This is a genomic window from Eubacterium sp. An11, assembly GCF_002161065.1.
Taxonomy (GTDB): Bacteria; Bacillota; Clostridia; order Lachnospirales; family Lachnospiraceae; genus Anaerobutyricum; species Anaerobutyricum faecale.
Window position 1 is genome coordinate 57,672 of the sequence record NZ_NFLV01000008.1, and the last position, 57,671, is coordinate 115,342.

A 57,671-nucleotide genomic window follows, 5' to 3' on the forward strand; every position below is an offset into this window, starting at 1 on the left:
GATATCAGCCTTTCAGCTTAGCCGCAAAATCAGCCATGGCTTCGGATATTTTGATCTGCTGCGGACAGACTTTCTCGCAGCTTCTGCATCCGATGCAGGCGGACGGCTGTTTGTCTTCCGGAACTGCCGCAAGTGCCATCGGCGCAATGAAGCCGCCTCCGGTAAACTTATGCTCATTGTAAAGTTCCAAAAGGCGCGGGATATCCAGTCCTTTCGGACAATGGCTGACGCAATAATGGCAGGCAGTACACAGCAGTGTACCGTTTAACATGCCGTCGGCCAGGGCCAGAAGGCTCTTCATCTCTTCATCGTTTAAAGGTTTATCGGTCTCAAAGGTTGCGATATTGGCCTTCATCTGCTCTGCGTTGGACATACCGGACAATACCATAGTTACCTCCGGAATCGACTGAAGGAAACGGAACGCCCATGCCGGCACTTCCTCGTCCGGACGCATGGATTTCAGTATGCTGGTCTCTTTCTCCGGCAGAGAAGCCAGTTTACCGCCGCGCAGCGGTTCCATTACCCAGACCGGGATGTTATGTTCTTTTAACAGCTCTACTTTTGCCTTGGCGTTCTGGAAAGACCAGTCCACGTAGTTCAACTGAATCTGGCAGAACTCCATGTGATCGCCGTAGGCGTCCAGGAAACGTTTCATCACGTCATAACTTCCGTGAGCAGAGAATCCCAGATGTTTGATCCGCCCGTTTTTCTTCTGCTCCATGAGATAATCAAAGATACCGTATTTCTCATCCAGGTACGCGTCGATATTCATCTCGCATACATTGTGGAACAGATAGAAATCAAAATATTCCACCTGACATTTTTCCAGCTGTTTTTCAAAAATTTCTTTTACCTTCGGCATGTTGGAGAGATCGTATCCCGGAAATTTAGTGGCGAGATAAAATTTGTCTCTCGGATATTTGCTGAGGGCCCTGCCCATCACCAGCTCAGAATTGCCGTTGTGATAGCCCCACGCTGTATCGTAATAATTGATGCCGTGCTCCATGGCATAAGCGACCATCTCCCCGGCGGCAGCCTCGTCGATTTTCGCATCGTCGCCGTCAATGACCGGAAGACGCATGGCGCCCATACCCAGTGCCGATAACTTCAGGTCCTGAAAATCCTTATATACCATTTTTCATCCTCCTGACTTTTTTGAAACTTTTATCTCTTCATAGGCAATTACATTTATCTTCTTTATTATAAAACGCATCAAAATAAGTTGCAAATGCCTGAAATGTATGCTCTGCTATGCCTGAAAGGTTTGGAATGAAAAAATCTTCACGTCATATCCTTTTAAGAGAACTTCTCCTTCCGGATACGTCTCTCCGGAAATCAGATCCACACCGGAAAACGGAAGCTTTATTTTTGTATCGGCAGCATTGTGATTGAGCACGAAAAACAGCGTTTCTTTTTCATTCTGACGGCTCGTGACCTCCACGCCTTCCGGCGTTTCCAGTACCGGACGGATGTGACATTTCGCACAGATATCTCCAAGGAAATCCCGGTAAAACTCCTCATTGGAGGAAGCCGCCACAAAGCAGGCGTATCCTTTTCCCATCCGGTTTCGGGTGATAACCGGCATTCCCGCATAAAAATCAGACAGATAACCTGTCTCATCCATCTGTTCCGCCCCTTCCGGATGAAGCAGATCACAGAGGATCCTGGCCGGATAGGTTTTTCCACGATAACGAAATGCATTTTCCTGATCAGGCGGCAGCGCATCCTCCTCTTCCACCCAGATGCCAAGAATATCCCGGAGTTTGCCCGGGTAACCTCCCGGCACGATCAAATCATTTTCCTGCACCATTCCGCTGAAAAATGTGGTGACAAAGGTTCCTCCCCGCTGGACGAAGCTTCGGATATTCTCATCGTCCTCTCCCTTTACCATATACCAGACCGGGGCAATGACCAGAGAATAGGCGTCAAGGCTCTGTTCCGGGCTGACGATATCGATGTTATAGTTCCTGTTTCGGAGAGCCATGTAATACTTTCCAAACTCTTCCAGATATTTAAGCTCTCTGGTCGGACCGGCCGAGTATTCCATTCCCCACCAGTTATCCCAGTCAAAGATCATGGCAATCTCCGAACGGGTGCGCATGCCAAGGGTGCGGCTGCCCAGACGACAAAGTTCCTGTCCCAGAGCGGAAACTTCCCGGAACACACGGGTATCTGCCGTCCCGGCGTGTTCAATGACCGCCCCATGGAACTTCTCACAGGCGCCGGCGCTTTTCCTCATCTGGAAAAACATAACCGTGTCTGCTCCGTGGGCCACCGCCTGATAGCTCAGCAGACGCATCACGCCCGGCCGCTTCAGCGAATTATACGGAAGCCAGTTGGAGACCGTTGGCGTCTGTTCCATCAGTGCAAAGGACTGTCCGCCCTTAAGGCCGCGCATCAGGTCATGAGCCATGGAAGTTCTTGCATAAGGCTCGCCGTTATCCGGGTAGCAGTCCCAGGAAATAAAATCCATTTCCGGCGCCCATTTAAAGTAATCCAGCGGTTTATAAAAATCCATCAGATTGGTGGTGATCTCCGCATCGGGGATCACTTTCTTTATGGCCTGATACTCCAGACGGTAACATTCCAGCATAGAATCCGACATAAACCTCCGGTAGTCCAGAGAAATCGGCTGAAAATATGTCCGTTCCGGCTCAAAATACTCGGATCGCATATCCGGCGCCACGATCTCTTCCCAATCATAGAAAGTATGTCCCCAGAAAGCCGTATTCCAGCTCCGGTTCAGGCACTCCAGTGTATGGTATTTCTTTTGCAGCCACAGCCGGAAATTCTTCTCACAGTTTTCACAGTAACATTCCCCGCTGTATTCATTGAAATGTGCCACGCCACGATATTATCATAATCTTTATAGCGCTCCGCCAGCTTTCCGGCCAGGATCCGGGAATATTTCCGGTATGTCGGACTGTTGGGACAGGAATTCGCCCTTCCCCCGAACTTTCTTTTCCGGCCCTCAAAATCAACCCGGAGAATATCCGGATATTTTCTTGCCATCCAGGCCGGATGCACCGCGGTGGAAGTGGCCATGCAGACTTTCAGTCCGTTCTCCCGAACCATCTCCATGATCCGGTCCAGCTGTTCAAAATGATATTCTTCTTCTGATCTCTGCAGCAGCGCCCAGGAAAATACATTCAGTGTCACAATATCAATATACGCTTTCTGAAACAAAGCCATATCCTCTTTCCATACTTCTTCCGGCCACTGCTCCGGGTTATAATCTCCCCCGTATAGGATCTTATCCGCCTTTCCCTCAAACATACGATTTCTCCTTCTGAATCCGGTCTGCCTCCGTAATCTCCCGGATGACCCGGCATGGGTTTCCCATGGCAAGGACGTTGGCAGGAATATCTTTGGTCACTACGCTCTTGGCTCCGATGACGCTGCCTTCCCCGATGGTCACGCCAGGAAGAATAGTGACATTGGCTCCGATCCAGACATTGTCTCCCACGGTGATCGGCTTTGCGATCTCCAGTCCCTGATTCCGCTCTTCGGCCACCAGCGGATGAATGGCAGTGTACATACCGCAGTACGGCCCGATAAAACAATACTTTCCGATGGTGATCGGCGCACAGTCCATGAAATACGCATAATGATTGACAAAAGTATTGTCGCCGATACGGCAGTTGTAACCGTAATCTACGTTGAAAGGTGCCAGGACAGCGCTGTCTCTGCCATGCTGTGCCAACAGTTCCTCTAAGATTTTATTTTGTTTTTCGGCATCCCGGGGCGCCGTATGGTTAAAAGCAAAACAGAGATCCTCTGCCTGCATGCGTTCTTCCAGAAGTTCCGGATCATAATTGGCGTCGTACCAGAGTCCCAGATCCCTTTTTTCCCGTTCGGTCATTTTCTCTTTCCTCGTCTTTCCGTTTTTGCTTTTTATGGTAATATACCCCGGAGAAAATGTAAAGAAAATTATATGGCTGTTTTCTGCCGTGCCCATATGCTTTTTCTCCTGCCTGTCCGGAGCAGCAGCACAAACCAGACAAGACCCGTAAACGACAGCACTTTTCCCGCCGTCACTCCCGGTGCATGATAAATAATAGTTATCTCGTGCCTTCCCTCTCCCACCGAACAGCCAAGAAAAGCCGTATTGACATCTTTTGCCGCTGTCTGTTTTCCATCCACATAGATGGTAAAGTTCTTTTCATAAGGAATGGTCGTGACCAAATCCCCGGCTTTTGTCACAGTCATCTGACCGGAAATCACATTCCCCCTGGTTTTGTCCGTATTTAACCGGATCTGTGACTGATATAGTCCGTCCGGGTCTCCGACACGCTGTTCCGGCAGCTTGGCGAGAAAGGCACGGATTCCTGACAGCTGGTATGTTCCTTTTCCAAAGGTCAGCTTCGCCGAACGCTGTCCCTCTTCCAACGGAACTGCAAAAGTAAACGTTGTGTTTTCATTATAATAATAATGACTCTTTGCCGTCAGGGTATTCTTCATCTCTCCCACCCAGATGGAAAGATCCTGATCCGGATGCAGGTTTTTCACCTGAAACTGCAGAAATAGTACTTTCTGTTGTGGATTTTCACTGACTGATCTTTCTGTGGGGAGAGCAACGGAAATCTCCTCTTCCGCCTCTGCGCAGACAGCAAATCCCCCGGCAGTTCCGGAAATCCATCCGGTCCCGCTGATTCCCGCGGCAAAGTCACCGGAAATATCCTGCACGCCGCTGTCCCGGCAGATTTCTTCTTTCACATTTTCTGCGGACGATGTTTTATCATCATCCACCGCATAGTAAAGCAGCGCCAGCTGATTATACGGAAATTCCAGTTTTGCGTATTCGGAAGCTGATATCATCCGGTCTGTGCTGTAGATGACCGGAGACGCCGATGGATTTTCATAAATCTTCCATCCGCCTTTTTCTGCTGTTTTTGCGGCGCCCGGCACCGTTTCTTTGGAACAGATATACTTTACGCCCATAAATTTCTCAAAAACCGGATTGCGTGAGGACGACTGCATCAGGCAGTTCCGGAAAGGCTGTTCCAGTTGAAACGTCTTTTTGCGGAAGGTATCGTAACCCTGATGATACCCCGAGGAATACAGGGAGGAAATGTACTGATCGTTTGTCCATATACGATTAATATCCGCTTCATTTTCTTTATCGGTTCCGGACTGCTCCGCCCGGTAAAATCCCGTTTCTTTTGCCAGCGTCTCCGACAGCAGCCTGCCGATCTCCCTGTCGTTGACCGCCTTATAAAAGTCTTTATCCAGCATCCGGTCCATACTCTGATGACAGACGACTCCGAAAAATGCCAGAAAAAGGATGGAAGGTGCCAGAAGAAAAAGCGCATTTCTTTTTCTCCAGAATATACAAAAGAAGACGGCCATCAAAACGGCGTCCGCCAAAAGAAGCCAAAAACACCAGCTGGCGCCGATTTTATTTTTTTCTGTGATAATGAGAGCGCTCGTCAGCACATAGGGTAGAATAGAAGAAATAAATCTTCTGCCTGTCTCTGATGTGGTCATCCTTCCTGTCTTCGGTCCATTTTCCAGGGAATGAAGATACAGGGCGATGAGATAGCAAAGCAGAGGGAGAAACGGGATTAGCGCCTTATCCCGCATATAGAGCCCGCCGTTTAACAGCCAGGAAAAAAGCGGGATACATAAAATAAACAAACAGCTTCCCGCCAGTATCTTATCCTGCCATTTTTTGAAAAATAAAACAGATACGAGGATCGTAAAAGCCAGTGTCGTAAGGCCCAGACTGTAAGGATTATAGCAAAACTCTTTGATGCGAAACTGCGGAATCAGAAGTTCCTGCCAGGAAATGCCTGTGACGCTGTTTTCTCTCCCTGTGAGAGCAAAAATCGTCGGCACCAGAAGAATGCTGCTCATCATCACGGCAATCAGAAGACGCAGTAGAAAAGCCGCCCCCTCTTTTAAGAGGCCCGCCGCCGTCACCTGCCGCCGCATCCTGCCGCACTCCATAAGATAACGATGGATGGCGTACACTCCCAGAACAAGCATACCTCCGATGCTGAAATAAAAGCTGGTCATGATCATCAGAAAAACGCTGACGATCAAAAGCCCGCTGCTTCTTGCCCGGAAAAATGTACGAACGTTTCCTTTCTTTTTTGCCATTCGGACAGCGGAATCGCTGTTCTCATTCCGGTTCTTTCTCCCTGTTCTTCTCTCTTTAGTGAGACATACATATTTCTTCCTGAACATCTGTTGTCCGGTGCCGGAAAAATTCCAGGAAACGGCTCTCCGTGAAAAATACCGGTCCACACCAAAAAAGCCCATACACAAAAAGGGCATATAGTTGACAAACATAATCTGATTATAGGAATGAAAAATCATTGGCGCCGCCAGAAGAAACAGCACCGCAGTGCCAAAACAGATCCTCTCTCCGAACTTCTGGTTTCTGAGCCAGAGATAAACAAGGATCACGGAAACTGCCAGACAGACAAACTGTGCCCCCATAATATAATCGGACATCTTCACAAAAGGAAGCAGATAAGAAAGGAGAATGACCGGACTGTACAGCCCGTAGTAGGAAAAATGATATATATTCTGTCCTCCCCCGATATTTGCCGCAAATTCCGGAAACAGATTTCCTGTGGCATAAAACTGCCGGCGAAAATAATCCGGAAGTACGCTGTGCTGACTGATCCAGTCTACTTTTGAACCAAACGCTCCCTGCCGCAGACAAAACAGCCAGCAGAAAAAAGCGGAAAGTAACAGAAGAACCAGGGCCCGGTACCAGAATGTCCTCTTCCCGGTGCGGCTGGCAATAATATCCATCTTCGTTTTTCCTTTCTTCCATGTCTTGTCCGTCATTTTCCCATTATTCCCCTTTCACCAAAACAGTAAGCTTCTTTTCAAACCGATTTTTGTTTCATTGCAGCAGAAGCCTGCCGTTCATCTACTTTTTGATTTTTCCATTTAAAACCGTACTTTAAACGACTCTCCTTAAAATATCCCCAAAGAAAATCTTAATTTTTCTTAAGAAGAGCCCTTTTTTTCTTAAACTTCGGTATAATAGACACATCTTTTCCATGGAAGGGAGAACGTACAAACATGGAACACTCACGAATTTTAATAGTCGACGACAATCCGGAAATACGGGAAATCATTCATGTTCTTCTGGAAGGAGAAGGTTTTTTGATCGAGGAGGCGTCCGATGGAGAAACGGCGCTGAAACTGACGATGGAAATGGATTTTGATCTGATCATTCTTGATATCATGATGCCAGGGAAAAACGGCTATCAAACCTGCGTCTCCATCCGGAAAAACTGTAACGCGCCGGTGCTTTTCTTAAGCGCCCGCACGAAAGACAGCGATAAGACTCTGGGATTTTCCAGCGGCGGCGATGATTACTTGGCCAAACCTTTTTCCTACAATGAATTGATCAGCCGCAGCAAAGCCCTGATCCGCCGCTATCTGGTCTATAAGGGAAAAGACACGCCTGAACCGCCGGAAAAAGTACTCCGGTTTCATCATCTGGAGATTCACGAGGAGACAAGGGAAGTCCTGGCCGACGGCAGACCCCTGGTGCTTACGGACACAGAGTATGCCATCCTTCTTCTCTTTATCACCCACCGGCATCAGATTTTCTCCGCGGAACATTTATATGAGGCCGTGTGGAAAGAGCCCTATTATTACGGAGCCAACAATACGGTCATGGTACATATCCGGAATCTCAGGAAAAAAATTGAAAAAGATCCGAGAAATCCGGTCCTGATAAAAACAATATGGGGAAAGGGGTATCGCTGTGATTAAACGCATGAAAAACCGGCTGTGTTCACTGAAAATCCGGCAGCAATTCTTTCTTCTGCTGCTGGTCTCAGGCGTTCTTTGCTTCTCATTGTTCCAGTTTTTCTGGCAGAGCAAATGGGAAGCCGCCTATGCGGTCCGGCAGACCGGACTTCTGCCGCTGCCTTCTCTGCGGGAGGACTTTTTTCAGGAACTCTATGAAGAAGCCAGGGACTATTCCGTTCCTGACAAAGAAAATAATGCGGCGCAGCAGCAGGCATTTGCTCCTTTTTTTGATATTTGCGACGCCTACACAGGATTATACATTTACGGAGCCGACGACGGTCTCTACCGCGCCGGAAAGTTTCCGGAATACTTTTATGACCACAGCAGTCTCTTTTTCAATCTGGCTCTGGATTTTACAGACAATATCGGCGAGGAGCACTATGAGCTCTCTCTGCCTTTCAAAAACGGATATTACAGCGTTCAGATTCTCTGTTATCACAATGCGGAATTTATGTTTTATTATTACATTTTCTGTCTTCTTTTCTGCGTGGCGCTGTTTTTGTCTGTGCTTTTATTTTTTATCAGCCGGAAAATGCAGTCGGTCATTGCCATGGAGCAGGAAATCCTCCGCATGTCCACCGGCGACCTGGATCACCCTGTCCGGGTTCGGGGACAGGATGAGATCGGTATTCTGGGGCAGGAGCTGGACAATCTCCGTCAGACTCTCCGGGAAAATATCCGGCAGGAACAGGAAAGCCGGAAGGCCAATCAGGACCTGATCACCGCTCTCTCCCATGATCTTCGCACACCCCTCACCATTCTCCGGGGGTATCTTGAAGTGATGCAGCTGCGGCGCAATCCTGAGATCCACGAGGAATATCTCCGGCGCTGTCTCAAAAAAACCGGCGATATTCAGGAACTGACCGACCGGATGTTTGAGTACGCCCTCGTCTCCGAGGAGGAAGAAACGCCGGACTTCACCTGCCTTTCTACCAGCGATGTTCTGCAGTATCTCCGGGAAAACTGCGAATATATCCGCCTGGCCGGTTTTCACACACACTGTCGTTTTTCGGAGGAAAGCGCCAGTCTCACCAGCGACCGTCTGATGCTGAAACGGATTTTTACCAATCTGTTTTCCAACATCCTCAAATACGGCGATAAGGAACAGCCGGTGGAAGTATCCTGCGCCCTCTTCCTCAACCGGGAACAGATTCATATTTCCATCAAAAATACCATCCGTCAGGAATATTCTTCCGATGACAGCAACAATATCGGCCTTCGAAATGTACAGAAAATGGCAGAGCTTCTTCACGGACATCTGGAAATGGAGCGAAGTCAGGAAGTATTTACCATTCATCTGACATTCCCATTAAAAAAGAAGAACTCCTCTCCGTTCCGGCTGACGCTTCGTCAGTGAATATCGTGACAGAACTCAGACCGGTGTTGACCCGGGGCAGTTTTCAGAACTGTATAAATTTGCAGAATTTTTCAAAAAAGATTGACATGTGTCTATGGGTGTGATAATATATCAGAGTTGATGTGCAAAGCCAGCTATGACAGCTGCATGATACATTTTCTATGTTTTTCGAATATTCATTTTGCTCTCATGAGCAGATGAAGGACACGCCGATGTGGCGGAATTGGCAGACGCACTTGACTCAAAATCAAGCGGAGATAATCCGTGCCGGTTCGAGTCCGGCCATCGGCATAAGAATTTAGCTCTGAACCATGAGGTTCAGGGCTTTTTTACTGCACAATAATAAATCAATTCTTAAAAGAAATTCCCTTCGCCTGTGCGCGAATCAATGTTTCTAAATTCTTGCTTTCCTATTGCTTTTTCACACAGGATAAGATATACTGAGTACATATTGGTTAGTTATTACTAACCATATGATCTGCTTTGAGGAGTTGATCCTCTGCCCTTTGATGGTGGCAATGCAGTCAGGACTGAGTTTGGTCATGAATACGCTGTGGCAGGCAGGATAGCCGTTTGCAATGTTCATAAGGAAGAATACTATGCCGGAATTTGCTTCCCGTTCCGCTAATATGGACCGATATATCCAGGACTTCCTCCGCCGCAAACCAGGGGGCGTAATCGCAGAACTGGGGTGCGGGCTGGAGACCACCTTTTACAGGAACGACAACGGGCATACCCGCTGGTACGCTGTCGATCTGCCGGATGTGATGGAATATCGAAAGACACTGCTCCTGGAACCGGAACGACAGACATACTTTGCCGGCGATGCCTTTTCAGATGACTGGATCAGGCGGATTCGTATCGATGTACCGGATGCGCCGGTGCTGGTTACGGCCGGCGGTCTGTTCCACTATTTTGAAGAGGAAAAAGTACTTGCCCTTATGCGGATGCTGCAAAGCTTCGGAAATGAGGAACCCTATTACCGCCATATCGACAAGACCGGGCTGAAACTCTCCACAAAGCTCAGCATGAATGTATCCGACCGATTTTGTATGGTGAAGATGGTGCATGTGAAATAAAGCAAGAAAGATTTAGCTAAATAAGGAGATGATATTATCATGCAAGACAGGAATTTCCGACAGGCAGTAATCCGCCTTGGGACGCACGGAGAGAATTACGGGAGCTGGATGTCAAACCCTGTTTTCTATGTGGCAGGCGGCCTTTTGGCGCTGTCTGTGGTACTGGCGGTGCTGTCATTTACGGTGTTCCATATCACGGCGCTGGGTGTGATGTTCGTGATTGCCGCAGTGATCCTGCTGGCGCTGCTTCTGTGGTGTGCCTGGATACGGCGGCAGTATGCCTTCGGAGGCGGCGGTATGATGGATCAGACTCACCTGGTCGTCCTTTCCCATCTGAATTTTGACGGGCAGGGGCAGTTTCTGGAAGTGGGCTGCGGCTCCGGGCCATTATCCATCCGGGCGGCCCTCACCTGGCCGTCGGCCCAGGTGACAGGCATTGACTATTGGGGCGCAGACTTCGGCTACAGCCAGGCTATGTGCGAGAAAAACGCCGCAAGCGAAGGTGTGAGCGCCCGGTGCCGGTTTCAGCATGGGGACGCCAACAAGCTGGACTTCCCGGATGAGAGCTTTGACGCCGTGGTTAGCAACTACGTCTATCATAATATCATGGGTTCGGACAAACAGGCATTGCTGCTGGAAACCCTGCGGGTGCTGAAAAAAGGCGGCGTGTTCGCCATCAACGACAACATGAAACCACGGGCATACGGGGATATGGATTCTTTCGTCCGGAAACTGCGGGGTATGGGCTATGCGGATGTACGGCTCATCGATATGACCCGGGAGATCTTCGGCTCCCGCCGGCGGGCGGCCATGATGATGCTGGGTGAGTCCCGGATGCTGGTAGGGCGGAAATAGAGGGGAAGGGGATGATGCTGATTTGATATTATTTTACTGAAATGCAGCTAAAATACAGCGGCTAATCAACTGCGATTAACCGCTGTAAACTTCTCCTTAATCTGTTATATCCGTAAATTGTGCAATGCTGTCTTCCGTAAATTGTTTACATAGTTTAATTGCTTCCGCACAGTCATCTAAATCCTCTTGATTTAATGTCAGAGAATCTTCCCCTTAAAACTCTTTCTTTCTCTTCATTTTCGATGCTGTTTTCAGGCTCAGAAAATTCTGAAATCAAATGCTTCAGATATCGTTCACAAACACTTTGTGCCATTGCGCCCATCTCATTAAATAACTGACCACTATTATATGCAAACATAAAATATTGATAGGAATTATCTGCAAAATCTTTATATGTTCTCAGCTCTTCCATAAAATTATACCATCTTTCTTGATTACATTATAAAAAAAACTTTTGGCGCTGTTAAAGTTTGTCACAGTGGCAACTTTTAAATCGACTTCTATGCCGGATTTCATCTCGATTTCATCACACAAAATATTTTTCAAATCAAAAATCTTCTTTTTAGGCGGCATCTCATTCACCAGAATCATCAAATCAATATCACTGCCAAATCTTGATCTGCTTTTAGCACAACTGCCAAAAAGAATGATTTCCTCAAAAACTAAATCAAAACACTGAATAATCTCAACACATTTATTGATTGCATCTAAATGACGTTTCGATACCAAACAGGATTTATTTAATCCTTGCAATGTCTCCTTTTTCATTCTTGTGTATATGACCATTATCATGATACCTCTCTAAAATCCAATACTATTCTGCTCTATGATATTATCCGGGATAAAAATCCATTTTTTACATTATACACATTCTGCATACCTTTTACAATTTGTTTTATATGTTTCTTCCAGGGATTCTGTACCGACGGTGATATCCTCCGGTACGGCGTTTTATGTATTTCCCGCACGGTTTTACGCCGCAGGAAGCGGTGAATACCTTTTATTTCATACTCTGCTTCTTTCGCACAGCGAAAATCGAAATCAGCAGAAGCACCAGGGTGCCCCCAGCCATACAGAGGAAGGAAATGTTCATACCATGTATCATGGCCCGTTCTCCATAGGTTGATGCAGAAGCTGCACTGACCACTGTCATGATTCCCACAAATACTGCAGATCCGATGGAACCGGCAATGGTTCTGAAGGAAGACAGCAGAGAGGAAGCATCTGCTACTTTCTACGGCGCCACATTACTGGTACCCCAGGTAAGAAGAGGCATCATCAGGCTGCCGATGGAAATGTTCCGGATCACATTTAATGCGGCTGCCACCCAGAGCGGCGTGCTCAGGGAAAGAAAATACATGCCGATGTTACTGATAAGAAGAGCTGCGGAACCGGCTACAAAGAGGCGTTTGATTCCCATTTTGTCATAGATTTTACCGGCAAAAGGGCTGACCACCGCCGTGGCAAAGGAACCCGGCAGCGTCACAAGGCCTGAGGTCACCGCGGAATAGCCCATGACACTCTGCACATAGAGGGGCATCATCACGGAAGATCCCATCATCACAAGGTAAAGCACCATGCTGGCGATAACGCTGACCGCGTAATTCCTGTTCGCGAGAATCTTTACATCGAGGAACGGTTTTTCCAGGCTGCACTGTCTTACCACGAAGAATACGCAGACCACCGCGCCTGCGACCAGAGGCAGCCCCGCCTCCACGCTGATCAGGCCGAAGCTGCTGATATTGCCGATTCCCAAAGTGATGCCGCCGAAGGCAATGATACTTTCGATAAAAGAAATCACATCAAACTTCTTATCCTGCAGTTCCAGTACATTTTCAAAAACAATAGCTGATAACACAAAGGAAATCGCCATGATCACAAGAACCACATAAAAAATGGACTTCCAGCCGAAGGCGTCAATGAGCAGCCCGGCGATGGTCGGTGCCACAATGGGAGCTGCCGTGGTGGCCAGTCCGTAGGTTCCCATCATGGTTCCCCGGTTTTCCACCGGATAGATGGTCAGGATCACCACCTGGGCCGCCGACATCAGCACGCCGTTGCCGCAGGCCTGCAGGACTCTTCCCACCATCATAAAACCGAAATTTCCTGCGAAAATGCTGAGCAGCAGTCCCACGATAAAGGCTCCGATCCCCGTCAGATACAGCTTCTTCGTTGGAAAACGGGTGATCAGAAACGCGGTCAGAGGCAGCACCATTCCCATGGCCAGGGAATACCCGCTGGTCACCCACTGCCCGATGGATGTGCTGACTCCAAAATATTCCACCACATTTGGCAGGGCCGTCGTCATGGCCGTGGACAGCGTGGACGAGGCGATGCCTGAGACGATCAGACAGAAAAAGATCAGACTTCTTTTTCTGCTGTTGATTTGATTCCTTCCTGTGTATTCTCTTTACTCTCCATGATGTACCTCCATTCTGTGCCATACTTTCTGATTGATATTGTCTGTCATCTTCTGCAGAGTCTCTTCCGTCAGTGCCAGAGCCTCGGAAGAGATTCCCTCCCGAAACGTCTGATAAAAATCCGCGTGAATCTTCTTGATCTGTTTTGCCGCCGGTATCGCTTTCTCCGTCAGATACAGATGTTTCACCCGGCGGTCTTTCTCATCGCCGGTCACACGGATATACCCTACTTTTGTGAGCTTCCGGATGGTCTTTGTGAGCGTTGCTTTATCCACCCGGAACCGCTCCACCATCTCCTGGGGCGAAGCTCCAGGAGATTCATACAGATATTCCACATAAAACTGCTGTCCCCATCCGATCTCATAGTCAGACAGACCATGGTCATAATACATTTTCATCAGTCTGTCAAAGATGGACACCCAGCGTCCCATGCTGGAAAAACTGTCGCACATTTCTTTTCACACTCCTCCTGATATAAAAGTGCAGGATTTTTAGTTACATTTTCCGCACAGTTTCCAACGTCGTTCCTGTGCATTTGCAAACTGACTTTTCGCGTGAGAAACTATAACACAAAATAGTAGCGAGGTCAACTATTATTTTATAAATTAATATCTCATAAACATTTTCCCACTTCCATTATAAATTTCATTTTTATTCTCATAAAAAACCATGGTACAGGATTCTTTCTGTTCTTCAAATCCTATACCATGGTTTCCTGGTTTATTGCATTATATTTTACGGCAGCAAATGTATATCCTCTGTCACAAAAAAGACATTGCCCATATCACAGCAAAAATACATACTTTTTCAACCGCCCAAAGGCTTCCCTGATCCTGCTGGCAGGGGAAGCCAGATTCATTCGGATATGGCAGGGCCCGCCGAACGGCCTTCCGTCCTGCCAGCCGACACCCACATCCCAGCCTGCTTTCAGCAGCTGTTCAATGGTCATTCCCGCCTGTTTACAGTATTCCGTGCAGTCCAGGAAAATCATATACGTTCCCTGAGGCATGGCAACATCCACTCCGCGGAAGTTTTCCCTGATAAAGTCCACGGCATAGCGGGCGTTCTCCTCAAGAACCGTCCGCAATTCTTCAAGCCACTCACTGCCCTCCGGTTTATAAGCGCCGATGAGGGCGTGCATGGAAAGAACGTTCATCTCATTATAGTGGGTCGCATCGCCGTACCGGGTGATCCTGTCCCGCAGATAGTCACTGTAAATGACATCGAAACTGCCGATCATGCCCGCCAGATTAAATGTTTTGCTGGGCGCATACACGGCGATCACATGCTCCCTCGCCCAGTCACTGACCATCTGCGTTGGAATGTGCCTGTGGCCGGAAAAGGTCAGGTCCGCCCAGATCTCGTCGCTGATCACATAACAGTCGTTGGCCGCATAGACTTCCATGGCCTTCTCCAGTTCCCAGCGTTCCCACACCCGGCCGCAGGGATTGTGCGGCGAGCAGAAAATCGCCAGATGGATGTGATTCTTCTTTAATTTCCGGTCCATATCCTCGTAATCCATCCGCCAGATGCCATCCGCATCTTTCTTAAGCGGGCTGAACACAGACTTTCTTCCCAGTCCTTCGATATCCGAAGTGAATCCCAGATAAAACGGGCTGTGAATCAGAATCTTATCTCCCGGCTGGGACAATACGTTGACCGCGCTGGTCACACAGCCGTGAACGCCGTTCTCGTAGCCGATATGTTCTTTTTTCAGTCCGGTCACGCCGAAATGCTTCTCCTGCCACCGGATGATCGAGTTATAATACTCTTCTGACGGCCGGAAATATCCAAAAGCCGGATGCCTGAGTCTCTCCATAACCGTCGCTGTCACAGAAGGACAGGTGGGAAAGTTCATGTCTGCCACCCACATGGGAATAAAGTCAAAGCCTTCCTTTGGCTCATCCGGCTCATTGCCCCATATTTTATCCGCTCCGATACCGTCAATGGCCAGGGCATCCTTACCCCTGCGGTCCATGATGGAAGTAAAATCGTATTTCATGTGAAATCATCCTCCGTTTCTGTCTGTCAAAGTAGTCTTTTTTGATGATACCACAGAGGAAAAGAGATTTACAGCAGATTTTCAGGTCCTTTATCTTCTTACTTTAGATTTCATAACCTGCCATATATCCTTCATAGATGGCGGCAAGTCCGTTTCTTACCTTTTTGGAGTCGCCGATGACTTTTACCGGGACGCCGATTTCGTTCAGTTCCGGCTCCAGCGTATTGACCGGTCTTGAACCGGCGGCAACCACGACGGTATCCACGTCTTCCAGAATAATTTTTTTGCCTTTCATACCTTTCAGCCTCCTCCTGATATAGAAATACGGGATTTTCATTTTGAAATAATTTTACCATGATAAAGGCATAAAAAAGGGAATCCCAAATTGTTTGGGATTCCCCTGAGACAACGTCAAAAAAGCATTACAGTTTTTCACATTTTTTTACCAGGCATTCTTTTTTGTAAAAAGCCACCCCGTATGCCAGTATATCCTGATAGCCTTCCTGCTGAAGAGCAGCGGCGTAATTCTGTTCCGTAATCTGGCGGAGAGCTTCCCCGCATTTTTTTTGCAGTTCCTGATAAGTCTTTGAAACTTTAATCTCAAATATAACTGCTTTGCCCTTTACGCTGGGATATTTTATAAGGATATCCGGGCGGCCGCTGCCGGACTCCCGGTTAGAAAGGACGATATAGCCGTTCATATTTTTCAGCATTCCCGTGAGAAATCCGTGGTAATAGCTTTCCTGATAATCATAAAAACTGATGGTCTCCATGAGATTCTCCGAAAGGATTTCTGATATTTTTTCTGTGTCTCCCTCCAGGATACTCTCATAGAGGGGCGATAACTCCTTCTTCCTTGTCTGGCTTTCAAACCAGCGCAGGACCGTAGTCTTGTAAATGTATCGGACCTCCCTGTTGGGAATGGCCAGTTCCATCAGAACATTTTCTTCCTCCTGTCTTTCGCTGACCTTTTTTAAATAGCCGGTAAAATACAGAAAATTCCAGAGGGCATCCTGTGTGGAATCCATATCTTCATAGGTGATATCTTCATGAACCGGTTTTATGATCGTTTTTCCTTCAATCAGAGCCTCAATCTCCTGCTTGACTGACAAATCCGCTTTCTCGACCAAAGTACGGACGATACTGTTGGAGCTGGTATTGGACCAGTACGGTTTCGGCAGCGCCTTTTTATTCTTATAACAGGACTGTATATAATTAATAACACTCCAGGGATTATAAACTTCCGTCTCACCAAACTGATAGCCGTCATACCATTCCCGGACGATACGGGCATTGTCCTGCAGATCATAAGCTTTAAGCAGCGCATCTACTTCCTTTTGCGTGAATCCAAAATGCTCTGCATAAGCATCGCTGGTGATTGAAATCACATTGAGGTTATTCAGTCCTGTAAAAATAGATTCTTTACTGATACGAAGGCAGCCGGTCACCACAGCAAACGCAAGATTCTCGTTGGATTTCAGCACGGACTCGAACAGGGAACGAATCCTGTCGGCCATCTGTTCATAAAAATCATGAAAATACGCATTTTCCAGCGGCACATCATACTCATCAATCAATACAAGAACTTTTTCTCCGGTACACCGGTACAGGCAGTCTGACAAAAAGCGAAGGGCGTCCGCATAATCCGCTTCCTCTCCTTTCAGGTCACGGATGCGGAGATATCGCTCTTTCTCTGCCTCAGTCAGTTCTCCGCTCCGCTTGATTTCTTCCCAGTGTCTTAAATATTCCTGCCCGATAATCTTCTGGAGCATGGAAAAAGAAAGCGCACAGGAAGGCTGTTTCATGGACTTTAACGAAATACTGATCACCGGATACTTCCCCATGTGAGACAGATAGCGTTCTCCTGCATCCATGATTTTTAATCCCCGGAATACATCCTCTCCCTGAGCATCTGTGGAATCAGGATAGTTTTTCTCAAAAAAACAGCGGAGCATACTGATATTCAACGTCTTTCCGAAACGGCGCGGACGGGTAAAAAGATTGACTTCTCCTTTCAGGTCCAGCAGTTCTTTTATCAGCAGGGATTTATCCACATAATAATATCCCTGTTCTATTAATTTTTTAAAATCATCAATGCCAACAGGCAGCGGTTTCCATCCCACAGCAAAACCTCCTCTCCGGCGCAAAACATCCTGTTTCATAGTATTATCATATATTTTCTGTTCTTTTGCAACCGGAGCCGGAAAATATTTATAAACAAAAAAACCGGGATTGTCAGAAAAAGGAATCTTAATTATGCAGCCACCGGATAATCCGGCAGACGATCTCATTCTCTGTTACCAGCGGCTTTTTATGCATGAAAAATACGACGCCTTCCGTGGGCGATAACACTGTCGAGATCACGTCTCCTTCATAAGGGTGGACGATTTCCGCCAGCGGTTCTCCCCTCTGCACTTCATCGCCGGGATGGACCAGCCGCCGGTAGATGCCGCCGGTATCGGTTTTCACTGAAGTCAGCTCTTCTTCGCCGATCACTGTGGATATATAACCATTATGGCTGTTGTATTTCAGGATTCCCATGCGGGTGAGAAAGCGAAGGACCGCAGACACCGCCTGCCGGGCAGATTTCTCATCAATAAAGTCTGTCTCCGTAGTATAGAGAGAGAAGGCGCTGGTATCCCAGATCTGCCAGTTATAATTTAAGGTTGTGGTGTCAATGGGCCTTGGCTTTCTTACCACCACATAAGGGAGACCGAAAAGGCCTGCCAGACTGGTATTCTGCCTTCCGGTGTCCATCATCCGCACATGGGGAATGAAATCGCCGGGCATATAGAAGCTGGCAAACTGGATGCCGTAATCGTAATCTTTTATCTTCTCAAAGACGCCGGCGGCAATCCGCTGGGTGGTCTCTCCCAGATCATAGCCCGGGAACATCCGGTTGATATCTGTATTGTCCACCGGCCAGAACCGCTTGCCGATATTCATGGCATGATGGTTGACGGAAGGGATCACCATGATTTCCTTATCCTTGGAAACAGCGCCCGCCGCCTCCAGCTTCTGCAGTTTTCGCACCAGCTGTGAGCAGACATAAAGCTGCTGCACCTCGTTGCCCCGCAGACTGCCCACAATGCAGGCAGCCTTTTGTCCGTGTCCGAAACAATATCCGCTGACGGTCAGCGTATCCCGGTAAGGGGATTCTAGACTGTATATTTCTGTTTTTCTCATTTTTCTATGCCTCCCAGTATCCGTCCCAGCAGAGAACCACTGTATACCACCGGATACTCTCTTCTTGTAAATAACAATCCCTCCGCCGGCGCGGTCACTGCCTGTTCCACGTCACCGGTCAGTGGATTCAAAATCTCTCCGAGGAGCGTTCCTTCTTTTACCTGCTCCCCGATCTGAACCTGCGGCACATAGATGCCCGCTTTATCTGCATTTAAGTAGCTGACCGCCCGGTCTGTGGAAATTACCGGTTCCCGCACAGCCGCGGTCCCGCCTTCCCAGAGACCAAGTTCCCGCATGACATTTAAGATGCCGTCCACCAGACGGTATCCATATTCTCTGGTGATCCGCATGCCGACTCCCATCTCCACCACCAGCGTAGGCGTGCCGGCCTGGTTGAGACTGTAGGCGAGAGTGGACTCCAGCACTGTGGAATTGGCGTGTATCCAGACCAGATCCACATTTATTTTCTCTGCCAGAGGAACCAGTGTCTCCGCCGTCATCTCATTGATCCGCACCTGCGGAAGCTCCATCAGGAAAATATTGCTGGCGTGGATGTCCACGCACAGATCTGCGCCTTTCAGATCTTCTGTCAGATGGTACACCAAAGATTCCATCATCGCTCCCTTTTCATTGCCCGGAAAAATCCGGTTCATATCCAGATCAAACATAGGAATCCCCCGGGTAATAGAATCAATTCCCAGGGGATTTAATGCCGGATATACGTCCACGATCCCACGAAGCTGTCCGGGTTCCGCCTTGAGCCTTCTTAAAAGTTCATAACAGACGAACTGTCCCTCCAGCTCGTCCCCGTGGGTTCCGGTCACCACCGCGATCCTCTTTTCATTGCCTGTGGGATGAGCCGGCATGATCCTGTTTTTCTGAATCCGAAGGCTTTCGTCTACCGGAAGCTTCATGGCCACCACTGTCTCTGTCATCGTCTATTTCCTCCACATTCACATAAATCTTTTGTTCCTGAACTGCATTTCCCCAAAAACATCCCTTATCCACCGGGCAGTCCTTATAATCTCTTCCATGGGCCAGCTTAATGTAATAATCATCAATATGCAGGTTATTGGTCGGATCCAGTCCGTACCAGCCGCCGTCGGTATACACTTCCACCCAGGCATGAGTATAGCCCTCCCCGATCATCAGGCCATTGACATACCGGGCCGGGATCCCCATGTACCGGAGAACCGCCGTCATGATGTGAGCATAATCCTGGCAAACGCCCCTGCCAAGACGCAGCGCCTCCCCGGCGGTGGTATGGATATCTGTCACCCCGGGGATATACGTAAAATTCTCATATAGATCATTCATGACGCAGACGGCCTTTTCCATGGCGGTATGCGCTTTTTTCTCCCGGCAGACCGCCATCTGACGCTCTGCAAAGGCAACGACTTCCGGTGTATACTGTGTATAGACGGACGGATAACGGTACATGGGATGCAGGCTTTCTTCCTGCACCTGCATGCCGCCCTGCACCTTTGCAGTGCCTGCGATTTTATAAGAAAAAGAATCGTGAAGTCCATCCACGCACCCACTTAAAAGGATATTTCCAAAACCATCCCTTGACCTTGAGATATAATCCGCCGGAGCGATGGTCTGCTCCGTAAAATCTATCTTTTGCCGGGCAGAATCTCCCGGAATGCAGCGGAGCGCGAAAGCATGGTTTTTTACCGGGGAAGAAAAATGCAGCTCCATGGTATATACAAACTTAAGTATCTTCATTTTCTGTGCGCTGTCTTCCGGAATGCATACACTGTATTTAAGAGATCAGCCCTCCCAGACAGCGAAGCGCCTCCTGTTTTTGAATTTTCTGATCCATCTTGTGATCAATCAGATCTTTCAGACGTTTCAGATTATCCTCATTATAACACAGATTTGTTTTACCCAGGCGGTTAATCAGCTTCCGGTATTCTTTTTCCAGATCATCCATATGGTAATCCAGCCGGATACAGAGATCCAGACGCTCGATATATTTTCCGCATTTTAAAATGTTCCGGCAGTCTTCCTGCTCCACATAGTCGTCGGCACAGCCCCAGAAGGCAAGAAGATAATCAATAACCTGCTGAAGCTCCAGAAGAGGCGCCGTGGTTTTCCGGCAGCCGTCGAAAGTATTAAGGGCAAGCTCCACGTAGGACAACACGTTGCTGCTCAGTTCATCCCGCAGCACAACCGCGTTGTCGTACGCTCTTTTCATGTTGGAAAAGACAGAATCCGGGTTATCCTCTCCAAACAGATAGGACTGCACAAACTGTTTGTTGGATGTATAGATATCCGGGATATTGAGTCTCTCACAATATTTTACATATACGCCCTCCGGCTGCTCGATCATCTTGTCATAAATATGAAAGAACAGCCGCAGAGTCGTGTACACTCTCTCTGTATAGCGTCCCAGCCAGTACAGATGGTCAACTTTTTCTACTGATATAATACCCATGTGTCTTTAAATCCTCCTCCCTGTGATGAATTCACTACAAAAGAATCCGGGTTCCGGGAAAACCTGGTCAGCCCGCTGGCCCACACCTTCGTCTCTTTGCCGGACAGTACAAAGGCCCGGAGATCTGCCTTACGTTTCACAATCTCGCCGTCCTCGCTGACATCCATATCCTGGAAATCGATGACTTCCTAGGCGATAAACCGGCGGGATTCTTTTTGGATCAGCTCTTTCATCTCCGAAAGTTTCTCCCTGCTCAGCGTATTTCCAAAAATCACTCCGTAACCTCCGGCCTCCGCCACATCCTTAATGACCAGATTCTCCAGATGATCAAGCACATAATTCCTGTCCTCCTCAAAGAACGGCAGATAGGTCGGCGCATTTTTAAGCACCGGTTCCTGGTCAAGATAATAACGGATCATCTTCGGCACAAAATAGTAGATGCCCTTATCGTCGCCGATACCGTTGCCCGGCGCATTGACGATGGCCACATGGCCGCTGCGGTACACGTCCATGATATTCGGAATACCGATGAGCGATTCCGGAAGAAATGTCATGGGATCCAGATATTCATCGGAAATTCTCCGGTAAATCACTCCCACCTTCTGTTTTTTCTCCCGGTAATCCCTGTAATACAGATAATTATCTTCCACAAACAGCTCCGAGCAGGTGGCCAGCTCACTGCCGGTCCGCTCTGCCAGATAGGAATGTTCAAAATAGGCGGCATTATAACGTCCTGGCGTCATGATAACAGGAATTCCTCCCGTGTTGACCCAGGCCAGAGTCTCTTTCAGCAGCGAAGCATAATTTCTGTTATCCACAATGGGCGTGTTACTGAAAGTCGCCGGTGAGACTCTCCGGCAGATCTCCCGGGCGATGAGCGGATAAGAAACGCCGGACGGAATCCTCAGATTATCTTCCAGTATGTACCATTCCTGGTCTTTTCCAAGGACGAGATCGATGCCCGAAATATGGCTGTAAATGCCCTTTGGCGGACAGATTCCATCACATTCCGGAAGATAACCGGAAGACGTAAAGACAAATTCTTCCGGAATAATCTTATCTTTTATGATCTTTTTTCTCCGTAAATGTCTCTCAAAAACAGATTCAGTGCATCCACTCTCTGTGTCAGACCTTTTTCCAGCTTCTTAAAATCCTCATGGGATATCACTCTGGGAATCGCGTCGAAAGGAAACAGCTGCTCATGAAATTCTCCGTTTTTATAAATTCCAAACTTCACACCATATCTTGCCATCAGACGGTTGATTCCCTCCGCATGCTCCATCAATTCTTTCATCTCTGTTCCCTCCTTCAAAAAGAAAAGGCGCTCAGAACCATATATTCTGAGCGCCCTCGCCTTATATTCTTCTTTTCTCTAATAATCTACTACATGAAGATGGGCGTTGTCAACTTTTATCTGATGTTCTTTTCTTTTTCTTGCCACCTGGTAGGCGTCATTTTCCATGGCCATCACCTGATGGACCGGAAGCGGTTTAAAGAGGGCCAGCTTCATGACCTTCTTGATCCAGACGGCTGAATAGATCCCCAGCGCCAGGAAAATGATGGCGCAGATCATATAAATCCGAAGTCTCGTGGCCGGGTCAGAATCAATGTTTATGATCATAAATACATTTCCTGCCGCGCCGATGACCGGACAGAGGATGCCTCCTGGCGTTTTGAATGTCCGGGGAGCTTTCGGAAGCCGGTGTCTTAAGATCAGCACGTTAATGTTGGAAATGATGTAGGCGATCATCCAGAACACGCTGCCAATGAGAATCAGGAAAGATAACTGATTGGTGGTGGATAGTCCCGTGGCGTTGATGACGATCATCACTCCGCCGATGGAAAGAATACCCACGTAAGGCGCGCCTTTTTTATTTTTCCGTCCAAATACTGCCGGGAGCAGGTTGATCTTCGCCATTCCCGCACAGATATAGGACAGGGAACTGATGACCGAATTGACGGTGCTGACCACGGCGAAGATGGACACCAGCGCCATCCAGATCACGCCGGCATTACCAAGGAGAGACCGTCCGTAAAGCACATGGGGAGAATTATCAGCCGCCAGCACTTCCCACGGCGTGTAATTGTGCATGCCAAGCACCACCAGCACTTCCATGACACAGACAATAATCAGACTTAAGATCATACCCAGCGGAACATTTCTCCGGGGATTTTTCACGTCCTTCGAGATCGGGATGATAAACTCGCATCCCAGAAACAGGAAAAACGCCAGACCCACATAGGAGAAAATCTCTCCGAAATTCATGGTCAGTACCAGCGGTTGTTCTACTTTTGTTCCGGTACCGATGCCGAAAATACCCAGCAGTCCCAGGATAACCAGGGAAAAGATCAGGCCGTAGGCCACCAGGTTCTGTATCTTCGCGAAGATATCCAGTCCGTTTAAGTTGGCGGCGATCAGTACCACCAGCAGGATGACACAGAATACATTGGAGGGGATTCCTGTGTTTAATACACTGTTCATGGTATTTCCAAACATGGCGCATTCCACACTGCCGCAGATGGTGTTGCACACCAGATATCCGCCTACCATGGAGATAATGGCGGCGAAGGGACCCATACAGGCCAGTGTATACTGCGCCAGGCCGCCTGTCAGATTCGGCATCAGCGCATTGAGCTCCGATAAGGACAATGCCGTCATGATATTGACAAAACAGGCAATGACCATGGCGATGATAAAGCTGATTCCCAGACTGCCGGCGCCCTGTCCCAAAGACATCAGACAGCTGGTCGCCACGATCAGCCCGACGCCTACTGCTATGACACTGGGCAGCCCCAATTTCTTTTCATTCATACATATCGCCTCCCTGTCAGGTTTCTTCCGCTATACCAGCGCGGAAGTGCCTTCTTCTCCGGTACGGATCCTGATAATATTGCTGACATCGGAAATAAAAATCTTGCCATCCCCGATATGTCCTGTATACAGTTCTTTTTTCACCACATCAACCACGGAATCAATCTTTTCATTTTCCACGTAGAGAATGATCATCTGCTTTGGCAGAAGCTCCATATCTTCCACCACATCAGCGGCATATTCATAAGTTCCTTTCTGTGTACCGCAGCCCATGGCCTGCAGCACGGTCATACCGTGAACGCCGATTTTGCTCAAAGCATGTTTCAAAGCAGCCAGACGATACATCGATGTGATTATTTCAATTCTTGACATTTCCATAGTAGTCACTCTCCTATCTATATTTTTTTAAGCTTTCGCCCGAAAGCGGTCATATCGAAGTTCATGCAGATCCACTGCCGTTGGCTCATGGAGAGCCAGCTGGGAAAGCACCGTTCCCACTGCCGGCGCGATACCAAAACCATGTCCGGAAAATCCGCAGGCAAGAATCAAACCAGGCACCTCCGAAACCGTGCTGATGACCGGCACTTTATCGGCGCAGAGGTCCATCCAGCCGGCCCAGGTCCGCACGATCTTGGCATCCCTGAGCACCGGAAAATATTTGATAATCCCCCGGCAGGTACTCGGTGCGGATATACTGTTGGTCACCGGCGTATGATTATCCTTGGTAAATCCTTCAAGACCGGAAGTTCCGCCGAATACAAAGGAACCGTGTTTGGTCTGATGTCCGTAAAAATCCGCTTCCGCTGTGCCGAGCATCTGATCAAACATCGGCGGCTGCGCCTCCGTGACCAGGGCTTCCAGCATGGCCGGCTGCATCGGGATATCAATCCCCACGGTGGCAGCGATCTCTCTGCTGCCCAGACCGGCGGCAAGGATCACCGTGTCGCCTTCGTACACATTGTCCTTCGTGATCACCTGGCGGAGATGCCCTTTGATTTTTCGCAGAGCGACCACCGGTTCTTCCGTGATAAATCGGGCGCCCAGCCGGCGGGCCATCTTATAATACCCCAGGGTCGTGGTCAGCGGATTGGCGTGGCCGTCGGTCGGACACCAGCTGGCGCCAATGACTTCATCCGATAAATACGGATTGATGACACGGACTTCGTCTCCGTCGATCATCCGCACATCAAGGCCGCAGGCTTTCGCCCGGTCGGTAAGTCCCTGTAAGATTTCCAGATGTTTTTCCGTTTTTCCCAGACGAAGATTGCCGTCCTGATGATATTCACAGTCCACTTCCAGCTCCTCGGAAAGGGTCGGCCACAGGTTCTTTATGCCGTACATAGCCAGGGGAAGTTCTCTTGGATCACGTCCGGACTGACGTACGCCGCCTCCGTTGCGGCTGGAACCTCCGTTTCCGATATCTTTGCTGCCTTCCAGTACAAGGACAGAACAGCCTTTTTTTGTGAGATAATAGGCAGCGGCACAGCCGATGATCCCTCCGCCTACGATAATAACATCCGCATGATTGTTCATGGCATCACACCTCCCTTTCCTCATTTGCCAGAATATACATTTCCGTCGGCCGCATCGGCGCCCGGGAGGTCGCCGGTTCCAGGCACGCCGGAGATACATTCAGTTCACGGGCTACAATACTTTTTACCAGTTTTGAACAGGTCTGGCCCTGACAAAGTCCCATGCCGGCCCGCAGGTAACGCCGGATTTCCGCGATGGTAAACATTCCGTCGTGGACCGCCTGACGGATTTCTCCTTTTGTCACTTCCTCACACCGGCAGATGATCATATCGTCATCCGGCGCCGGTACAAATGGTCCGATATCTCTTGATCTGTCATTCATTCTGCTGATCCTCCTTCCCTTACAGCATCCTTTCCTTCCCGGGAAGGATTCTTATAAAACCGGGCTTTCATGGCCATTTCAGCCGGTACTTTTATGGTAAGAAGCGCCGTCTGATCAAAGGCTTTCGCCGTCTTTATATCAAGAACACTGGCTTCACAAAGTTCTTTTCCGTCCCGTCCCAGCGCCATTCCTGTCTCTCCCTTCTCCGGAAGCGGCAGAAATTCATAGGGCAGTGTCACGCTGGCAAAACCGTCGCCAATATCATCGTCGACCAGGAACACTGCCTGACCGGAGCAGGCGGCCACACACATGCCGCATCCGATACATGCTGCGTCATCCACCACAAACGGCAGTGCTGTGATATTATCTCCGATGGAAATGCATCCTTTCGGACAGGCATCCTGACAAGGATTACACGGAATGTTCTGCGTACATTCCATGACCGGATGGACGCCGACTCTCTTTGTCACGCCAGGAAAACGCATAATCTCATCCTCCGCCACAAAGCCGTGTTTTAACAGATTCTCAGAAACCGGGATTCCTTCTTCCGTGGTCTCGATTTTCTTTCCTTTCTGTCCCGGTGCGAACATTCCCTGGCGGAGGCTAAAAAGCTGACCTTCCAGCATGTTCTTTCCTGTCTCTGCCTCCGCTCCGTCCACATATCCAAGATATCTCGCCGCCGCCAGGCCGGCCATTCTTCCCTCGATCATGGCGGAGCTGGCCTCCTCGATACCGGAGACATCGCCGGCCACAAAGATTCCCGGAACGGACGTCTGGCCCTCTTCATCACAGACCGGCACCTGACCGCCCTTCGCTGGATCATCTTCCATCTGGCAGCCTGCCATTTTCAACAGCTGGGACATCGGGGAGAGTCCCACCGCCAGACAGATGGTATCCACATCGAAATGTTTCTCCGTTCCCGGCACAAACTGAAAATGTTCATCCACCTGGGCGATCGTGACACCGGTGACACAGTCCTCGCCTTCCGCCTCCACGATGGTGTGGCTTAAATAAAACGGAACGCCGGTTCTGGCTACTTTGGCCGCGTGAACGCCGTAGCCGCCCACCTGCGGCGCCGCATCCACGAGAGCTACCACCTCACAGCCGCACTGGAGCAGCTGAAAACTTACCACCAGACCTACATTTCCGGTACCAAGCATCAAAATCCTGCTGCCGGGTTTTACACCGTGCAGATTCATCATGGTCTGGGCCGCTCCGGCTCCGATGACGCCGGGAAGTGTCCAGCCCGGGAAGGTGACCATATTTTCCGAAGCGCCGGTGGCCACGAGGATGGCGTCCCCTTTATAATGGAAGAGTTTCTCTCCGATCTTTACAGTGACTTCTTTATCAAGATAGAGCCCCTCCACGGTGGCGCCCAGCACCACTTTGACGCCGGCGTCCGCCGCTTCTTTCAGAAGCTGCTGGCCGATGCGGAATCCGCGGATTTTCGCTTTATGTTCTTTGGAACCAAAAAATTTATGTATCTGTTTAAACAACTGTCCGCCCGGACGATCATTTTCATCAAAAACCACCACGCGCATTCCTTTCCTCGCCCCTTCAATGGCTGCGGAAAGTCCTGCCGGGCCGGCGCCCACAACAATCAAATCAAATCTTTCCATCTCTCTTCACCTCACATTTCCTTCTTTGCGCTGACCCCGTACTGGGTTCGAACATCCATACCCTCTCTCAGAGGTGTGACACAGGTGCGGATATTCGGCTTGCCGTCCACCACCATGACACAGTCCGTACAGCGCCCGATGGCACAGAAGATGCCGCGAGGCTTATGGGCCCGTTTCGTATAGCGGTGTACCATGACGCCCGCCGCTTTGAGGGCTGCCGCGATGGGTTCTCCCTCACAGCCATACAGCGTCTTTCCGTCATAGGTGAAAGCCACCTGTCTTCCCTTTTCTATTTCCCCCAAAATGGGATGTTCCGTAATTCTTCTTTCCATATCCATTTGCGCGGCCTCCTTCCTACGCCAGCTGCGGCTGATTCCACAGGTTAAGTTTCGTTCCGATTCCCCGTTTCAGGGCGTTTCGATAACAGACAGTGCCCCAGGCCACATCTTCCACCGGCATGCCTCCCACGGAATAAACCACGATCTCATCTTTCCTGCGGTGAACCGGAACCTTTCCGGTGATCACATCTCCCAGATCATCCACCTGATCTTTTGTCATTTTTCCGTCATGTATCAGATCCATACAGTGAACTGTCGGAATCGGAATAGATTCATAGGCCGGATACGGCATCTCATCTTCCCATGCCTCGTAAAGCATGATATTATCCGCCACATTTCTTGCCCTGTGGATGAGAAAATCATCATCAAATCTGGCCGCTGCCGGACAGCTTAATACGGCTCCCGGTTTGATCCACTCTTCCTTAATGTACGGATACTGGGAAATGTCTCCCGTCGGACTTGAGGTGGCGATACTCACAATGTCGCTGTCTCTGACTGCTTCCTCATCAGTTCCCACGATACGGATCTCTTTTACAGACGGATAAGATTCCTTTACAAACTCTGCAAACTCTGCTGCGGATTTAGACTTCAGGCTGCTTCCTTTGATCTTTACTTTTTTGATGGAAGGCCGCACCGCCATGGCCGCAGCGAAGGCCGTCTTTCCCATAACGCCAGGTCCGATGATTCCAACCGTGTCCGCATCCTCTCTGGCAAAATACTTAAATCCGACTCCCGGCACCGCCCCGGTCCGGTACGCGCTTAAAATATTGGCGGACATATAAGCCACCGGAGCGCCGGTATCCTTGTCATTTAAGGTCAGCATGAGAATGGAGCGTGGCAGGCCCTTTTTGTGGTTCTCGATGTTGGATCCGTACCACTTCATACCCGCCATATCGAACTTGCCGCCCAGATACGCCGGCATGGCCATGAACCGCCGGTCCGGCCCGTCTGTTGGCATGTTCGGGAACGGAGACGATTCCGGAAATACCATCATCACACCGTGGGAATTACCGTTAGCGCCGCCCATACGGTAGTCGCCCTTCTTCATGAGCCGGAACATTTCCTCAATGGCTCCGATGCATCCCGGCATATCCTTCACGCCGGCTTTCACCATGTCTTCTTCATTCAAATATAAAAAATCAACTTCTGGATATACGCTCATTTCTTCTCCTTTCCTGACGCACCCGCTGCGTCAATCCTGGTGGATTTGGAAGTTGTTTACTTCCAAACTTACTACCTCTTTTCTTTACTTATTAAAAGAGAAAAGGCGCCGGAAATCTTGTTCCAACGCCTTTGTTCTTACGGTTTTAAAGTTTACCACGAATCCGGGAAAAAAATTGTAAAAATCGGAACTACCACTTCTTCTGTCCCAAGTCTTTTCCATATTCCCTGAAAATAAGAAAGACTCCTGCGGGAAAGCCACAGAAGTCCTTCTTTTGTCTTCGCTGTTTGTGATTTTTTTATATTTACCGGCCTCTCAGAAAATTTTTTCCTCTATCAGATGCCGGCTGTACTGCGCCTTACAGATGAGCTTTTCATAGGTTTTGGGCGTCACGCTGGCAAACTTTTTAAAATCCCGGATCAGCTGCGGCTGATCATAGTATCCAAAATCCACCGCCACATCGGTCAGCCTCTCCTTATGGCCTTCCAGCCGGGATTCCAGGGAATTCATGCAGGTCAGCACATTTTGAAACTGCACGATCTTACACAGAAACTTCGGCCCGTATCCCAGTTCCTCATTAAACACTTTATTGATGTAACGGGAACTGTATCCGGTCTCTTCTTCCATCTGACACACTTTAATCCTTCCTCCCGTCTCATAAATCCTTCCGATAGAATGATCCACCAGCACATGGGCGCAGGAGGAGGCCTTCTGATTCTCTTTTTCGAAGATGCGCCCGTATTCCTCCAGAAAAGTATGAGCGCATCCTGCAAAAGTCGTCAGCCCTTCCATTTTTTCCAGAAAATCTTTGCAGGTGGTGATTTCCCGCAAATCTGCCTCACAGCACACCAGCTCTCTGGGAGAGGTGTCAAGAATGCATGGCCTTACTCCCGGCAGAAATCGCACGCCAAAATAAGTATGGCCGAATTGAAACAAAGTCTTCTGGCAGGAAAATACCGTGCCGCAGGCCCGGGCGTTCATAACCCCGTCTCCATACTCAAAAACCAGATCAATACAGCCATCCGGCACCGCCGAGATGTCTTCCCTGTCCTGCAATGTATACATATAAAAATGTAAGATACCATACCGGGCACAGATGGCCTTATAATAGTAATCCGTATGTATGACAAAATATGGCTGAATCAGTTTCATCGACCCGCTCATAAAAAGACTTCCTTTCACGTTAAACTCATGCTGTGACATCATAAAAAAAGGCGCATTCACCGATACAGTGAACACACCTTTGTCGTTCTTTTTTATTGTTATGTTTATTATTTCCAGAAAACAAATATACCAGCCGGATTATTCTTTGTCAATAAGTCCCACTCATGACTTTCCTATCTTTATTCTCTGGTCGCTGAAACTTTATTATTTTCCGCAATCATCCGTTTTTTGCTCATCTTCTTTCCCTTCCGGCCGCTTCTCTCTTCTTCTGTTCCTCTGCCAGCCGTGCCCTGGCTTCCTCCACGGTCTCCCCGTCTTTGGTGAGGAACTCGTCCACAAAAGAATCTGACATTTTTGTAAAGCCGCTCACGGCTCCCTCTTCAATCTTTTTATAACCACCCACCACAGTATTCTCAATCTTTTTGTAGCCGCCAACAACTTTCTCTGCAATCTTTTCATTGGCTTTGATAAGTTTTGATTTTGCCATTATGATTTCCTCCTTCTTATCTGCCTGTTTATTTTTTACGCTGTAAGGATACTCCTCTCATTTTTTCAAAATGTTTCTGTTTTGTTGTTGAATTATTAATGGATGAAACTTCATTCTTTCTGTCATCTATTATCCATAAAAAAAGGAACCGTCCATATCACATGCCGGTTCCTTTTCAATAATACCAATTTCTTTATTGTTTATTTTATGATGCAACGTATTTATAATTATTTTCTTTTAGAGCTTTCATTGATTTATCTGCTGCGGCAATTGTCTTTTCAGCATCTTCCATGGTGTGTGAAATATTAACATACCATCTGCCGCCGAACATAAGAAATACTCCGTTCTCCTGCATATAGCGCTGGAAATTATTCACTATATTTGTATCAAAACCATCTAAGTCTTCATTCGTATAAAGTTTTCTTCTTCCTCCTGGTACGCCAAAAATGGTAGAGAACACTCCATTTGCCTCTGTGATCGTCAAAGGAATATCATATTTCTTTGAAATATCAACTAAGCCGTCCATTATCTTTTCCTGAACCGCATATACCTTTTGATAAGCTGCACAGTCATCTCTCGTCAGTATATCCATTGTCGCCAATGCTGCAGCCATACCAAGACCATATCCCGGATACGTTCCCGGAACCAGAACCTTGTTTCCCCGAATGCAGTCCATAATGTGCTTTTTCCCACCTACGCATGACATTGGTATGCCGTTCGAAAGAGCTTTTCCCATCGTACAGATATCAGGGGTAATTCCGAGGACTTTTTGAGCTCCACCTATTGACACACGAAATCCTGTTATCACTTCGTCCATACTCATAACAATATTGTATTTGTCACAAAGTTCCCTTATTTTTTCCAGAAATCCCGGTTTAGGATAAAGTCCTTCATGATTCCATACAATTCCTTCCAAATGAATACCTGCAATAATATCATGATATTTATCAAAACATTCTTCTAATGCCTCGAAATCATTCCATGGAAGCATAATAGTTTCTCTGTAGGCAAGCGGGGAGCGTCCTTCTGTATAATAGGGATCAGATTCAGGACCACCATGAGTCGTAAAATCTGTATATGGAACTTCCGCATTCTTATCTGTGTTTATTCTTCCACCAAGAACGTTATCACACCAGCCTGCGTAGCTTCCCTGAAATCTTACAATGACGTTTTTTCCGGTATATGCCCGCATAATACGAAATGCTGCCTGCACTGCTTCCGAACCAGTAATCGTACATTTGATCTCCTCAATGCAAGGTACCAATTCAGAAAGTCTTTTTGCAAATTCAACGTCCATAGATGAAAAAAGGAGGTTCGAACCAATGGCCGTTCCATTATTTCTCATATATTCCACAATTCTCTCTACGAATTCCGGATGAGCATGTCCCAGAATATTCGGTCCCATAGAACCATTATATTCAATATATTCATTTCCATCTACATCTGTAAGATGTGTACCCTGAGATTTTGCAATAAATAATCTGTGTTCTGTTACATCCATAGGAATTCTTAGATTGGAATGTCCTCCAGGATAATATTTATTAAACTCTTTAGAAAGCATCTCACTTTTTTCTTTTTTTAACATAATTCATACCTCCCATTTTTTTATCTCTGCTGTAATCATGGTAACATGTAACTTCTGTACAATATAGGATAAATAGGAAATCATTCCAGCCAGTTATTAGGCATACATTTGAATAACATTTTTAGGAAGCTTTCCTGTCAGCTTCCTGCAACAGCGATTCATATGCGACTGGTCATAATATCCTGCCTGCAGAGCAAGGTCAGACAGCAGAATTTCCCCTTTGTTCTTTTTGTAGCAGTTGCACATCCACTGAAATTGTGTAACTTCACATAATTGTTTGATGGAAATTCCCAGATTATCTTTCATGATTTTTCTTAAATATCGTCCTGAGTATCCTGTTTGTTCTTCCAGTTCGCAGACGGAAACCTGTCCCTGTCCTGAAATTATCCTGTCTACTATGTATAAAACTATATTATTTTCATCTTTTTTCAAAAGAAACTGTTTTTCCAGATAATCTGATATAATTTTCCACCTGTCAGAAAACTGGTCGGCAAACGCCAGCTTTTCCTCAAACTCTTTGCCATTCCAAAAAGCATCTGCCAGGGCAATCTGCGTGTTTCCCACATCCTTTATATCACATCGGAATATATTTCCAAGCATACCTGTCCTCATTCTGATTCCGAAAATGCTTTTTACCCTGGAGAAAAAATCCAGTTTTTTCATTTGCTGCATAGTTATAGATGCGCTCATAATATAGCAGTACGCCCGCTCTTCTGTATAAAAAGCCATGATATCCGCACACAAATCAGGTAAAGCCAGAGATTTTGAATCATCAAAATCATCTACCTGGTATACCTCCCATACTATATTGCTTAATAAGGAATTTGTAGCAGGAATATAACTTTTATAATTTCTGTTATGTTCCAAATATGGTTGATATGGGGCAAATTCTTTCTGTGAATTTTTGTATAATTTTCTTATATCTTCCATAATATCTCCATCTTAACTGTTTATTGATCTAATCAAAATTATCACTTCTGTATTTAATCTGTACTCGCACCGCCATCTACGTATATAACCTGTCCGGTGATGCTATCGGCATATTTTGAACAGAGGAACAACATCATGTATCCAATATCTTCATGACTCTGTGCTCCCCTGGCTAACGGAATATATTTTTTCTGATATTCTTCCCAGGTCTGCTCCCTGTTTTTTCCATCTGCTTCATCGGTATCCAGAATATCTTCCCACATTTTTGTCTTAACAATTCCCGGTCCAACTGCATTGACATTGATATTATAATCTGCTCCTGCAAACGCCGCTGTCTGAGTAAGATAATTGACAGCAGCTTTTGTCATCCCATAATGACCGAATCCGTTACCGTGGGGAAGATCTCTTCTTCCTGCAAAGGATGTAGTTGTTACAATCTTTCCATGACCATACTTTTTCATCCTTCTCAGTGCGCACTGGAGACCGTTATTTACTCCCATCTGATTTGTCATAATAACCCTCATGATCTCTTCCTGAGAGCATTCAACAAAAGGAGTCACACAATCAATGCCGGCATTATTAATCACTATATCAAGTCGTCCGGTTTCTTCTTCCGCTTTTTGCAATACCTCATTCACCTGTTCAATATCGCTCACATCACAGGCTGCTGCCGATGCTTTACCGCCGTTTTCTGTTATTTTTTCCATCACCTTTATACAGTTTGCTTCCGTGCGGCTTGCCAGATAAACCATAGCTCCTGCCTGTGCAAGCTGTTCTGAAACAACTGCTCCGATTCCTTTTCCTGAACCAAATACAACCGCTGTCTGTCCTGATAAATCAATCTCCATAAATCCCATATTTCCACCTCTTTCACCTTTATCACTCTGATTTTATCGCTTTGATAACATTATTTTTATTCCTGACACAGTTCCTGCAATTCGAACAACATTCCTTCCGGATCTCTGAAATAAACCCAGTAGCACTTTGCGCCATCGCCCATCTCAGCTTCCTGTGGTTCCATGAAAGGTTTGACATCATACTTCTCAAGTTCTTTTACCCATTCCTGTATATTATCCACGTATAAACATAAATGGAGCTTGCCCGCACAGGCTGCCGTGTCAGGAACAGGGACCGGTGTCGGATCTGTAATTTCTATAAATTCAAGCATTACACCATCCGGTGTTTCCATAAATGCTTCCCTGTGACAATGGGTATCGTTATCACCAATGATTCCCATTGCTTTACCCTCATTTACATCATGAAATTCATCACTTGGTCCGTCCAAAAGTTTAAGTCCCAGAACTCCATGATAAAAGTCAATAATTGTTTCCAGATTTTTTACAATGAATCCCACATGGCTTGTCCTTAATATTTTCATTTTCCTTACCTCATTTCCTGTATTTCTGTCTGATTCTTTTTCATTGAAAAGTTAAACAAATTTCCTTTTTCTTTATAAGCTATTTTATGGGCTGATTTTATGATAAAGTATGCGCCGATCCCGATTATTATCAGAACTGTCCCACTGAGTATCATATTTGTACCGGCTCCTCCTCCAATTCTTCTGCCGATGGCCGGCACAATATAAGAACATAAAAATACTCCTGATGCTTCAATCCCTGACATCAGAGACATAGCCGTCGTAGTCGCTTTTCCATGGGTAGTACGACCTACATAGACGGTAAGCCCTGATACAATAATAAGGTTGAAAAACATGTTTATGATTCCTCCCACATAGCATCCGGCTACGCTATGGGTAAGCGGCGGAACAATCATAAATAAACCACAAAATATGAATGCAAGAGTTATGCTGTATCTTTTTGTAATTTTTATCCAAATATCTGATAAAAAACCTGCAACCGTACCTGCAACACTGCACAGTGAACCTATCACACCTGCCAGAGCTGTAGTTCCGATCTGAGCCTCATTAACAATATAGTCCGAATAATTCAGATACCATGCATTCCAGAATACAGCACCTACCAGATAAATAAGCAATAATCCAATTGCAATGACCGGCAATTTTTCATTTTCTTCTTCTGCCTGTCTGATATGTATTTTCGATTCTTCTTTTGTTTTTCCCTTAATCTCTGCCTTGTCAACATCAGGATAAAACAAAATCGTCAGAAGCAACACCGGAATCAGAAGAAGCACTGTTTTATATCCATCCTGAAATCTTCCTGTATTTGCAAAAATCCCGCCTAACAGAGTAAATACTGCCATTCCAAGCATTTTAAACGCATTATACCATCCCAGAACCCTATCTAAAATGTCAGGTGGAGATATCAATGTCAATACCGTCGGATTTGCTGCCGGAATGATTCCTCCCGGAATCCCAAGCAATGCGGAACATATCAATACACCAATCAAAGGCATGTCAACTAACAATATCAGCAAGCCTGAAATAATCGCGACCACAATACTTAAAATTACAATGGTTTTCTTGTTAAATACCTGCAGCATAATACTTGATGCAAATGCGGCAATCATCATAACAACCATCGGCAATGTTGAAATTAAAACTGCTGTCTGCTCCTGCCCCGGAAATGCCTGATAAATTAATGCCAAAACCACAACAGCAATACAATAAATCCATGATGAAAAAGATGTAACAAGTATCGTTATTATCTGTAATTTTAGCTTCAAAAAATACACCTCCTTAATAAAAAAAAGAGGAGATCGAACCTGTATAACAACCAGGAACGATCTCCTTTGATCAATTGTTTGCAGTAACTATAATTCTTTTTCCTCATTTTGCCTAGGACAAAACGGAACTTTTTATTTTGTTCCGTAAAAATCCATTTAACTTCTTATTTTTAATTTCATCCGCTGTATCTGCTTTTATTTTTACGTGAATTTTAGAAATAAATCCTCTCATCGTTGATCGTGCTTTCCATTTTCGGAAAATATTTCCGGAACATTTTGTCAGTAAAGCATCTGTCCAGGATTTGCTCTGCATATTCCGATGCCGGTTCCTCTGACGCCTGAAATCGTCCAAAGGGCATAAAAAAAGAACCCCGACCAGGATTCTTTTTTTATTTCTTTTATAAGGGAACTATTCCCGAACTCTTCTACTGCTGTCCGGCATCTTTGGCCGAACCAAGAGTAATACTAAGTGTCTGCGGCTGATATTTGCCATTGGAAGCCCGCTGGGTCACAACGGAGACGGTCTCTCCGGCAGCATAATACTGCAACGTATCCTGCAGCTGTTCCATATTTGACACAGAACGGCCGTCCAGTTCCGTGATAATATCACCCTTTTTCACACCAGCTTTATCTGCCGGTCCATTTTTTACCACCGATGATACAATGACGCCGCCCGGTATGCCGTACAACTCTGTAATATCCGCGGTCACTGTCTCTCCTTCAATCCCCAGATAGGAAGCTTCATCGGAATCTACCTTTTCTCTTGTCGGAAGATTTATGAGATCTTTCAGACTGGATTCCGCTTCCCATGGACATGACCGTTTCCTCCTTTTTTCATTTTATGTGTTTTAATCTTTCATTGATCGGTAAAATATTGATGTGCAGGTACTGATCTGCACATCAATATCCATACAAAGAAGTCAATACATGATGTACCTTTTGTCTTTCCTGCTGTGATGTCGCGACTGACTGCGGAATATCAGTCTTCCCGAAGCTGCCTGCTGTTTCTGATTTTCTGCATTGACTTCTTTTCTGCTCCGCCCTATAATAATAAAACCATATGGGAAAAATAAGAAGCAACTATACCGCCACATTTTAACAACATTGTGCCATACATCAAGAGGTGAATTTATGTGCTATAAAACTGCTGACATCAACGAAAATCTTCTGGAAAGCTTTCAATATCCGAAGGGAGAATTTCCTGTCTTAAGAACAAAGAAATCCCTGGATGAATACAAGCAGGGAGAAATAAGCTGCCACTGGCATTCTGAGTTTCAGTTCGGACTCCTGCTTCAGGGGAAATTAGACTATTATATTTTCAATAATCCCGTATCGAAATTACATCACACACTAAATCCAGGCGATGGATTTTTTATCAATTCGCGGGTTCTTCACGGATACAGACACACGGTTCCCGGAAGCAGCCTGTTTCTTTTCAGCATGATCCCAAGCTTTTTTGCATCTCCGCCATTTGGCAAATTATATCAGAAAATCATTCTTCCTGTGATGCACTCCAAAAAGAACGGCCTTTTTCTCATGTCTGATCAACAGGAAGACACGCTCATGTTGCGCCTTTTTCGCAAATTTAAGTCTCTTTGTCCCAAAGAACAGGATTATGAACTGCATGCCATGGAAGTGATCTGCCGCATCTGGCAGAGCCTTTTCCATAAATTTGAATCGGGCGATCTGCTTGCTGATCCCTCCCTCAAAAATATCTCTCACATGACCCGCATGCATAAAATGCTTGATTTTATTCATGAAAATTACAGCAAGCCCATGACCGTTGAACAGATTGCCGACGCCGGCCATATCAGCAAACGGGAATGTTTCCGCTGCTTTCGCGCCGTTATCAATCAAAGTCCCATCGAATATCTCATTCAATATCGCCTGACCATGGCCGCCAATCTTCTGATGTCCAGTGATAAACCGCTTTCCGCCATATCCGAATCCTGCGGCTTTGAGAATATCAGTTACTTTACAAAATGTTTTAAAAAACGTTATGGAATCCTTCCCCGGGAGTTCCGCTCCTGATTTTCTTTCGTCAGGCAGAATCTTATTGTATTTTTTATTACATTTGTCGTCAATTTGTTAGACTATATTTGTTATAATCGCAAAATAAATTGATTTTTTTATTTATTTCTTATTGTAAACCTTATATTTTTAATGTTTTTTCATTTATGTGTAAAATATGTAAAATTTCTGATTATTTATTGACAATTCATGTGTACAGTGTTATATTGTTTCATGAACAGGGAAACAGATACTTTCTCTCTTTAATGAAATCATACAATAAGCGACAAAAGAGGAAAGGACCTTATCATGAGGTCCTTTCCTCTTTTGTTATACTTTTCTGACAGCGCCAGAACAAGAGCGCTCCGATCAGGGCCACCAGCAATTCCGTGGCCGGAAAAGCACACCAGACGCCCCGGATCTGTCCCAGGAAAGACAGCAGGAAAGCCATGGGAACGATCACGATAAATCCCCGCAGCAGTGAGATGATATGCGCTGGCAGCGGCCGCTCTGTTGATGTAAAATAAATGGATATGATAATATTAAATCCGGCAAAAGGGCAGGCCAGGAAATAAAGACGCAGCCCCTCCATGGCAATGGTCTGGAGCACGGGGTCATGTTCACTGTTGAACACCGCAGTGATCGGAGACGCGCCGAAGAATACCAGCAGGTAAATGCAGACAGAAAACACCGCCATAACTGTCAGCGCACAGCGCAAAAACACCCGGATATCTTCATAATTCCTGCCTCCGAAGCTGCGGCTCAAAAGCGGCTGGATACCCTGAGCAATTCCCGTATAGATGGCGATGATCACCAGGGAGAGATTGGCAATGACGCCATAAGCGGCCACGCCCACATTTCCGTTGAGGTTCATAATGATGGAATTAAATACGATCATGACCACGCCGGAGGAAACTTCCGTGACCAGAGACGGGACGCCGCTTGATAAAATCCATCCGGCCTGTCCTGGCTGGGGACGGCATTTCACCGGATAAAATCCGTTATGTCTCCGGATAAAATGCGACGACAGAATCAGCATACTGATGATCGGCGCCAATCCGGTGGCGAATACGGCTCCGAAGATCCCCATACCGCAGGGAAAAATGAACACCCAGTCCAGAACTACGTTGGAGAGACTTCCTCCGATCATGGCTGCCATGGAAAGCTGCGGCGCACCGTCGTTTCTCACAAAACACAAAAGAACATTATTGAGAAGGAACGCCGGCGCAAAAAGCAGGATGACCCGAAGATATGTTCTTGACATGGTATATACATTATCTCTGGCGCCGAACAGATACACGATATCCCCGGCAAAGAGCAGGCCTACCGCCACAAAAATCACAGCAAATACAGCTGCCAGATACAGAGTGTGGGTAAATGTACGGTTTGCCGCCTTATGATCCTCCTGGCTTTTCTGTATGGAATAGCGGGTACCGCCGCCCATTCCGATCATCAGACCGCTTCCGTGAATAAAATTGTAAATGGGAATGGCCAGATTGAGTGCGGTAAGACCGTCTGTCCCCAGTCCTTTGGATACGAAAAACGTATCGGCAAGAATATAACAGGAAAGGCCGATCATGCCCATCACATTGAGAGACACATATCTCGCAAACTCCTGCAGTCGATTTTTCTTTTTCATACAAACCTCCCAAAATCCATCTTATGATCCTGTGAACTTTATTACATCGGTCAGGATCACAGAGCAAAAATGGCTTCATGACTCTTTTCTTGCTCTGACAAGCTCAATGGCTTCCTTTCCGGATACATGATCCATACTCATTTCCAGCATGCAGAGAGGCTCCCATTCCATCCTGATAAAATTCTCCCTGTTTTCTTTTGTATCCTTCGGAGCATATTTTACCGCCAGTTTCTCGATGGCGGTACGTTTCTCTTTCTCCTCTTCCAGAATACGGATCGTTCCAAAAATAATAACACTCCGGAAATACGAGGTATACTCTTCCGGTACAATATGATCCTGGGCAATTACGCAGAACGACGCCTTTGGATTGCTGCGGATGGCGTCCAGCTTGTGGCCGCTTTTGGCACAGTGAAAATACAGCTTATCTCCATCTGCCACGTAGCTTAACGGCACGCCGTAAGGATACTCCTCATCTCCCGCAAGAGAAAGCACCCCGGAGGTCCCTTCTCTTAAAATATCCATACACTCTTCTTTTGACAGCTGCTGTTTGTTTCTTCTCATTTCCTGAAACATTTTTTACCTCCTTACAATCTTTTACCGCAAAATCCTTCCCGCCTCAGGTTTTTTGTTTTAACATCTTTTTCACTACGCACCGGAAAAAGACAAAAAGAAAAGCATTGACCTTCGTATCTTCAATGGCCTAACGATACGAAATCAACGCTTCTGCTCTTACCCGGCGGCAAGCATTTTATTGCAGCACGAGAACCCGCACTAAAACAATAGCAGATCCTCAGTTATATATTCTTACAAATTTTTATCACAAACCGAAATACTTGTCAAGGATTTTATGCCGACAGCACATTGCCCGTCTGCGCCAGCGCCACATCTCTTACTTATCTAAGCATCACACTCTCATTTATGCCAGCGCCACATCGCCCACTCTTTTCATCCATTTGTTGGTCACCTTCGTGATCTGTCCCACAAAAATCATAGCAGCCAGCGTACCTTCCCGTACGCCTTCCACGCCGCCGAGGAATACCAGGGACAAAACGACCGAAATGCAGACCAGCGTAATATCAAAGCCCATTTTCATATTGCCAAATTTCACCGGGGCTACTTTACAGATGGCAAGCACTATTCCCTCGCCGGCTGTGGTGACAAGATTTGCCATCACTTCCACGCTGATGCCCAGAGCGATCAGCACGATGCCGATGATACAAAACAGCCATTCTTCCAGATAATTGGATACCTGTATTCCCTGCAGGAGATATTCCGCCACATCGATCATGGTTCCAAACACAATGGCAGCCGGAAACTGTAAGAGCTGAAACCAGTCATACTGCCTCCGGAGAATCGCAATCTGGATGAGCACAAACAGAAAATTCATGATAATAGTCGTGGTCCCCACTGACAGCCCGGAAATCAACGACGTCACATACGGGACCGTGGAGATTGGCGAAATACCCAGGTCTGCCTTGATGGAAAATGCCACGCCAAAGGCCATGATCGTCAAACCCAGACATAAAAAAACAAACCGCAGAACCGGATGATTGATTCTCTTTTTCTTTTCACTGTCAGAAATCGTATTACTCATAGTTCTTCCCCTTTTCTTTTGAAGATTGTTCTATGCTCCCGCATAATTTAACCAACATATTTTTCAGGGTATCCACCTCTTCTCCGGAAAGGCCGGACACCGCTTTTTCCTCTTCCCGCCGGAAAACATCCATCATTTTTTCCGCCGCGATCTGCCCTTTATCCGTTAGTGAAACATACAAAGAACGGCGGTTTCCTTCGCGGTTTCTCCGATGGACCAAACCAGCTTTTTCCATGCGAAATAAGATGCTTCCCACTGTTGCCTGCTCTATCTCACAATAAGCTGCAATCGTCTTCTGATCTGCCTCCTGATATTTAAAAAGAAAATCAAGGATTTTCGGCTGGCCGGAAGTAAGCCCCAGCTTGCCGGCTTCGGAAAGCACTTTTTTCGATAACATGGCGTGGGATTTCATCAGTAGATAATGAAGACTTTCCATTTTTCCTCCACAATTATACTAAGTATTCTTATTATATCAACACTCATTATATGCTTTCATATTAAAATGTCAAGAAATATTATTTGTTTTCTGCTTTTTATGTTAAAATGAGAATCAGAACGTTCTTCCATTGACGATCCTTTATTTTTACATACTATTTTTATCAAAGAAGGAGTAACAAAAGTGACAGACATGAACCTGGATTATGCCAGACAACAATTCGAATCTTATCTTGAGCAATACGACCGGTCAGACGATAAGGTACGCCTGAAAATCATTCATACCTATGGGGTGGTTCACTGCAGCCGTCAGATCTGCGGGCGGATGGGCCTTTCCCGGGAAGATACCGATCTGGCGCAGCTTATCGCTCTGCTGCACGATATCGGACGGTTTGAACAACTGAAACGATTTGACAGCTTTGAGCCGGATACCATGGATCACGCCGCTTTTGGCGTGCATCTTCTGTTTGAAGAGGGGAAAATCCGTGACTTTATAAAAGAACCGGCGTGGGATTCCATTATCCGCACTGCCATCGCCAGACACAGCGATTTTAAGCTGGAAGGTATTTCTGACCAGCGGGAACTGCTCCATGCCAGGCTGATCCGGGACGCAGACAAGCTGGATAACTGCCGGGTCAAATTAGAAGACTCCATCGAAACCATGCTGGGCGTATCACCCAAAGAAGTGGGCAGATCTTCTATCACGCCGGAGGTCATGGCACAGTTTATGGATCATAAGTCCATCTACTCTCCCACCCGAAAAACAAAGATGGATTACTGGCTTTCTTACCTGGCCTACTTTTTCGATATCAATTTCCGGGCGACACTTACGATCATAGAAGAGCGTCAGTATATCAGCCGTCTGATCGCGCGGATTCCTTACTCTGATCCGAAGACCGCCGCACAGATGCAGGAAGTCAAAAAAATCCTGCAGGATTATTTCTCTTCCCGCACAGAGGATCCATCCAAAGCAGCGGATACCCTTTTCGCATAACAGGCAGATCTCCCGGGAAGGAAACACATAAGACGCATGATCCGTCCCAAAATAGGAAAGAATCCTGCAAAGCAGGATTCTCCGCCGCAGTGCGATCCTCACGGAGCGTTTTTTATTTCACAGGAATGCAATTTCCTGTGAAATAAAAAAAGGCTGTACATGGAAATCTTCTCTCCACGTACAGTCTACACGTTTAGATTTAAAAATACTTCCGGCTTCCCCAGAGATTCGCCTTCTTCAAATCGAGATACTGCTGATACGCATCCTCAAGAATCTGCTTCTCATTGGGAAACCGTAGCAAATGATAGGCTTCATGAAATTTATAAAAACCGGAATCCACAAAATATTCTTCTTTCTGTGGCTTGGAATAATAGCTGTCCGCCATCATCAGATACCAGTGAACATCTTTTACCACCACATCGTGAGCGGTATTAAAAGTGTACTGACTCTTTCCCACATATTTAATAATAGACGCCCTCGCACCGGTTTCCTCTCTCACTTCCCGCAGTGCGGTTTCTTTATATTCTTCTCCCTCCTCTACTGTTCCTTTTGGGAGCACCCATCCCTCATACCTGTTTTTATAATTTTTGTATAAAAGAAGGATTTTCCCGCGAAAAATGACCACACCACCACAACTTGTTGCCTGTATCATATCTCTTCCTCCTATGCAAACAATTCTGGTGTGTATTACACTTGGTAACAGTATAGCAAATAGATACGTCCTTTGCAAGAAAGCTGTCTGATTTTTGCAGATATTTCTATGAGTAATAGTCTTTCATCTCATTATTATAATACGAATCAAAGACTTCTTTCGCGATCGGAGCCGCATACTCGCTGCCGGTACCGCTGTTTTCCACGATGACACAGACCACCAGATCCGGGTCTTCCACATTGGAATATCCAAAAAACCAGGCATGGGACCGCTCTCCTTCATTTTCCGCCGTTCCGGTTTTACCCGCAGCCGTATACAGATCGGTATCCAGCACCCGTCCGGTACCGTCGGTCACAACATTTCGCAGCATTTTCTGAAGAATCTTCGCATCATTTGGGTCTACCAGAGTCTTGTATTCCTCCGGTTTCGTCTCCTTGATCACAGCTCCGTCGGCGCTTTCCACACTTTCTACCAGATACGGCCTCATCAGCACTCCGTCATTGGCGACGGCGCACATGAGAAGCGCATTGTGAAACGGCGTCATAAGAGTATTTCCCTGGCCGATAACGGTCTGAGGCACCTCGCTTTTCTGCGAGTCCTCATCCAGATCAAACCGACTCTGTTTTACGGCAATATCAAAAGGGATGCTCTGACCAAAAAGGAGCTTCTCATTGAGGGCGGCGAACCGTTTCAGATTCAGAGTGCTTCCCAGAGTGACAAAAGCAGTATTACAGGATTTAGTGAACGCTTCCTCCAGATCCACTTCCCCGTGCTCTTCACCGTCATAACAGCTGATGCGGACACTGTCCACCACGGTCTCACCGGTACAATCATAACTAAAATCCCCGTAAGAAGCCGGATGTTCCTCTATATATTCCAGCGCCGTGACCAGTTTATAAGTGGATCCCGGCGGATAAAGCCCCTGTGTCGCGCGGTTTAAAAGGCAGCTGTTATCTTCATCGGAATTGATCTCCTCCCAGATGTCGTCCAGCTCGTTGGGATCAAAATCCGGCTTGGACACCATGGCACGCACTTTTCCGGTCTTCGGCTCGATGGCCACCACAGCTCCGCGATGATCACCCAGGGCGTTGTAGGCAGCTTTCTGCAGACGGGTATCCAGGGTGGTCACAATGGTGTCTCCCACGGTCTTCTCCCCCGATACTCCTTCCCTGATCTGGTCCACCAGCTGTTCGTGGGAAGTCAGCAGATCATAATTATAGGCAGATTCCAGGCCCGCTTTTCCATGGGAATTATATCCCACCACATGGGCGAACATATCCTCATACGGGTATTCCCTTACCTCATCTCCGTCCTCATCCACAGTGGTTTCCGCCAGTACCTTATCGTTGGCACTCTTGATGCTGCCCCGCAGGACTTTTTCTGATAAGGCTGTGGTACGCTTATTATAGGGACTGTTGATCACTTCCGGCGCATCGTAAATGGTAAACTTCACCAGATAACCGATGAGCCCAAGAAAAAGCACCACCACAAAAAGACTGGTCCGGAACATATACCGGTTGGTCCGGAGCTTCCGCCCTTTTTTGGGCACAAATAAAGAAGCCAGTCTTTCCCAGATGGTCACGGATTCTGTTGTCTTTAACTGCCTAGCGGCCTGTCCCTCTCTGCGGGCTGATTTCTGATGTCTGTTCATCTTCTTCCACTTCCTCATCTTCTTTATAGGCAATCATAAAAATGCCCTGCATAATCGCAAATATAATCAGGGTACTGGCAACGGAACTTCCGCCATAACTGATCAACGGCAGCGTAACGCCGGTGGACGGAATAAACTTCGTGACTCCTCCGATACAGAGGAAGACCTGAAAAATAAAACAAATGGAAAATCCATAAGCTACCAGCTTATAAAAACGTCCTTTCACATCCATGGCAATCTGCAGAAAATGTACAAATACACCTAAATAGATAAAGATCAGACAGATGGCAAAAAAGACGCCGAATTCCTCCGCGATGGCGGAGAAAATAAAATCACTGTCCACCACCGGAATATCCGAGGGCCGCCCCTGGGTCAGCCCCAGACCGAACCATCCTCCGGTCCCAATGGCAAAAAGCGACTGGGTGATCTGATAGCCCCGGCCCTCGATGATCGACCAGGGATCGATCCACGCGTCAAACCGGGTGCGGACATGGGCAAACAATATGTATGCCAGCCTTCCCGCCAGGGTGCCTGCCGCCACACCTCCCAGCACATAGATGCCCCGTCCGGTAGCCGCATAGCTCAGGAAAATAAAAATCACAAAGTATAAAAGGGCGCCTCCCAGATCCTTTTCCAGAATCAGAACCATCACATGGCAGCCGGAAAACAGCGCGGTAATCAGCACACGTTTAAAGCTTGCCGGCTTTTCCAGCATGGCCGCCAGGAAAAATACAAAAGCGATCTTTACAAATTCCGACGGCTGGATGGCAAAAGCTCCCAGAGAAATCCAGTTGGTCGATCCGTTCTTTGTGCTTCCGATGACAAACACAGAAGCTAAAAGCGCAAGACCAATGAGCCCGTATATCCAGCGGAGCCTTTTGAGCCAGTAGGCTTTCTCCAGAAAAAACGGAACGATCAAAACCACAACCGAGCTGACCGCGACAATGGCGAACTGCTTCACTGCCTGTTCGAAATCCAGCCGGGTCAGCATGACAAAACCGATCAGCAGCAAAAAGCAGGTGTGATTCATCAGAATCCTGGAACAATCGGTATACACATGCTCATAAATGAGAATAAGTATTTTAAAAAACACCGCCTGCGCCGCATATAAAGCGAGAATCTTTACATCAAAGGTTTTTAAAAACAACACGCCATAGCAGATAAAATGAAAAATAAACATAAACCGCTCCTGGCGGTTCATCCTCCTGATCTGCTGATCTTCCGTGGAAGGAAGGAACACAGTAAAACAAGATACAGCATAAATCGCACACATGATCATGAAAATGTAATTGGACCCTGTCGATATAATGTTTAACATGAACTCACCTACTCAATTCCAAATTTCCAGTATGCGTCCGGTTCTTTGCCTTTTACCGGACGATATCCGTTTTCCTCCCACCGCATATACTGGCGGACCGCCGTTTCCACACTTTCTTTATCTTCCAGAAAGAAATGAAAAGTCACTCCGTCAAGGGATTGCACGACTTCTCCGTACTCTGCCCCCAAAAGATTTCTCGGCCGGTCCGACCAGATACTGTTATAGCAGTACCGGCAATGGCTGACCACCGGCAGCTGCCTTTTCTTTCTGTCCTCCAGGAAAAGGATCTCCTGGCGGTGATTACAGCCGCCCTTTGTCTTCTTGATACACTGGGCGGAACGCATCAGCGGCACCCGGCCGTAGACGGAAGCCTCCATCTGTATGATGCTCTCCGGCCGGGCTTCTTTCGGTTCAGCCCCGCCTGACAACTGTCCATCCGCTTCCTCAAGCATCTCCTGACACTCCCTGCCGGACAGCTCCACCGGAAGTTCCGCTCCCGCCAGAGAAAACAACCGCTTCATCTCCCGCACAGAGCGATGATTCCACAGATAGCAGTCCGCCCCGGCATAAATCGGAGCGGTCCGCCCTTCCAGCCGCCACAAAAACTGTGCCTGTCCGATACTATGCACATAAATTCCTGACCAGTGCGGAGACCGACAGAGGGCACCCAGAGCCGGATAAAAATCCCCGTTTTCCGAGGCTTCCTTCTCCATTCCCGCCGCAGTATCCTGCGGCGCGGCATTTATCCTGAGAATCAATGGCAGAGAAAGAAATGCACGTTTCCCCTGCCGGCAGATCTCTTCCGCCAAAGCGGGAAGCGCATCCTCCTCCCAGAAATCCGCCGGCAGACAGATACTGTCAAAGAACGGATGAGAGAGGCAGAATGAAAACAGCTCTCTGTCATATACCACTGCCATTTTTTTCTTTTTCACATTGGAAACTGCGGATTTCTCATTTAAAACAATAGATTTCTTATTGTTATTTAGTGAAATAACAGTATCACTTTTTCTTTCTGATTGCAAGGAAATCTTTCTTTCGATTCTGTTTTTTTCCTGTGACGTTTTTGTAAACGACTGTTCCAGCCGCTCCTGCAACATCCGGAATCCCGTCTGACGAAGCTCCTTTAACGCCGACATAGGCAGAAATACATTTTCTTCCAGATGAATCTGCAGATCTTCCAGATAAAAAGGCACCCCGCCGGTCTTATGCATCTGCCGGCTGATATCCTTCTCTTCCAGGGGACGCCTGGAAGAAGGCTCCGCCACGGTGCCGGATACCGCAGCCTCTTCTCCCCGGCATTGGAGAGTCAGCACTGCCGGCGCGCCGATTTTAATGGTAATCTCTCCTCTTACCGGATATTTTATCTCATTTGACAAAATGTCATTCTGAATCCAGGCAGATAACGCTTCATTTTTTCTTCGCCAGACTCCCATACCCGGTTTAAGTTCTTTTGTACCTGGAACATTCAAAAGACAGAACTTTCCTTCCATCTGCAGTTGTTCCGGCACCGTCAGCGCCATTTCCTCCTGCTCCTTCCATGGAAGAATCAGAACATCCTTCGGATGGAGTACCACGCCTTTGTCAAGTTCCACCGCAATTTTTCCCCGGCGCACCTGCCGCACCCGGCCGATCTGTCGTCCCAGATTCCGCGGATGCACCGTGGACATCATCTCCGGACCATTATGCCGTTTACAGTAACCATCTGTAAAACCGCTCCGGCTGTACAGTTCTTCCAGTGCAGCGTAGTCCTCCCCGGAGATCCTCCAGTCCTGCGGTCTTTCTTTGTATTCATCCAGATATTTTCTGTAAATGGCAGTCACTCCCGCCACGTACTCCACATTTTTCATGCGGCCCTCGATTTTCAGAGAATCCACGCCTGCCCCGATGAATTCCGGCAACAGGGAGATGGCGCACAGATCCTTCGGACTCAGCACATGGGCCCCGCTTCCGGACGTAAGCCTCTTCCTTCCGCCAGCTCCGAGCACCCGGTACGGCAGACGGCACGGCTGAGCGCAGCGTCCCCGGTTTCCGCTTCGTCCTCCGTACATGCTGCTAAACAGGCACTGCCCCGAATAACAGTAACAGAGCGCCCCGTGAACGAAAATCTCTACTTCCAGTCCCGTATCCTCTTTGATCTGACGAATCTCATCGAGGGACAGCTCTCTGGCGGGAACCACCCGGTTCATGCCAAGTCTCGCGGCGGCCCGGGCGCCGTACACATCCGTGATGGTCATCTGGGTGCTTCCGTGGATCTCCATGCCGGGAAAATTCTGTCGGATCAGGGAGGCCGCTCCCACATCCTGCACGATCACCCCGTCAAGGCCTTCCTCATAAAAAGGCAGTAAAAAATCAAACAGCTGTTCCCGGAGCTCTTTCTCTTTCATCAGTGTATTGACCGTCAAATATAACCGTTTCTCATAAAAATGGGCATAATGCAGTGCTTCCACCAGGTTCTCCCTGGTAAAATTATCTGCATATGCCCTGGCACCAAACCGCTGTCCGCCCATATAGACAGCATCCGCCCCTGCCTTTACGGCAACTTTTAAGTGTTCAAAAGAACCTGCCGGAGCCAAAAGCTCCGGCAGCTTAATTCCGTTTCGTTTCATTTCGTTTTGTCTCATGAAGCTCACTCCGTGTTTCCAGTTCAATAATGCGCTTCTGCAGTTCGTTGACCTTGGTCTTGTACTCAATCACCAGCTTATTGGCCGTGTCTATCCGCATCTCTTTGTCTACCATCTCCTGCTTGAGCTTATAAAGCTCCTGCTCACTCTCCTGATGCTCCTGATTGAAAATATTAAGTTCATCCTGCAGCTTGAAATAGTCCTCCGCGATATTCAGCGACAAAAGAATATTCTTATACTCCTGCGGCAGCTTGCCATAACCGGCCTGCTGCTTTAATTCCCGGATCTTACCGTCCACATAGGAGGCAATCCGCTGCATATACGCTTCGCTGCTGTTTCCCGCCAGCATATAAACCTTTCCGTCAATGACCACAGATACTTTTGTTTTGTTTTCCATTTTCATCCCCCATGTTGTTTCGTCCGCGCCCGGCACAGGCCGCCGCAGCGACTGCTAAAAGACTTCCTCCGGAACAGGGAGCCCCAGATGCTCATAGGCATATGGAGTCAGCGCCCGCCCCCTCGGCGTCCGTTTAATGAGGCCCCTCTGTATCAGGAAAGGCTCACATACATCTTCAATGGTCCCGGCGTCCTCGCCGATGGCTGCCGCCAGTGTATCAAGCCCCACCGGTCTTCCGGCAAACTTGACAATCATCGTATCCAGAATATTTCTGTCTGTGGTATCAAGACCAAGAGCGTCAATCTCCAGCAGATCGAGGGCGTCTCCCGCCACCTGCCGGGTGATCACTCCGTCGTATCTTACCTGTGCAAAATCCCGCACCCGCCGTAACAGGCGGTTGGCCAGTCGGGGCGTTCCCCGGCTCCGCCGGGCAATCTCCAATGCCCCTTCGCCGTCGATCTCCACTCCGAGAAGTTCCGCAGAACGCTCCACAATGGTCCGGAGCTCCTCATCGGTATAAAATTCCAGCCGGTTTACCACGCCAAAACGATCTCGCAAAGGTGCGGTAAGCATCCCCGCTCTGGTGGTCGCGCCAACAAGAGTAAAATGCGGCAGATCCAGCCGGATCGAACGGGCGGAGGCCCCCTTTCCGATCATGATATCAATGGAAAAATCCTCCATGGCCGGATAAAGTACTTCTTCCACCTGCCGGTTCAGCCGGTGTATTTCATCGATAAACAATACATCCCCGTCAGAAAGCCCGTTTAGCACGGCGGCAATCTCTCCCGGCTTCTCGATGGCCGGTCCGGAGGTGATCTTTAAATGCCCGCCCATCTCATTGGCGATGATGCCGGCAAGAGTGGTCTTACCCAGTCCCGGCGGCCCGTACAAGAGTACGTGGTCCAGAGGCTCTCCCCGCATCTTCGCTGCCTGAATGAAAACGTTCAGGTTCTTTTTGACCTTTTCCTGGCCGATATATTCTGTTAATGACGCCGGTCGAAGACTCCCCTCGGCGGCTGCGTCTTCTTCCAGCAGTTCTGTCGTTATCATCCTGTCCATTCTGTCACCTGCAATGTTATAATGTCATAATCCTCTTGAGCGCTTCTTTTAAAAGCTGCTCCGCGTCCATGTTCTCTGCGCCTGGCACCTTGTGCACCGCCCGGTATGCTTCGCCGTTGGAATAACCGAGGGCAATGAGGGCATCCATCGTGTCTGTGATCTGACTGCCGTCCCCCGTCAGGTCTGCCGCAGCCGGCACTTCCTCTTCTTTTCCAATGCCAAGATCTGCCAGATCCAGCTTATCTTTCAACTCGATGATCAACCGTCTGGCTCCCTTCGGCCCGATTCCGGGCGTCCGGGCGATGCTCTTCGCATCTTCACTGACCACGGCATAATACAGATCTTCCACGCTGAGCGTCGATAAGATGGAAACGGCCACCTTCGGCCCGATTCCGCTGACTCCCAAAAGAAGCCTGAATACCCGAAGCTCCTCCCGGGACAAAAATCCATAGAGAGCGAGCAGATCCTCCCGCACATAAAGATATGTATAGAGAGTCACTTCCTCCCCCATGTGTATCTGACCACAGGTGGCGGCGGAAGTCCGCACTTCATAACCCATCCCGCGGTTATCCACCACGATATACTCCTCATTGGCATAAACCGCCGTGCCTTTTATGTATGAAATCAACGTAATTAACTCCTGTCTCGAACTTATATTCTATCCAATAATACCATACTTCCCCTGGAAATACAACCGACGACTTCTCTTCCCTCTCATTTGACAGCCGCTTTTTTCTCTGGTACTATTCCACTAACATGCCGTTCTCCCGGTATCTTCTTATATGATAGAAAGGACACACTATGCTCACAAAACATTACTGCTTTCCCGGAACCACTCCGGGAACAGACGCCAAAGACACGCGCTATACCTTTATAGATATTGAAACCACCGGATTAAAACGGGATACCACCATTCTCTACCTCATCGGCTGCGGCTACTATGAGAAGGACAGTCTCTGCATCGTCCAGTGGTTTAACGATGACGGTGTCAGTGAACCTGCCATGCTGCTGGCTTTGAGAGACTTTCTCATGAAGCACCCGGCACCCCTTTTTACCTTTAATGGAGAGAGTTTTGACATCCCCTACCTGAACCGTCATTACGAACTCAATCATATGGATTATCGTCTGGACCTGACCGGTTCTCTGGATCTCTACCGGATGCTCCGTCCGTTCCAGACTCTGTTTCATCTGTCCCACGGAAAACAAAAAGACTGGGAGCGGTTTCTTGGCATTTCACGGGAAGACTTATATAACGGCGGACAGCTCATCGGCATTTATAAGAAATATCTCCTGAAAAAGGATCCGGAGCTGCTCCATCTTCTTCTTCTCCACAACATGGAGGATATCCGCGGCATGGAAGCCCTGCTTCCCCTGGCCGCCTATGAATCTCTTCTTGGCGGCCAGTTCACCGTGGAAGGATTTACCGTCTCCGGAGATTCCTCTTCTGCCAATATGACTGCGGACCGGCTTTGTTCCGGGGATTTCGCAGATCAGCCTACTTTTCCCCGTCTGACCGCCGACTGCCGTCTGCGAAAGCCTCTGCCTAAGCCTCTTCATGCGGCTGCAGATTTTACAGAGAAAGGATTTTCCCTGTCTGATATCCTTTCACCCGGCACGGAAAACAGCAGTATCCCTCCACTCTCTTCTGTGGACATTGACGGACAAAAGATGCAGATAACCATTCCGGTAGTCCAGGGGACTTTAAAATATTTTTATCCGGATTATAAAAATTATTTTTATCTTCCCGAGGAAGACCGGGCTATCCATAAATCCGTCGGCTGTTATGTGGACAGCCAATTTCGGGAAAAGGCGAAGCCCGCCACCTGCTATATCAGAAAAAACGGTCTGTTTCTTCCGCTTTTCCCACAAACAAAATATAAGGGCATCCAGACAGCGCAGAAGTCCTACGCGGATTCCCTGACACTCTATAAAAATGATTATAAAGATACTTGTTCTTTCGTGGAATTACAGCCGCTTTTTCACGGAAATGGGGACAGAGCGGAAAATACCGGCAATGGAAGACATACTTCTCTTGCCAACGCCTATCTTTGCGACTACATGAAAGACGTATTTATCTCCGAAATGAAAAAAGCTGCCACCTGACAGCATGCTGTCCTCCCATGGACCTTCGCCTCGCGTTGTTCCGTGGGAAGACGGCCGGTCAGGGTGACAGCCTTTCTCTTCAAATAGGATCGTCTATTATTTCATCTCTTTTGCCAGAGCATCGATTTCTTCTTCGTTGGCCGGAGTCATAGCGGAACGAATCGTTACCGTGGTGTCAGCAAATGTGATATTTTCACATTTATCAAACGCTGCTTTCATCACTTTCGCCGCCATCGGAGCCCAGGTACCATTCTCAATGAACGCTACCTTGCGGTTCATATATCCTCTCTCTGTGATCTCTGCCAGGAAGTCTCTCATGAACGGGAATACTTCTGTGTTATATGTAGTAGATGCAAGAACAAGCTTGCCGTAACGGAAGGCATCTTCCACAGCCTCTGCCATATCGCAGCGGGCCAGATCATTGACAACAACTTTCGGGCAGCCTTCTTCTTCCAGTTTCTTTGCCAGAAGTTCCACAGCAGCCTTTGTATGTCCGTAAACGGAAGTGTAGGCGATGACGGTCCCTTCACTCTCCACACCGTAGGAAGACCAGGTGTTATACAGATCAAGATAATAACCGATGTTCTCTTTTAAGATCGGTCCGTGAAGCGGGCAGATAACCTGAATATCAAGGGCAGCTGCTTTCTTCAGCAGGCGCTGTACCATGATACCGAACTTACCTACAATACCGAAATAATATCTTCTTGCCTCGCAGGCCCATTCTTCTTCCACATCAAGAGCGCCGAACTTACCGAAACCGTCAGCGGAGAACAGTACCTTATCTGTGGAATCATAAGTCACCATAACTTCCGGCCAGTGTACCATCGGAGCGAAAACAAATGTCAGATTGTGTTTTCCTGTGGAAAGGGTCTCTCCGTCTTTTACGACTACTTTTCTGTCGGCGAAATCTGTGCCGAAGAACTGCTTTAACATATTGAATGCCATAGCGTTGGCAACAATCTTTGCTTCCGGATATACTTCCGCAAAGGCAGCGATGTTAGCGGAGTGATCCGGCTCCATATGCTGCACGATCAGATAATCCGGTTTCCGGTCACCAAGCACCTCTGCCAGGTTCGCCAGCCATTCATCCTTGAAATGAGCATCCACCGTGTCAAATACTACAATTTTTTCGTCCATGACCACATAAGAATTATAGGCCATACCATTAGGCACATCATACTGTCCCTCAAATAAATCAATCTGATGGTCATTGACGCCCACATAATAAATGTCTTCTGTCACTTTACTAAACATTCCTGTCACCTCGTTCATATAATCTTCCTTCCGCACATGGATACCGGAACAAAGTTCCACATCCCCTGCGGATGCTTTATCAGATGGGAATCTCCCCTCATCCGATAAAAATGTATCTTACAAAACCTTTGTACGGAACACAAAAGAGTAATAATTGGAAAATATCTGTCTTTTATTGTCCGCCAAACTGATTATAAGGGATTTTATGTGAAAAAACAAGTATCCCGCTGTACATTTACTGTATCTTTAAAAGAACAAATTTCCCGATAAATGGCAGAACCTCTGAGGGGCCGGGATTTACCCGCCCGCGAACAGCAGATTCCGCCCTTCATATCATACACTGGCAAACTGACTGTTATAAAGCTGCGCATAGAATCCATTGCGTGCCAGCAGATCTTCATGATTGCCCTGTTCAATGATCCTGCCATCTTTCATGACCAGAATAATATCCGCATTCTGAATGGTGGAAAGCCGGTGCGCCACAATGAAACTGGTCCGTCCCTCCATCAGCTTGGCAAAAGCATTCTGGATCTTCTGCTCCGTTCTCGTATCGATAGAAGAGGTCGCCTCGTCCAGAATCAGCATAGCCGGTACGTGGAGCATGACCCGGGTGATACAAAGCAGCTGTTTTTGTCCCTGACTCATACCTGCTCCGTCCTCGGTGATCCAGGTGTCAAGCCCCTTCGGCATCTTCTTGATGAAGCTGTAAGAATGGGCTTCTTTGGCCGCCTGTATGATCTGCTCATCGGTATATCCCTCATTGCCAAGAGTGATGTTCTCCCGGACAGTTCCTGTTTTCAGCCAGGTATCCTGGAGAACCATGCCATAGGAACTCCGGAGACTTTTCCTGGTAATGTGGCGGATGTCTGTGCCGTCCACCTGAATGGACCCGTCATTAACATCGTAAAAGCGCATGAGGAGATTGATGATCGTCGTCTTCCCGCATCCGGTCGGGCCCACAATGGCCACCCGCTGTCCCTGGCTGACCTGGAGGTTAAAGTCTTCGATGAGCTTTTTGCCCGGCTGATAAGAAAACTTCACATGAGAAAGGGTCACATTTCCTTCCACATCAGACAAAATCTCCGCATCCTCCGGATCCGGCGTCTGCGGCGTCTCATCGATGAGCTCAAAGATTCTGGCCGCGCAGGCAAAGGCATTTTGCAGTTCTGTCACCACACCTGAAATCTCATTGAACGGCTTCGTGTACTGGTTCGCATAGCTCAGCAGCACGGTCAGCTGTCCCACGGAAAGTCCTCCGGAAAGGGCAGTGAGAGCACCGGAGAGCGCCACGCTGGCATAAACCAGACTGTTGACAAAGCGGGTGCAGGGATTGGTGAGCGAAGAATAGAAGGTTGCCTGTAAAGAGCAGTCCTGCAGTCGTCCATTGATCTCGTCAAACCGCTCCTGAGCGGTATTCTCATAGGCGAAAGCTTTGACTACTTTCTGTCCCTCCACCATTTCTTCCACCAGAGCCGTCTCCTGTCCCCGGGTCTCTGACTGCAGCCGGAACATGGAGTATGTGTGACTGGCGATAAATCTTGCCACAAACAGAGAAATCGGCGTCAGGCAGACCACCAGCAGTGCAATCCACGGATGAATGGAGAACATAAATCCCAATGTCCCCAAAATGGTGATCACACCGGTAAAAAACTGAGTAAATCCCATCAATAAACCGTCGGCAAACTGATCCACATCAGCGATCACACGGCTTACCACATCGCCGTAAGAATGACCATCCACATACTTAAGAGGAAGAATCTCTATCTTCTCTATGGCCCGGTTCCTTATATCTCTGGTCACATGAAAAGTAATCCGGTTATTGCAGATATTCATGATCCACTGGGCAACTCCGGTGACAATGGCGGCAGCCACACCGAACAGCAGAATCCTGCGGATCGCTGCAAAATCCACCTGCCCTTTTCCGATAATACAGTCAATGGCATCTCCCATAAGAATAGGAAGATATAAAGTACCGGCCACCGTGACCGCAGCCATCACGAGGGATAAAATCACAAAAAAACTGTGGGGCTTTAGATAATTCCAGAGGCGTACCGCCGTTTCTTTCTGCGTCATGGTTTTTTTCGTCTCCATCGTTATGCCTCCTTCTTAAACTGAGTCTCATAGATTTCCCGGTAGATATCGCAGTCTGCCAGCAGGGACGCATGGGTTCCCATCCCTGCGATCTTTCCGTCATCCAGGACGATGATCTTGTCTGCATGCATCAGTGAGGACGCCCTCTGCGCCACGATAAATACCGTCGGTTTATGTTTCATTTCTTTAATCGCCTTTCTCAGCCGGGCATCTGTGGCATAATCCAGAGCCGACGCGCTGTCGTCCATGATGAGGATCGGCGACTTTTTAAGAAGGGCCCTTGCCAGCGTCAGTCTCTGTTTCTGTCCGCCGGATAAGTTCCTTCCCCCCTGCTCCACAACAGCGTCCAGTCTTCCCTCTTTGGTATCCACAAACTCTTTTGCCTGAGAGACGGCCAGCGCTTCCTCAATATCTTCCTCCCGGGCATCCGGTACACCGAACAAAAGATTGCTCCGGATGGTTCCCTCAAAAAGCTGGGCCTTCTGCGGCACCACAGACACCACCTTACGCAGTTCCCGGAAAGAATACTCCTGCACATTGTGCCCAAATAAGGAGACCGTTCCCGTCTCCGCATCATAAAATCTCGGAATCAGATTGACCAGAGTCGACTTACCTGCACCGGTACCGCCGATGACGCCGATGGTCTCTCCGGACGCAGCTGTAAAAGAAATACCGCTGATGGCAGCCTCGCCGCCTTCGTTATATCGGAAAGACACATTGCGAAATTCCACCGCAGGAGCCTGCGCTCCGCCTTCCTGTCCGGCAGCAATCGTATCCCGGTCCCCTTCTTTCATCTCCGGCTCGATGGCGAAAATATCCTGCACCCGGTTCACGCTGGCAAGCGCCTTGGTGATCGTCACGATCAGATTGGCAAACTTAATCAGCTCCACAAGAATCTGCGAAAGATAGTTATAAAGCGCGACCACCTCTCCCTGAGATAAAGATCCTTCATTGACCCGGACGGCTCCGGTCTGAATCAGTACGATGATCGCCAGATTGATGATCACAAGGGTCAGCGGATTGGTCAGTCCGGAAATCATGCCGGCAAACTTCTGCAGTGCCGTCAGCCGGTCATTTCCCGCAAAAAAGGCCTCCTTCTCGCTCTCCTCCCGGTTAAACGCACGGATGACCCGAACGCCGGTAAGATTCTCCCTTGTTATATTCAAAATGTTATCAAGCGCCGCCTGTACTCTCTTATAGATGGGCTTTGTCACGCCCATGACTGTAAACACCACAAAGGACAGCAGCGGTATGGTAACCACAAAAATCAGCGCCGCCCGCACATCGATGGTAAAAGCCATGATCATGGCGCCGAACACAATAAACGGAGAACGCAGAAAAAGACGCAGAACCATGTTGATACCGTTCTGCACCTGATTGATGTCGCTGGTCATCCGGGTAATCAGCGTGGAACTGCCGATGTCATCCATCTCCCTGTATCCAAACGACAGGATGTGCGCAAACAGCCGGGAACGCATGGCCGTCGCCGCGCCCACCGCCGACTTGGCCGCAAAATACTGGGCCGTAATGGAAAAAAGCAGGCCCACCAGAGCCAGAGCGAACAGCACCAGACACATCATAAAAATGTAATGTCTGCTCTCCCGGTAAATCCCCTGGTCAATGATCGACGCCACCACCAGAGGCACCAGAAGCTCCAGCATCGCCTCCAGCATTTTAAACAGCGGTGCCAGAACACTTTCCTTCTTGTAATCCTTCATAAACTGAATAATCATTTTCATACAAGTACTTCCTTTTCCTGACAGTTTTCTTTTCCGGGTTATAGTCTACCATTTTTTCCGTCGCTTTAAAAGGTAAAAATCAGTTTTTCTTTGCGGATCACACGCCGGTCCCCGCCTTTTTTCAGCGTCCGGCCGCCGGACACCACCGGCAATGGCCGCTCCCCCGCCGCCCTTGCAACTTGCAAAGCAGATGGACTATAATAATGGCATTGTGACAAAGTATTTTAGAATTGATTTACCGGGGAGGAAATAAAATATGCAACATATTCTGCTTCTGGAAGACGACAAAAGCCTCATAGACGGACTGGAATACAGCCTGAAAAAGAAAGAGTTTACTGTGGATACCGCCAGAACTGTGGGCGAAGCGAGAAAGCTGCTGGCCAGCAATTCTTATGATC

At 47.7% G+C, this 57,671-nt stretch carries 57 protein-coding genes and 1 tRNA gene (1 of these 58 only partly in view); 9 read left to right on the forward strand and 49 right to left on the reverse strand.

The annotated features are described in order from the left end of the window. Window positions 1–4: 4 nt before the first annotated feature. The 5 genes from B5E53_RS08185 to B5E53_RS08200 all read right to left on the reverse strand — a co-directional run bounded on the left by B5E53_RS08185 (window position 5) and on the right by B5E53_RS08200 (window position 6,801). Window positions 5–1,135 carry an aldo/keto reductase gene (locus tag B5E53_RS08185; RefSeq protein ID WP_087313960.1) on the reverse strand — a complete coding sequence of 377 codons (1,131 nt, stop codon included), beginning with the start codon at window positions 1,133–1,135 and terminating at the stop codon, window positions 5–7. A gap of 114 nt (window positions 1,136–1,249) precedes the next feature. After that, window positions 1,250–2,845: a beta-galactosidase gene (locus B5E53_RS08190; protein WP_343215615.1), complete on the reverse strand. Its 1,596-nt coding sequence runs from the start codon at window positions 2,843–2,845 to the stop codon at window positions 1,250–1,252. Further along, the gene (locus tag B5E53_RS20095) at window positions 2,743–3,276 is read right to left on the reverse strand and encodes a beta-galactosidase (RefSeq protein WP_343215616.1); all 534 of its coding nucleotides are present in this window, start codon (window positions 3,274–3,276) and stop codon (window positions 2,743–2,745) included. Before B5E53_RS20095 ends, B5E53_RS08190 begins: the two co-directional genes overlap by 103 nt. Then, entirely contained in the window at window positions 3,269–3,958 is a 690-nt protein-coding gene (locus B5E53_RS08195; RefSeq protein WP_343215617.1) for a sugar O-acetyltransferase, read from the reverse strand. The genes B5E53_RS20095 and B5E53_RS08195 overlap by 8 nt, the downstream gene beginning before the upstream one ends. Beyond that, on the reverse strand, window positions 3,931–6,801 hold the full coding sequence (locus B5E53_RS08200; RefSeq protein WP_087313962.1) for a YfhO family protein: 2,871 nt from the start codon (window positions 6,799–6,801) through the stop codon (window positions 3,931–3,933). Before B5E53_RS08200 ends, B5E53_RS08195 begins: the two co-directional genes overlap by 28 nt. A 240-nt stretch (window positions 6,802–7,041) precedes the next feature. On the opposite strand from B5E53_RS08200, the gene B5E53_RS08205 reads away from it, so the two are divergent. The 5 genes from B5E53_RS08205 (at window position 7,042) to B5E53_RS08225 (ending at window position 11,073) form a co-directional block, all read left to right on the forward strand. Further along, window positions 7,042–7,743: a response regulator transcription factor gene (locus B5E53_RS08205; RefSeq protein ID WP_087313964.1), complete on the forward strand. Its 702-nt coding sequence runs from the start codon at window positions 7,042–7,044 to the stop codon at window positions 7,741–7,743. Continuing rightward, window positions 7,736–9,139 carry a HAMP domain-containing sensor histidine kinase gene (locus B5E53_RS08210; protein ID WP_087313966.1) on the forward strand — a complete coding sequence of 468 codons (1,404 nt, stop codon included), beginning with the start codon at window positions 7,736–7,738 and terminating at the stop codon, window positions 9,137–9,139. The genes B5E53_RS08205 and B5E53_RS08210 overlap by 8 nt, the downstream gene beginning before the upstream one ends. A 208-nt stretch (window positions 9,140–9,347) precedes the next feature. Continuing rightward, window positions 9,348–9,430 (forward strand) — tRNA-Leu (locus tag B5E53_RS08215). 308 nt (window positions 9,431–9,738) lie between these two features. Beyond that, window positions 9,739–10,218: a class I SAM-dependent methyltransferase gene (locus B5E53_RS08220; protein WP_343215618.1), complete on the forward strand. Its 480-nt coding sequence runs from the start codon at window positions 9,739–9,741 to the stop codon at window positions 10,216–10,218. A gap of 39 nt (window positions 10,219–10,257) precedes the next feature. Then, window positions 10,258–11,073, forward strand: coding sequence for a methyltransferase domain-containing protein (locus B5E53_RS08225; protein WP_087313970.1), 816 nt, complete (start codon window positions 10,258–10,260; stop codon window positions 11,071–11,073). Window positions 11,074–11,245: 172 nt separating this feature from the next. Here the strand turns inward: B5E53_RS08225 and B5E53_RS08230 are convergent, their stop codons facing one another. From B5E53_RS08230 to B5E53_RS08365, 30 genes are all read right to left on the reverse strand, one after another. Beyond that, entirely contained in the window at window positions 11,246–11,485 is a 240-nt protein-coding gene (locus B5E53_RS08230; protein WP_087313972.1) for a hypothetical protein, read from the reverse strand. Beyond that, window positions 11,473–11,841, reverse strand: a complete 369-nt coding sequence (locus B5E53_RS08235; protein ID WP_162611856.1) for a nucleotidyltransferase domain-containing protein — start codon at window positions 11,839–11,841, stop codon at window positions 11,473–11,475. Before B5E53_RS08235 ends, B5E53_RS08230 begins: the two co-directional genes overlap by 13 nt. Before the next feature lie 232 nt (window positions 11,842–12,073). Next, window positions 12,074–12,235 carry a hypothetical protein gene (locus B5E53_RS19715; RefSeq protein ID WP_242963585.1) on the reverse strand — a complete coding sequence of 54 codons (162 nt, stop codon included), beginning with the start codon at window positions 12,233–12,235 and terminating at the stop codon, window positions 12,074–12,076. A 72-nt stretch (window positions 12,236–12,307) separates the two neighbouring features. Then, entirely contained in the window at window positions 12,308–13,459 is a 1,152-nt protein-coding gene (locus tag B5E53_RS08240) for an MFS transporter (protein ID WP_275532672.1), read from the reverse strand. 24 nt (window positions 13,460–13,483) lie between these two features. Beyond that, window positions 13,484–13,945: a MarR family transcriptional regulator gene (locus B5E53_RS08245; RefSeq protein ID WP_087313976.1), complete on the reverse strand. Its 462-nt coding sequence runs from the start codon at window positions 13,943–13,945 to the stop codon at window positions 13,484–13,486. Window positions 13,946–14,277: 332 nt separating this feature from the next. Then, the gene (locus tag B5E53_RS08250) at window positions 14,278–15,495 is read right to left on the reverse strand and encodes an aminotransferase class I/II-fold pyridoxal phosphate-dependent enzyme (protein WP_087313978.1); all 1,218 of its coding nucleotides are present in this window, start codon (window positions 15,493–15,495) and stop codon (window positions 14,278–14,280) included. A 103-nt stretch (window positions 15,496–15,598) separates the two neighbouring features. Next, complete coding sequence (locus tag B5E53_RS08255) at window positions 15,599–15,790, reverse strand: hypothetical protein (RefSeq protein ID WP_087313980.1); 192 nt, start codon at window positions 15,788–15,790, stop codon at window positions 15,599–15,601. Between the two features lie 127 nt (window positions 15,791–15,917). After that, entirely contained in the window at window positions 15,918–17,657 is a 1,740-nt protein-coding gene (locus B5E53_RS08260; RefSeq protein WP_242963589.1) for an AAA family ATPase, read from the reverse strand. An 88-nt stretch (window positions 17,658–17,745) separates the two neighbouring features. After that, the gene (locus B5E53_RS08265) at window positions 17,746–18,681 is read right to left on the reverse strand and encodes a M14 family metallopeptidase (RefSeq protein WP_087313982.1); all 936 of its coding nucleotides are present in this window, start codon (window positions 18,679–18,681) and stop codon (window positions 17,746–17,748) included. Further along, window positions 18,678–19,616 carry a M14 family metallopeptidase gene (locus tag B5E53_RS08270; RefSeq protein ID WP_087313984.1) on the reverse strand — a complete coding sequence of 313 codons (939 nt, stop codon included), beginning with the start codon at window positions 19,614–19,616 and terminating at the stop codon, window positions 18,678–18,680. Before B5E53_RS08270 ends, B5E53_RS08265 begins: the two co-directional genes overlap by 4 nt. After that, the gene (locus tag B5E53_RS08275; protein WP_087313986.1) at window positions 19,522–20,409 is read right to left on the reverse strand and encodes a transglutaminase family protein; all 888 of its coding nucleotides are present in this window, start codon (window positions 20,407–20,409) and stop codon (window positions 19,522–19,524) included. Before B5E53_RS08275 ends, B5E53_RS08270 begins: the two co-directional genes overlap by 95 nt. A 37-nt stretch (window positions 20,410–20,446) precedes the next feature. Next, window positions 20,447–21,121, reverse strand: a complete 675-nt coding sequence (locus tag B5E53_RS08280) for an alpha-E domain-containing protein (RefSeq protein WP_087313988.1) — start codon at window positions 21,119–21,121, stop codon at window positions 20,447–20,449. Next, window positions 21,103–21,288: a hypothetical protein gene (locus tag B5E53_RS20100; protein ID WP_343215619.1), complete on the reverse strand. Its 186-nt coding sequence runs from the start codon at window positions 21,286–21,288 to the stop codon at window positions 21,103–21,105. The genes B5E53_RS08280 and B5E53_RS20100 overlap by 19 nt, the downstream gene beginning before the upstream one ends. A gap of 21 nt (window positions 21,289–21,309) precedes the next feature. After that, window positions 21,310–22,191: a circularly permuted type 2 ATP-grasp protein gene (locus B5E53_RS08285; RefSeq protein WP_343215622.1), complete on the reverse strand. Its 882-nt coding sequence runs from the start codon at window positions 22,189–22,191 to the stop codon at window positions 21,310–21,312. Further along, window positions 22,185–22,415, reverse strand: a complete 231-nt coding sequence (locus B5E53_RS20105) for a circularly permuted type 2 ATP-grasp protein (protein WP_343215620.1) — start codon at window positions 22,413–22,415, stop codon at window positions 22,185–22,187. The genes B5E53_RS08285 and B5E53_RS20105 overlap by 7 nt, the downstream gene beginning before the upstream one ends. A gap of 78 nt (window positions 22,416–22,493) precedes the next feature. Beyond that, window positions 22,494–23,933, reverse strand: a complete 1,440-nt coding sequence (locus B5E53_RS08290; protein WP_087313990.1) for an APC family permease — start codon at window positions 23,931–23,933, stop codon at window positions 22,494–22,496. Window positions 23,934–23,963: 30 nt separating this feature from the next. Next, entirely contained in the window at window positions 23,964–24,311 is a 348-nt protein-coding gene (locus B5E53_RS08295; RefSeq protein ID WP_087313992.1) for a P-II family nitrogen regulator, read from the reverse strand. 27 nt (window positions 24,312–24,338) lie between these two features. Further along, entirely contained in the window at window positions 24,339–25,466 is a 1,128-nt protein-coding gene (locus B5E53_RS08300; RefSeq protein WP_087313994.1) for an FAD-binding oxidoreductase, read from the reverse strand. 4 nt (window positions 25,467–25,470) lie between these two features. Then, complete coding sequence (locus tag B5E53_RS08305) at window positions 25,471–25,797, reverse strand: (2Fe-2S)-binding protein (protein WP_087313996.1); 327 nt, start codon at window positions 25,795–25,797, stop codon at window positions 25,471–25,473. Then, entirely contained in the window at window positions 25,785–27,407 is a 1,623-nt protein-coding gene (locus B5E53_RS08310; protein WP_087313998.1) for an FAD-dependent oxidoreductase, read from the reverse strand. The genes B5E53_RS08305 and B5E53_RS08310 overlap by 13 nt, the downstream gene beginning before the upstream one ends. A gap of 11 nt (window positions 27,408–27,418) precedes the next feature. Further along, window positions 27,419–27,745, reverse strand: coding sequence for a (2Fe-2S)-binding protein (locus B5E53_RS08315; protein WP_087314000.1), 327 nt, complete (start codon window positions 27,743–27,745; stop codon window positions 27,419–27,421). 16 nt (window positions 27,746–27,761) lie between these two features. After that, the gene (locus tag B5E53_RS08320) at window positions 27,762–28,907 is read right to left on the reverse strand and encodes a tyramine oxidase subunit B (protein WP_087314002.1); all 1,146 of its coding nucleotides are present in this window, start codon (window positions 28,905–28,907) and stop codon (window positions 27,762–27,764) included. A gap of 315 nt (window positions 28,908–29,222) precedes the next feature. Then, window positions 29,223–30,071, reverse strand: a complete 849-nt coding sequence (locus tag B5E53_RS08325; RefSeq protein ID WP_162611857.1) for a helix-turn-helix domain-containing protein — start codon at window positions 30,069–30,071, stop codon at window positions 29,223–29,225. A 232-nt stretch (window positions 30,072–30,303) separates the two neighbouring features. After that, a complete protein-coding gene (locus B5E53_RS08330; RefSeq protein ID WP_087314006.1) occupies window positions 30,304–30,558 on the reverse strand; it encodes a hypothetical protein in 255 nt (84 codons plus the stop codon). 205 nt (window positions 30,559–30,763) lie between these two features. After that, window positions 30,764–32,143 carry an aminotransferase class III-fold pyridoxal phosphate-dependent enzyme gene (locus B5E53_RS08335; protein ID WP_087314008.1) on the reverse strand — a complete coding sequence of 460 codons (1,380 nt, stop codon included), beginning with the start codon at window positions 32,141–32,143 and terminating at the stop codon, window positions 30,764–30,766. A 96-nt stretch (window positions 32,144–32,239) separates the two neighbouring features. Further along, on the reverse strand, window positions 32,240–32,743 hold the full coding sequence (locus B5E53_RS19210; RefSeq protein ID WP_162611858.1) for a helix-turn-helix domain-containing protein: 504 nt from the start codon (window positions 32,741–32,743) through the stop codon (window positions 32,240–32,242). Window positions 32,744–33,126: 383 nt separating this feature from the next. Continuing rightward, window positions 33,127–33,930, reverse strand: coding sequence for an SDR family oxidoreductase (locus tag B5E53_RS08345; RefSeq protein WP_087314011.1), 804 nt, complete (start codon window positions 33,928–33,930; stop codon window positions 33,127–33,129). Window positions 33,931–33,986: 56 nt separating this feature from the next. Continuing rightward, entirely contained in the window at window positions 33,987–34,451 is a 465-nt protein-coding gene (locus B5E53_RS08350) for a VOC family protein (protein WP_087314013.1), read from the reverse strand. A 5-nt stretch (window positions 34,452–34,456) separates the two neighbouring features. Further along, complete coding sequence (locus B5E53_RS08355) at window positions 34,457–35,716, reverse strand: MFS transporter (RefSeq protein WP_162611859.1); 1,260 nt, start codon at window positions 35,714–35,716, stop codon at window positions 34,457–34,459. A gap of 425 nt (window positions 35,717–36,141) precedes the next feature. Continuing rightward, window positions 36,142–36,507, reverse strand: coding sequence for a PDZ domain-containing protein (locus tag B5E53_RS08365; RefSeq protein WP_087314019.1), 366 nt, complete (start codon window positions 36,505–36,507; stop codon window positions 36,142–36,144). Between the two features lie 340 nt (window positions 36,508–36,847). Here B5E53_RS08365 and B5E53_RS08370 point away from each other — a divergent pair, with 340 nt between their 5' ends. Beyond that, the gene (locus B5E53_RS08370; protein WP_087314021.1) at window positions 36,848–37,747 is read left to right on the forward strand and encodes an AraC family transcriptional regulator; all 900 of its coding nucleotides are present in this window, start codon (window positions 36,848–36,850) and stop codon (window positions 37,745–37,747) included. Between the two features lie 286 nt (window positions 37,748–38,033). On the opposite strand, the gene B5E53_RS08375 is transcribed toward B5E53_RS08370, so the two are convergent. The 4 genes from B5E53_RS08375 to B5E53_RS08390 all read right to left on the reverse strand — a co-directional run bounded on the left by B5E53_RS08375 (window position 38,034) and on the right by B5E53_RS08390 (window position 41,395). After that, complete coding sequence (locus B5E53_RS08375) at window positions 38,034–39,365, reverse strand: MATE family efflux transporter (RefSeq protein ID WP_087314023.1); 1,332 nt, start codon at window positions 39,363–39,365, stop codon at window positions 38,034–38,036. Between the two features lie 75 nt (window positions 39,366–39,440). Then, complete coding sequence (locus B5E53_RS08380; protein ID WP_087314025.1) at window positions 39,441–39,938, reverse strand: pyridoxamine 5'-phosphate oxidase family protein; 498 nt, start codon at window positions 39,936–39,938, stop codon at window positions 39,441–39,443. Between the two features lie 343 nt (window positions 39,939–40,281). Next, window positions 40,282–40,959, reverse strand: a complete 678-nt coding sequence (locus tag B5E53_RS08385; RefSeq protein WP_087314027.1) for a DUF6198 family protein — start codon at window positions 40,957–40,959, stop codon at window positions 40,282–40,284. Further along, window positions 40,952–41,395 carry a MarR family transcriptional regulator gene (locus tag B5E53_RS08390; protein ID WP_204245511.1) on the reverse strand — a complete coding sequence of 148 codons (444 nt, stop codon included), beginning with the start codon at window positions 41,393–41,395 and terminating at the stop codon, window positions 40,952–40,954. The genes B5E53_RS08385 and B5E53_RS08390 overlap by 8 nt, the downstream gene beginning before the upstream one ends. 192 nt (window positions 41,396–41,587) lie before the next feature. Here B5E53_RS08390 and B5E53_RS08395 point away from each other — a divergent pair, with 192 nt between their 5' ends. After that, on the forward strand, window positions 41,588–42,388 hold the full coding sequence (locus tag B5E53_RS08395) for an HD domain-containing protein (RefSeq protein ID WP_087314083.1): 801 nt from the start codon (window positions 41,588–41,590) through the stop codon (window positions 42,386–42,388). 199 nt (window positions 42,389–42,587) lie between these two features. On the opposite strand, the gene B5E53_RS08400 is transcribed toward B5E53_RS08395, so the two are convergent. The 7 genes from B5E53_RS08400 to ruvA all read right to left on the reverse strand — a co-directional run bounded on the left by B5E53_RS08400 (window position 42,588) and on the right by ruvA (window position 50,714). Next, entirely contained in the window at window positions 42,588–43,040 is a 453-nt protein-coding gene (locus tag B5E53_RS08400; RefSeq protein ID WP_087314029.1) for an NUDIX hydrolase, read from the reverse strand. A 106-nt stretch (window positions 43,041–43,146) separates the two neighbouring features. After that, window positions 43,147–44,691 carry a penicillin-binding transpeptidase domain-containing protein gene (locus tag B5E53_RS08405; protein WP_242963591.1) on the reverse strand — a complete coding sequence of 515 codons (1,545 nt, stop codon included), beginning with the start codon at window positions 44,689–44,691 and terminating at the stop codon, window positions 43,147–43,149. After that, window positions 44,645–46,009 carry an FtsW/RodA/SpoVE family cell cycle protein gene (locus B5E53_RS08410; protein WP_242963593.1) on the reverse strand — a complete coding sequence of 455 codons (1,365 nt, stop codon included), beginning with the start codon at window positions 46,007–46,009 and terminating at the stop codon, window positions 44,645–44,647. Before B5E53_RS08410 ends, B5E53_RS08405 begins: the two co-directional genes overlap by 47 nt. An 8-nt stretch (window positions 46,010–46,017) precedes the next feature. Next, entirely contained in the window at window positions 46,018–48,630 is a 2,613-nt protein-coding gene (locus B5E53_RS08415) for a U32 family peptidase (RefSeq protein WP_087314031.1), read from the reverse strand. Next, entirely contained in the window at window positions 48,596–49,027 is a 432-nt protein-coding gene (locus B5E53_RS08420; RefSeq protein ID WP_162611861.1) for a cell division protein ZapA, read from the reverse strand. The genes B5E53_RS08415 and B5E53_RS08420 overlap by 35 nt, the downstream gene beginning before the upstream one ends. A 54-nt stretch (window positions 49,028–49,081) precedes the next feature. Next, complete coding sequence (gene ruvB, locus B5E53_RS08425) at window positions 49,082–50,086, reverse strand: Holliday junction branch migration DNA helicase RuvB (protein WP_087314035.1); 1,005 nt, start codon at window positions 50,084–50,086, stop codon at window positions 49,082–49,084. 16 nt (window positions 50,087–50,102) lie between these two features. Then, window positions 50,103–50,714, reverse strand: coding sequence for a Holliday junction branch migration protein RuvA (gene ruvA, locus B5E53_RS08430; protein ID WP_242963595.1), 612 nt, complete (start codon window positions 50,712–50,714; stop codon window positions 50,103–50,105). 173 nt (window positions 50,715–50,887) lie between these two features. Here ruvA and B5E53_RS08435 point away from each other — a divergent pair, with 173 nt between their 5' ends. After that, the gene (locus tag B5E53_RS08435) at window positions 50,888–52,189 is read left to right on the forward strand and encodes a ribonuclease H-like domain-containing protein (protein WP_087314039.1); all 1,302 of its coding nucleotides are present in this window, start codon (window positions 50,888–50,890) and stop codon (window positions 52,187–52,189) included. A 96-nt stretch (window positions 52,190–52,285) separates the two neighbouring features. Here the strand turns inward: B5E53_RS08435 and B5E53_RS08440 are convergent, their stop codons facing one another. The 3 genes from B5E53_RS08440 to B5E53_RS08450 form a co-directional block, all read right to left on the reverse strand. Continuing rightward, window positions 52,286–53,461, reverse strand: coding sequence for an MBL fold metallo-hydrolase (locus B5E53_RS08440; RefSeq protein WP_242963596.1), 1,176 nt, complete (start codon window positions 53,459–53,461; stop codon window positions 52,286–52,288). Between the two features lie 315 nt (window positions 53,462–53,776). Next, on the reverse strand, window positions 53,777–55,534 hold the full coding sequence (locus B5E53_RS08445) for an ABC transporter ATP-binding protein (protein WP_087314041.1): 1,758 nt from the start codon (window positions 55,532–55,534) through the stop codon (window positions 53,777–53,779). A gap of 2 nt (window positions 55,535–55,536) precedes the next feature. Then, window positions 55,537–57,273, reverse strand: a complete 1,737-nt coding sequence (locus tag B5E53_RS08450) for an ABC transporter ATP-binding protein (protein ID WP_087314043.1) — start codon at window positions 57,271–57,273, stop codon at window positions 55,537–55,539. A 256-nt stretch (window positions 57,274–57,529) separates the two neighbouring features. Between B5E53_RS08450 and B5E53_RS08455 the strand changes: the two genes are divergently transcribed. Beyond that, window positions 57,530–57,671 carry the 5' end (the start) of a response regulator transcription factor gene (locus tag B5E53_RS08455; protein ID WP_087314045.1) on the forward strand. It continues 608 nt past the right edge of the window, so the window shows 142 of its 750 coding nt (coding positions 1–142); its start codon is at window positions 57,530–57,532; its stop codon lies beyond the right edge, outside the window.

Bases quoted from the DNA above. Each gene is read 5' to 3' on its own strand.
- B5E53_RS08185 (WP_087313960.1), bottom strand. From the start codon at position 1,135: ATGGTATATAAGGATTTTCAGGACCTGAAGTTATCGGCACTGGGTATG.
- B5E53_RS20095 (WP_343215616.1), bottom strand. From the start codon at position 3,276: ATGTTTGAGGGAAAGGCGGATAAGATCCTATACGGGGGAGATTATAAC.
- B5E53_RS08195 (WP_343215617.1), bottom strand. From the start codon at position 3,958: ATGGGCACGGCAGAAAACAGCCATATAATTTTCTTTACATTTTCTCCG.
- B5E53_RS08200 (WP_087313962.1), bottom strand. From the start codon at position 6,801: ATGACGGACAAGACATGGAAGAAAGGAAAAACGAAGATGGATATTATT.
- B5E53_RS08205 (WP_087313964.1), top strand. From the start codon at position 7,042: ATGGAACACTCACGAATTTTAATAGTCGACGACAATCCGGAAATACGG.
- B5E53_RS08220 (WP_343215618.1), top strand. From the start codon at position 9,739: ATGCCGGAATTTGCTTCCCGTTCCGCTAATATGGACCGATATATCCAG.
- B5E53_RS08225 (WP_087313970.1), top strand. From the start codon at position 10,258: ATGCAAGACAGGAATTTCCGACAGGCAGTAATCCGCCTTGGGACGCAC.
- B5E53_RS08230 (WP_087313972.1), bottom strand. From the start codon at position 11,485: ATGGAAGAGCTGAGAACATATAAAGATTTTGCAGATAATTCCTATCAA.
- B5E53_RS08235 (WP_162611856.1), bottom strand. From the start codon at position 11,841: ATGAAAAAGGAGACATTGCAAGGATTAAATAAATCCTGTTTGGTATCG.
- B5E53_RS08245 (WP_087313976.1), bottom strand. From the start codon at position 13,945: ATGTGCGACAGTTTTTCCAGCATGGGACGCTGGGTGTCCATCTTTGAC.
- B5E53_RS08250 (WP_087313978.1), bottom strand. From the start codon at position 15,495: ATGAAATACGATTTTACTTCCATCATGGACCGCAGGGGTAAGGATGCC.
- B5E53_RS08255 (WP_087313980.1), bottom strand. From the start codon at position 15,790: ATGAAAGGCAAAAAAATTATTCTGGAAGACGTGGATACCGTCGTGGTT.
- B5E53_RS08260 (WP_242963589.1), bottom strand. From the start codon at position 17,657: ATGAAACAGGATGTTTTGCGCCGGAGAGGAGGTTTTGCTGTGGGATGG.
- B5E53_RS08265 (WP_087313982.1), bottom strand. From the start codon at position 18,681: ATGAGAAAAACAGAAATATACAGTCTAGAATCCCCTTACCGGGATACG.
- B5E53_RS08270 (WP_087313984.1), bottom strand. From the start codon at position 19,616: ATGACAGAGACAGTGGTGGCCATGAAGCTTCCGGTAGACGAAAGCCTT.
- B5E53_RS08275 (WP_087313986.1), bottom strand. From the start codon at position 20,409: ATGAAGATACTTAAGTTTGTATATACCATGGAGCTGCATTTTTCTTCC.
- B5E53_RS08280 (WP_087313988.1), bottom strand. From the start codon at position 21,121: ATGGGTATTATATCAGTAGAAAAAGTTGACCATCTGTACTGGCTGGGA.
- B5E53_RS20100 (WP_343215619.1), bottom strand. From the start codon at position 21,288: ATGGATGTCAGCGAGGACGGCGAGATTGTGAAACGTAAGGCAGATCTC.
- B5E53_RS20105 (WP_343215620.1), bottom strand. From the start codon at position 22,415: ATGAAAGAATTGATGGAGCATGCGGAGGGAATCAACCGTCTGATGGCA.
- B5E53_RS08290 (WP_087313990.1), bottom strand. From the start codon at position 23,933: ATGAATGAAAAGAAATTGGGGCTGCCCAGTGTCATAGCAGTAGGCGTC.
- B5E53_RS08295 (WP_087313992.1), bottom strand. From the start codon at position 24,311: ATGGAAATGTCAAGAATTGAAATAATCACATCGATGTATCGTCTGGCT.
- B5E53_RS08300 (WP_087313994.1), bottom strand. From the start codon at position 25,466: ATGAACAATCATGCGGATGTTATTATCGTAGGCGGAGGGATCATCGGC.
- B5E53_RS08310 (WP_087313998.1), bottom strand. From the start codon at position 27,407: ATGGAAAGATTTGATTTGATTGTTGTGGGCGCCGGCCCGGCAGGACTT.
- B5E53_RS08315 (WP_087314000.1), bottom strand. From the start codon at position 27,745: ATGGATATGGAAAGAAGAATTACGGAACATCCCATTTTGGGGGAAATA.
- B5E53_RS08320 (WP_087314002.1), bottom strand. From the start codon at position 28,907: ATGAGCGTATATCCAGAAGTTGATTTTTTATATTTGAATGAAGAAGAC.
- B5E53_RS08325 (WP_162611857.1), bottom strand. From the start codon at position 30,071: ATGAGCGGGTCGATGAAACTGATTCAGCCATATTTTGTCATACATACG.
- B5E53_RS08330 (WP_087314006.1), bottom strand. From the start codon at position 30,558: ATGGCAAAATCAAAACTTATCAAAGCCAATGAAAAGATTGCAGAGAAA.
- B5E53_RS08335 (WP_087314008.1), bottom strand. From the start codon at position 32,143: ATGTTAAAAAAAGAAAAAAGTGAGATGCTTTCTAAAGAGTTTAATAAA.
- B5E53_RS19210 (WP_162611858.1), bottom strand. From the start codon at position 32,743: ATGCTTGGAAATATATTCCGATGTGATATAAAGGATGTGGGAAACACG.
- B5E53_RS08345 (WP_087314011.1), bottom strand. From the start codon at position 33,930: ATGGGATTTATGGAGATTGATTTATCAGGACAGACAGCGGTTGTATTT.
- B5E53_RS08350 (WP_087314013.1), bottom strand. From the start codon at position 34,451: ATGAAAATATTAAGGACAAGCCATGTGGGATTCATTGTAAAAAATCTG.
- B5E53_RS08370 (WP_087314021.1), top strand. From the start codon at position 36,848: ATGTGCTATAAAACTGCTGACATCAACGAAAATCTTCTGGAAAGCTTT.
- B5E53_RS08375 (WP_087314023.1), bottom strand. From the start codon at position 39,365: ATGAAAAAGAAAAATCGACTGCAGGAGTTTGCGAGATATGTGTCTCTC.
- B5E53_RS08380 (WP_087314025.1), bottom strand. From the start codon at position 39,938: ATGTTTCAGGAAATGAGAAGAAACAAACAGCAGCTGTCAAAAGAAGAG.
- B5E53_RS08385 (WP_087314027.1), bottom strand. From the start codon at position 40,959: ATGAGTAATACGATTTCTGACAGTGAAAAGAAAAAGAGAATCAATCAT.
- B5E53_RS08390 (WP_204245511.1), bottom strand. From the start codon at position 41,395: ATGGAAAGTCTTCATTATCTACTGATGAAATCCCACGCCATGTTATCG.
- B5E53_RS08395 (WP_087314083.1), top strand. From the start codon at position 41,588: ATGAACCTGGATTATGCCAGACAACAATTCGAATCTTATCTTGAGCAA.
- B5E53_RS08400 (WP_087314029.1), bottom strand. From the start codon at position 43,040: ATGATACAGGCAACAAGTTGTGGTGGTGTGGTCATTTTTCGCGGGAAA.
- B5E53_RS08405 (WP_242963591.1), bottom strand. From the start codon at position 44,691: ATGAACAGACATCAGAAATCAGCCCGCAGAGAGGGACAGGCCGCTAGG.
- B5E53_RS08410 (WP_242963593.1), bottom strand. From the start codon at position 46,009: ATGTTAAACATTATATCGACAGGGTCCAATTACATTTTCATGATCATG.
- B5E53_RS08415 (WP_087314031.1), bottom strand. From the start codon at position 48,630: ATGAGACAAAACGAAATGAAACGAAACGGAATTAAGCTGCCGGAGCTT.
- B5E53_RS08420 (WP_162611861.1), bottom strand. From the start codon at position 49,027: ATGGAAAACAAAACAAAAGTATCTGTGGTCATTGACGGAAAGGTTTAT.
- ruvB (WP_087314035.1), bottom strand. From the start codon at position 50,086: ATGGACAGGATGATAACGACAGAACTGCTGGAAGAAGACGCAGCCGCC.
- B5E53_RS08435 (WP_087314039.1), top strand. From the start codon at position 50,888: ATGCTCACAAAACATTACTGCTTTCCCGGAACCACTCCGGGAACAGAC.
- B5E53_RS08440 (WP_242963596.1), bottom strand. From the start codon at position 53,461: ATGAACGAGGTGACAGGAATGTTTAGTAAAGTGACAGAAGACATTTAT.
- B5E53_RS08445 (WP_087314041.1), bottom strand. From the start codon at position 55,534: ATGGAGACGAAAAAAACCATGACGCAGAAAGAAACGGCGGTACGCCTC.
- B5E53_RS08450 (WP_087314043.1), bottom strand. From the start codon at position 57,273: ATGAAAATGATTATTCAGTTTATGAAGGATTACAAGAAGGAAAGTGTT.